General features: G+C 72.2%; 65 protein-coding genes and 3 pseudogenes (2 of these 68 running past the window's edge). 39 read left to right on the top strand and 29 right to left on the bottom strand.

Annotation, left to right across the window (positions count from 1 at the left end; translation table 11 throughout):
- The 5 genes from nhaA to HS048_RS20725 all read left to right on the top strand — a co-directional run.
- On the top strand, positions 1-960 hold the 3' portion of the coding sequence (gene nhaA, locus HS048_RS20745; protein ID WP_196468321.1) for a Na+/H+ antiporter NhaA. Its footprint begins 363 nt before the window's first position; the window shows 960 of its 1,323 coding nt (coding positions 364-1,323); the start codon falls outside the window, past its left edge; it ends in the stop codon at positions 958-960.
- A 287-nt stretch (positions 961-1,247) separates the two neighbouring features.
- Complete coding sequence (locus HS048_RS20740) at positions 1,248-1,652, top strand: hypothetical protein (protein ID WP_196468320.1); 405 nt, start codon at positions 1,248-1,250, stop codon at positions 1,650-1,652.
- Positions 1,649-2,101: a MerR family transcriptional regulator gene (locus tag HS048_RS20735; protein WP_307832571.1), complete on the top strand. Its 453-nt coding sequence runs from the start codon at positions 1,649-1,651 to the stop codon at positions 2,099-2,101. Before HS048_RS20740 ends, HS048_RS20735 begins: the two co-directional genes overlap by 4 nt.
- Positions 2,098-2,424 (top strand): hypothetical protein, encoded by a 327-nt coding sequence (locus HS048_RS20730; RefSeq protein ID WP_196468319.1) that lies wholly within the window; start codon positions 2,098-2,100, stop codon positions 2,422-2,424. Before HS048_RS20735 ends, HS048_RS20730 begins: the two co-directional genes overlap by 4 nt.
- 165 nt (positions 2,425-2,589) lie before the next feature.
- Positions 2,590-3,786 (top strand): hypothetical protein, encoded by a 1,197-nt coding sequence (locus HS048_RS20725; RefSeq protein ID WP_196468318.1) that lies wholly within the window; start codon positions 2,590-2,592, stop codon positions 3,784-3,786.
- Positions 3,787-3,998: 212 nt separating this feature from the next.
- Here the strand turns inward: HS048_RS20725 and HS048_RS20720 are convergent, their stop codons facing one another.
- Positions 3,999-4,373, bottom strand: coding sequence for a hypothetical protein (locus HS048_RS20720; protein ID WP_196468317.1), 375 nt, complete (start codon positions 4,371-4,373; stop codon positions 3,999-4,001).
- On the opposite strand from HS048_RS20720, the gene HS048_RS20715 reads away from it, so the two are divergent.
- Positions 4,351-5,127, top strand: coding sequence for a S9 family peptidase (locus tag HS048_RS20715; protein ID WP_230881813.1), 777 nt, complete (start codon positions 4,351-4,353; stop codon positions 5,125-5,127). The genes HS048_RS20720 and HS048_RS20715 overlap by 23 nt on opposite strands.
- Positions 5,128-5,260: 133 nt before the next feature.
- On the opposite strand, the gene HS048_RS20710 is transcribed toward HS048_RS20715, so the two are convergent.
- Positions 5,261-6,226: a YafY family protein gene (locus HS048_RS20710; RefSeq protein WP_196468316.1), complete on the bottom strand. Its 966-nt coding sequence runs from the start codon at positions 6,224-6,226 to the stop codon at positions 5,261-5,263.
- 118 nt (positions 6,227-6,344) lie between these two features.
- Here HS048_RS20710 and HS048_RS20705 point away from each other — a divergent pair, with 118 nt between their 5' ends.
- From HS048_RS20705 to HS048_RS20680, 6 genes are all read left to right on the top strand, one after another.
- Complete coding sequence (locus tag HS048_RS20705; RefSeq protein WP_068903859.1) at positions 6,345-7,163, top strand: SDR family oxidoreductase; 819 nt, start codon at positions 6,345-6,347, stop codon at positions 7,161-7,163.
- A 251-nt stretch (positions 7,164-7,414) separates the two neighbouring features.
- Positions 7,415-8,500, top strand: a complete 1,086-nt coding sequence (locus tag HS048_RS20700; protein ID WP_196468315.1) for an endonuclease/exonuclease/phosphatase family protein — start codon at positions 7,415-7,417, stop codon at positions 8,498-8,500.
- A gap of 197 nt (positions 8,501-8,697) precedes the next feature.
- Positions 8,698-9,744: a hypothetical protein gene (locus HS048_RS20695; protein WP_196468314.1), complete on the top strand. Its 1,047-nt coding sequence runs from the start codon at positions 8,698-8,700 to the stop codon at positions 9,742-9,744.
- Positions 9,745-9,804: 60 nt separating this feature from the next.
- Positions 9,805-10,074: a hypothetical protein gene (locus HS048_RS20690; protein ID WP_196468313.1), complete on the top strand. Its 270-nt coding sequence runs from the start codon at positions 9,805-9,807 to the stop codon at positions 10,072-10,074.
- Between the two features lie 263 nt (positions 10,075-10,337).
- Positions 10,338-10,724, top strand: a complete 387-nt coding sequence (locus HS048_RS20685) for an aldo/keto reductase (protein ID WP_196468312.1) — start codon at positions 10,338-10,340, stop codon at positions 10,722-10,724.
- Complete coding sequence (locus tag HS048_RS20680) at positions 10,724-11,323, top strand: TetR family transcriptional regulator (protein WP_196468311.1); 600 nt, start codon at positions 10,724-10,726, stop codon at positions 11,321-11,323. The genes HS048_RS20685 and HS048_RS20680 overlap by 1 nt, the downstream gene beginning before the upstream one ends.
- A gap of 5 nt (positions 11,324-11,328) precedes the next feature.
- Here the strand turns inward: HS048_RS20680 and HS048_RS20675 are convergent, their stop codons facing one another.
- Positions 11,329-12,039, bottom strand: a complete 711-nt coding sequence (locus HS048_RS20675; RefSeq protein WP_230881812.1) for a tyrosine-type recombinase/integrase — start codon at positions 12,037-12,039, stop codon at positions 11,329-11,331.
- A 217-nt stretch (positions 12,040-12,256) separates the two neighbouring features.
- Here HS048_RS20675 and HS048_RS20670 point away from each other — a divergent pair, with 217 nt between their 5' ends.
- The 6 genes from HS048_RS20670 (at position 12,257) to HS048_RS20645 (ending at position 15,796) form a co-directional block, all read left to right on the top strand.
- Positions 12,257-12,607, top strand: coding sequence for a helix-turn-helix transcriptional regulator (locus HS048_RS20670; RefSeq protein WP_196468310.1), 351 nt, complete (start codon positions 12,257-12,259; stop codon positions 12,605-12,607).
- Entirely contained in the window at positions 12,604-13,161 is a 558-nt protein-coding gene (locus HS048_RS20665) for a GNAT family N-acetyltransferase (protein ID WP_230881811.1), read from the top strand. The genes HS048_RS20670 and HS048_RS20665 overlap by 4 nt, the downstream gene beginning before the upstream one ends.
- Before the next feature lie 117 nt (positions 13,162-13,278).
- On the top strand, positions 13,279-13,629 hold the full coding sequence (locus tag HS048_RS20660; RefSeq protein WP_196468309.1) for a metalloregulator ArsR/SmtB family transcription factor: 351 nt from the start codon (positions 13,279-13,281) through the stop codon (positions 13,627-13,629).
- Between the two features lie 10 nt (positions 13,630-13,639).
- Positions 13,640-14,755, top strand: a complete 1,116-nt coding sequence (arsB, locus tag HS048_RS20655; protein WP_304609695.1) for an ACR3 family arsenite efflux transporter — start codon at positions 13,640-13,642, stop codon at positions 14,753-14,755.
- Positions 14,748-15,161 (top strand): arsenate reductase ArsC, encoded by a 414-nt coding sequence (locus HS048_RS20650; RefSeq protein WP_068903845.1) that lies wholly within the window; start codon positions 14,748-14,750, stop codon positions 15,159-15,161. Before arsB ends, HS048_RS20650 begins: the two co-directional genes overlap by 8 nt.
- A gap of 200 nt (positions 15,162-15,361) precedes the next feature.
- Positions 15,362-15,796, top strand: a complete 435-nt coding sequence (locus tag HS048_RS20645; RefSeq protein WP_196468308.1) for a hypothetical protein — start codon at positions 15,362-15,364, stop codon at positions 15,794-15,796.
- 108 nt (positions 15,797-15,904) lie between these two features.
- Here the strand turns inward: HS048_RS20645 and HS048_RS20640 are convergent.
- From HS048_RS20640 to HS048_RS20615, 6 genes and pseudogenes are all read right to left on the bottom strand, one after another.
- Positions 15,905-16,986: pseudogene (locus HS048_RS20640) on the bottom strand (ArsO family NAD(P)H-dependent flavin-containing monooxygenase).
- Positions 16,983-17,357, bottom strand: coding sequence for a helix-turn-helix transcriptional regulator (locus tag HS048_RS20635; protein ID WP_196468307.1), 375 nt, complete (start codon positions 17,355-17,357; stop codon positions 16,983-16,985). Before HS048_RS20635 ends, HS048_RS20640 begins: the two are co-directional and overlap by 4 nt.
- An 11-nt stretch (positions 17,358-17,368) precedes the next feature.
- On the bottom strand, positions 17,369-18,628 hold the full coding sequence (locus HS048_RS20630; protein ID WP_307832569.1) for an MFS transporter: 1,260 nt from the start codon (positions 18,626-18,628) through the stop codon (positions 17,369-17,371).
- Positions 18,625-18,894, bottom strand: coding sequence for a hypothetical protein (locus tag HS048_RS20625; RefSeq protein ID WP_068903841.1), 270 nt, complete (start codon positions 18,892-18,894; stop codon positions 18,625-18,627). Before HS048_RS20625 ends, HS048_RS20630 begins: the two co-directional genes overlap by 4 nt.
- 55 nt (positions 18,895-18,949) lie before the next feature.
- A complete protein-coding gene (locus tag HS048_RS20620; RefSeq protein ID WP_196468306.1) occupies positions 18,950-20,419 on the bottom strand; it encodes an FAD-dependent oxidoreductase in 1,470 nt (489 codons plus the stop codon).
- Positions 20,420-20,468: 49 nt separating this feature from the next.
- Positions 20,469-20,612: a hypothetical protein gene (locus HS048_RS20615; RefSeq protein ID WP_196468305.1), complete on the bottom strand. Its 144-nt coding sequence runs from the start codon at positions 20,610-20,612 to the stop codon at positions 20,469-20,471.
- A 171-nt stretch (positions 20,613-20,783) separates the two neighbouring features.
- On the opposite strand from HS048_RS20615, the gene HS048_RS20610 reads away from it, so the two are divergent.
- Both HS048_RS20610 and HS048_RS20605 read left to right on the top strand, forming a co-directional pair.
- The gene (locus HS048_RS20610; protein ID WP_196468304.1) at positions 20,784-20,969 is read left to right on the top strand and encodes a hypothetical protein; all 186 of its coding nucleotides are present in this window, start codon (positions 20,784-20,786) and stop codon (positions 20,967-20,969) included.
- A gap of 67 nt (positions 20,970-21,036) precedes the next feature.
- Positions 21,037-21,618, top strand: coding sequence for a sigma-70 family RNA polymerase sigma factor (locus HS048_RS20605; protein ID WP_196468303.1), 582 nt, complete (start codon positions 21,037-21,039; stop codon positions 21,616-21,618).
- A gap of 34 nt (positions 21,619-21,652) precedes the next feature.
- On the opposite strand, the gene HS048_RS20600 is transcribed toward HS048_RS20605, so the two are convergent.
- On the bottom strand, positions 21,653-21,988 hold the full coding sequence (locus HS048_RS20600) for a helix-turn-helix transcriptional regulator (protein WP_196468302.1): 336 nt from the start codon (positions 21,986-21,988) through the stop codon (positions 21,653-21,655).
- 57 nt (positions 21,989-22,045) lie between these two features.
- On the opposite strand from HS048_RS20600, the gene HS048_RS20595 reads away from it, so the two are divergent.
- Together HS048_RS20595 and HS048_RS20590 are read left to right on the top strand one after the other, a co-directional pair.
- Positions 22,046-23,128 carry an NAD(P)/FAD-dependent oxidoreductase gene (locus HS048_RS20595; RefSeq protein WP_196468301.1) on the top strand — a complete coding sequence of 361 codons (1,083 nt, stop codon included), beginning with the start codon at positions 22,046-22,048 and terminating at the stop codon, positions 23,126-23,128.
- A complete protein-coding gene (locus HS048_RS20590; RefSeq protein ID WP_196468300.1) occupies positions 23,125-23,346 on the top strand; it encodes a hypothetical protein in 222 nt (73 codons plus the stop codon). Before HS048_RS20595 ends, HS048_RS20590 begins: the two co-directional genes overlap by 4 nt.
- A 123-nt stretch (positions 23,347-23,469) precedes the next feature.
- On the opposite strand, the gene HS048_RS37370 is transcribed toward HS048_RS20590, so the two are convergent.
- From HS048_RS37370 to HS048_RS37360, 3 genes are read right to left on the bottom strand one after another with little or no spacing between them, the layout of a single operon-like run.
- On the bottom strand, positions 23,470-24,168 hold the full coding sequence (locus HS048_RS37370) for a transposase (protein ID WP_230881810.1): 699 nt from the start codon (positions 24,166-24,168) through the stop codon (positions 23,470-23,472).
- On the bottom strand, positions 24,150-24,368 hold the full coding sequence (locus HS048_RS37365; protein ID WP_230881809.1) for a transposase: 219 nt from the start codon (positions 24,366-24,368) through the stop codon (positions 24,150-24,152). Before HS048_RS37365 ends, HS048_RS37370 begins: the two co-directional genes overlap by 19 nt.
- A gap of 38 nt (positions 24,369-24,406) precedes the next feature.
- Positions 24,407-24,706, bottom strand: a complete 300-nt coding sequence (locus HS048_RS37360; RefSeq protein WP_230881808.1) for a hypothetical protein — start codon at positions 24,704-24,706, stop codon at positions 24,407-24,409.
- 9 nt (positions 24,707-24,715) lie between these two features.
- Here HS048_RS37360 and HS048_RS20580 point away from each other — a divergent pair, with 9 nt between their 5' ends.
- The 3 genes from HS048_RS20580 to ligA all read left to right on the top strand — a co-directional run bounded on the left by HS048_RS20580 (position 24,716) and on the right by ligA (position 28,199).
- Positions 24,716-25,021, top strand: a complete 306-nt coding sequence (locus HS048_RS20580) for a zinc-binding dehydrogenase (protein WP_196469424.1) — start codon at positions 24,716-24,718, stop codon at positions 25,019-25,021.
- 16 nt (positions 25,022-25,037) lie between these two features.
- Positions 25,038-25,337, top strand: coding sequence for a hypothetical protein (locus HS048_RS20575; protein ID WP_196468299.1), 300 nt, complete (start codon positions 25,038-25,040; stop codon positions 25,335-25,337).
- 759 nt (positions 25,338-26,096) lie between these two features.
- A complete protein-coding gene (gene ligA, locus HS048_RS20570; protein WP_196468298.1) occupies positions 26,097-28,199 on the top strand; it encodes an NAD-dependent DNA ligase LigA in 2,103 nt (700 codons plus the stop codon).
- A gap of 182 nt (positions 28,200-28,381) precedes the next feature.
- Here the strand turns inward: ligA and HS048_RS37355 are convergent, their stop codons facing one another.
- The 3 genes and pseudogenes from HS048_RS37355 to HS048_RS20560 form a co-directional block, all read right to left on the bottom strand.
- Positions 28,382-28,747 (bottom strand): hypothetical protein, encoded by a 366-nt coding sequence (locus HS048_RS37355; RefSeq protein WP_068900963.1) that lies wholly within the window; start codon positions 28,745-28,747, stop codon positions 28,382-28,384.
- Between the two features lie 19 nt (positions 28,748-28,766).
- A pseudogene (locus HS048_RS39145) lies at positions 28,767-29,051 on the bottom strand (serine hydrolase); the annotation flags it as partial.
- A 304-nt stretch (positions 29,052-29,355) separates the two neighbouring features.
- The gene (locus HS048_RS20560; protein WP_196468296.1) at positions 29,356-30,525 is read right to left on the bottom strand and encodes a hypothetical protein; all 1,170 of its coding nucleotides are present in this window, start codon (positions 30,523-30,525) and stop codon (positions 29,356-29,358) included.
- Between the two features lie 168 nt (positions 30,526-30,693).
- Here HS048_RS20560 and HS048_RS20555 point away from each other — a divergent pair, with 168 nt between their 5' ends.
- Together HS048_RS20555 and HS048_RS20550 are read left to right on the top strand one after the other, a co-directional pair.
- Positions 30,694-31,371, top strand: a complete 678-nt coding sequence (locus HS048_RS20555; protein ID WP_196468295.1) for a response regulator transcription factor — start codon at positions 30,694-30,696, stop codon at positions 31,369-31,371.
- Between the two features lie 5 nt (positions 31,372-31,376).
- A complete protein-coding gene (locus HS048_RS20550) occupies positions 31,377-32,597 on the top strand; it encodes a cell wall metabolism sensor histidine kinase WalK (RefSeq protein WP_196468294.1) in 1,221 nt (406 codons plus the stop codon).
- On the opposite strand, the gene HS048_RS20545 is transcribed toward HS048_RS20550, so the two are convergent.
- Complete coding sequence (locus HS048_RS20545; RefSeq protein WP_068900954.1) at positions 32,564-33,073, bottom strand: MarR family winged helix-turn-helix transcriptional regulator; 510 nt, start codon at positions 33,071-33,073, stop codon at positions 32,564-32,566. The genes HS048_RS20550 and HS048_RS20545 overlap by 34 nt on opposite strands.
- A 131-nt stretch (positions 33,074-33,204) precedes the next feature.
- Between HS048_RS20545 and HS048_RS20540 the strand changes: the two genes are divergently transcribed.
- Positions 33,205-33,819, top strand: coding sequence for a hypothetical protein (locus HS048_RS20540; RefSeq protein ID WP_196468293.1), 615 nt, complete (start codon positions 33,205-33,207; stop codon positions 33,817-33,819).
- A gap of 15 nt (positions 33,820-33,834) precedes the next feature.
- The gene (locus HS048_RS20535; RefSeq protein ID WP_196468292.1) at positions 33,835-35,232 is read left to right on the top strand and encodes a PepSY domain-containing protein; all 1,398 of its coding nucleotides are present in this window, start codon (positions 33,835-33,837) and stop codon (positions 35,230-35,232) included.
- A gap of 56 nt (positions 35,233-35,288) precedes the next feature.
- Here HS048_RS20535 and HS048_RS20530 read toward each other — a convergent pair whose 3' ends face one another.
- Entirely contained in the window at positions 35,289-35,756 is a 468-nt protein-coding gene (locus HS048_RS20530; RefSeq protein ID WP_068900948.1) for an RICIN domain-containing protein, read from the bottom strand.
- Between the two features lie 384 nt (positions 35,757-36,140).
- On the opposite strand from HS048_RS20530, the gene HS048_RS20525 reads away from it, so the two are divergent.
- On the top strand, positions 36,141-36,302 hold the full coding sequence (locus HS048_RS20525) for a hypothetical protein (protein WP_196468291.1): 162 nt from the start codon (positions 36,141-36,143) through the stop codon (positions 36,300-36,302).
- Between the two features lie 424 nt (positions 36,303-36,726).
- Positions 36,727-38,538: an ATP-binding protein gene (locus HS048_RS20520; protein WP_196468290.1), complete on the top strand. Its 1,812-nt coding sequence runs from the start codon at positions 36,727-36,729 to the stop codon at positions 38,536-38,538.
- 256 nt (positions 38,539-38,794) lie between these two features.
- Here HS048_RS20520 and HS048_RS20515 read toward each other — a convergent pair whose 3' ends face one another.
- A complete protein-coding gene (locus HS048_RS20515; RefSeq protein ID WP_196468289.1) occupies positions 38,795-39,685 on the bottom strand; it encodes a glycoside hydrolase family 19 protein in 891 nt (296 codons plus the stop codon).
- Here HS048_RS20515 and HS048_RS39140 point away from each other — a divergent pair.
- Positions 39,648-39,986, top strand: a pseudogene (locus HS048_RS39140) (DUF6245 family protein); the annotation flags it as partial. The gene HS048_RS20515 and the pseudogene HS048_RS39140 sit on opposite strands and share 38 nt — an antisense overlap.
- 20 nt (positions 39,987-40,006) lie before the next feature.
- On the opposite strand, the gene HS048_RS20510 reads toward HS048_RS39140, so the two are convergent.
- The 5 genes from HS048_RS20510 to HS048_RS20490 all read right to left on the bottom strand — a co-directional run bounded on the left by HS048_RS20510 (position 40,007) and on the right by HS048_RS20490 (position 43,943).
- Complete coding sequence (locus HS048_RS20510) at positions 40,007-40,966, bottom strand: aminoglycoside phosphotransferase family protein (RefSeq protein WP_196468288.1); 960 nt, start codon at positions 40,964-40,966, stop codon at positions 40,007-40,009.
- Positions 40,967-41,277: 311 nt separating this feature from the next.
- On the bottom strand, positions 41,278-42,243 hold the full coding sequence (locus HS048_RS20505) for a pirin family protein (RefSeq protein WP_196468287.1): 966 nt from the start codon (positions 42,241-42,243) through the stop codon (positions 41,278-41,280).
- On the bottom strand, positions 42,236-42,406 hold the full coding sequence (locus HS048_RS38915) for a GNAT family N-acetyltransferase (protein WP_269435893.1): 171 nt from the start codon (positions 42,404-42,406) through the stop codon (positions 42,236-42,238). Before HS048_RS38915 ends, HS048_RS20505 begins: the two co-directional genes overlap by 8 nt.
- Positions 42,407-42,533: 127 nt before the next feature.
- Positions 42,534-43,301: a pirin-like bicupin family protein gene (locus HS048_RS20495; RefSeq protein WP_196468285.1), complete on the bottom strand. Its 768-nt coding sequence runs from the start codon at positions 43,299-43,301 to the stop codon at positions 42,534-42,536.
- A gap of 84 nt (positions 43,302-43,385) precedes the next feature.
- Entirely contained in the window at positions 43,386-43,943 is a 558-nt protein-coding gene (locus HS048_RS20490; protein WP_068900935.1) for a YceI family protein, read from the bottom strand.
- Between the two features lie 142 nt (positions 43,944-44,085).
- Between HS048_RS20490 and HS048_RS20485 the strand changes: the two genes are divergently transcribed.
- Positions 44,086-44,535, top strand: a complete 450-nt coding sequence (locus HS048_RS20485) for a MarR family winged helix-turn-helix transcriptional regulator (protein WP_068900934.1) — start codon at positions 44,086-44,088, stop codon at positions 44,533-44,535.
- 26 nt (positions 44,536-44,561) lie between these two features.
- Here HS048_RS20485 and HS048_RS20480 read toward each other — a convergent pair whose 3' ends face one another.
- Positions 44,562-44,762, bottom strand: coding sequence for a hypothetical protein (locus HS048_RS20480; protein WP_068900932.1), 201 nt, complete (start codon positions 44,760-44,762; stop codon positions 44,562-44,564).
- 57 nt (positions 44,763-44,819) lie between these two features.
- Positions 44,820-44,996 (bottom strand): hypothetical protein, encoded by a 177-nt coding sequence (locus tag HS048_RS20475; RefSeq protein ID WP_196468284.1) that lies wholly within the window; start codon positions 44,994-44,996, stop codon positions 44,820-44,822.
- A gap of 31 nt (positions 44,997-45,027) precedes the next feature.
- Here HS048_RS20475 and HS048_RS20470 point away from each other — a divergent pair, with 31 nt between their 5' ends.
- The 4 genes from HS048_RS20470 (at position 45,028) to HS048_RS20455 (ending at position 47,050) form a co-directional block, all read left to right on the top strand.
- A complete protein-coding gene (locus HS048_RS20470) occupies positions 45,028-45,579 on the top strand; it encodes a hypothetical protein (protein ID WP_196468283.1) in 552 nt (183 codons plus the stop codon).
- A 282-nt stretch (positions 45,580-45,861) separates the two neighbouring features.
- Positions 45,862-46,386 carry a signal peptidase II gene (locus tag HS048_RS20465; protein WP_196468282.1) on the top strand — a complete coding sequence of 175 codons (525 nt, stop codon included), beginning with the start codon at positions 45,862-45,864 and terminating at the stop codon, positions 46,384-46,386.
- Positions 46,387-46,436: 50 nt separating this feature from the next.
- A complete protein-coding gene (locus HS048_RS20460; RefSeq protein ID WP_196468281.1) occupies positions 46,437-46,784 on the top strand; it encodes a hypothetical protein in 348 nt (115 codons plus the stop codon).
- The gene (locus HS048_RS20455; protein ID WP_196468280.1) at positions 46,769-47,050 is read left to right on the top strand and encodes a hypothetical protein; all 282 of its coding nucleotides are present in this window, start codon (positions 46,769-46,771) and stop codon (positions 47,048-47,050) included. Before HS048_RS20460 ends, HS048_RS20455 begins: the two co-directional genes overlap by 16 nt.
- 168 nt (positions 47,051-47,218) lie before the next feature.
- On the opposite strand, the gene HS048_RS20450 is transcribed toward HS048_RS20455, so the two are convergent.
- Complete coding sequence (locus HS048_RS20450) at positions 47,219-47,905, bottom strand: response regulator transcription factor (protein ID WP_068900924.1); 687 nt, start codon at positions 47,903-47,905, stop codon at positions 47,219-47,221.
- Positions 47,875-49,206, bottom strand: a complete 1,332-nt coding sequence (locus tag HS048_RS20445; protein ID WP_307832568.1) for a sensor domain-containing protein — start codon at positions 49,204-49,206, stop codon at positions 47,875-47,877. The genes HS048_RS20450 and HS048_RS20445 overlap by 31 nt, the downstream gene beginning before the upstream one ends.
- 261 nt (positions 49,207-49,467) lie before the next feature.
- Here HS048_RS20445 and HS048_RS20440 point away from each other — a divergent pair, with 261 nt between their 5' ends.
- Positions 49,468-50,232 carry an ABC transporter ATP-binding protein gene (locus tag HS048_RS20440; RefSeq protein ID WP_196468279.1) on the top strand — a complete coding sequence of 255 codons (765 nt, stop codon included), beginning with the start codon at positions 49,468-49,470 and terminating at the stop codon, positions 50,230-50,232.
- Between the two features lie 3 nt (positions 50,233-50,235).
- Positions 50,236-52,167, top strand: coding sequence for an FtsX-like permease family protein (locus tag HS048_RS20435; protein WP_196468278.1), 1,932 nt, complete (start codon positions 50,236-50,238; stop codon positions 52,165-52,167).
- Between the two features lie 300 nt (positions 52,168-52,467).
- Here HS048_RS20435 and HS048_RS20430 read toward each other — a convergent pair whose 3' ends face one another.
- Positions 52,468-53,063, bottom strand: the 3' portion of a protein-coding gene (locus HS048_RS20430) for a class I SAM-dependent methyltransferase (protein ID WP_196468277.1). It continues 160 nt past the right edge of the window; only the last 596 of its 756 coding nucleotides appear in the window; its start codon lies beyond the right edge, outside the window — the gene reads right to left on this strand; it ends in the stop codon at positions 52,468-52,470.

Genomic DNA, 53,063 nt, shown 5'->3' with positions numbered 1-53,063 from the left:
GTGATCGTGCCGGCGCTGCTGTACCTGCTCATCACCCGCGGCGTGGAGGGCGCGGGCAAGGGATGGGCGATCCCCACCGCCACCGACATCGCCTTCGCCCTGGCGGTGCTCGCGGTCATCGGCCGGTTCCTGCCGACCGCGCTGCGCACCTTCCTGCTCACCCTGGCGGTGGTCGACGACCTGGTGGCCATCGTCATCATCGCGCTGTTCTACACCGACCACCTGGCTCCGGTCCCGCTGGCCGCGGCGCTGGTCCTGCTGGCGGTCTTCACCGTACTGGTGCAGCGCCGGGTGCGCTCGGCGTGGCTGCTGCTGCCGCTGGCCGCGGCCGTCTGGGCGCTGGTGCACGCCTCGGGCGTGCACGCCACCGTCGCCGGGGTGCTGCTGGGCTTCGCCGTACCCGTCCTGCGCAGCCACGATGCGGGCGGCCCGGAGGCGGGGCCCGGCCTGGCCGAGCACTTCGAGCACCGCTTCCGCCCGATCTCCGCCGGGGTGGCCGTGCCGGTGTTCGCGTTCTTCTCGGCCGGGGTGGCCCTGGGCGGGCTGGACGGCCTGACGGGTGCTTTCGGTGACCCGGTCGTCCTGGGGGTGGTGGCGGGCCTGGTGGCGGGCAAGCCGATCGGCATCATGGCCGCGACCTGGCTGACGGCCCGCTTCACCCGGGCCGACCTGGACGAGGACCTCGCCTGGGTGGACATGGCGGGGTTGTCGGTGCTGGCGGGCATCGGTTTCACCGTCTCCCTGCTGATCGGTGAGCTGGCCTTCGGCGTCGAGGGCGCGGAGCACGTCAAGGTGGCGGTGCTGACCGGTTCGCTGACCGCGGCGCTGATCGCGACGGTGATCCTGCGGCTGCGCAACCGCGCCTACCGGCGCATCCACGAGATCGAGACCGCCGACCTCGACCAGGACGGCATCCCGGACGTCTACGAGACCGATGAGGCCGGCACGGCCGGCGCCTGAGCGGGCAGCGCCCTGCGCGCCCGGCTCCCGTCCGTCCCTCTCCTGCTCGCCGCCTGCGAATCCGCACCGAGGTGTCAGCGCCGTATCGAGACCGCCGACCTCGACCACGACGGCATCCGCCCGGGCATTCCGCTGTGACCGCAGGCCCGGCGCCCACCGCCGGCCGCGGCGATCACGTCACCGGCCCTCGTCACCGGCCACCGCACCGCCGGTGACCCCCGCCCGCGCGAAGAAAAGCCGCCGCAGGACTTGCATCCGGTACCCGGGTACAGGCTTACCGTCGGAGCATGACCCAGGACATCACCTTTGACCGGCAGTGGGTGCCCCCGGCGTGCAGCCTGCCCACCACCGAGCGGCCGCTTCGGGTGGCCGAGTTCGACGCCCTGTTCGCCGAGGCGGTCCAGGCGGTGCAGCGCCCCGAGCCGGCCCGGCTGCACCTGCAGCTCGCCTCCAGCCCGCAGACCGCCGCCCGGGCCGCCGAGCTGGCCGCGCGGGAGAACGGCTGCTGCTCGTTCTTCGCCTTCACCCTCACCATCGCCGACGGCGGCCTGACGCTGGCGGTGGCCGTTCCGCCGGAGCAGACCGGCGTGCTGGACGCGCTGCAGACCCGCGCCGCCGGGCCCGTCTCCGGCGCGCGCGACGTGCCCGATCAGCCCTCGGCCGGCCCGCCCGCGCCCGGGCCGGGGCGGTGAGCCGACCGGTGGAGACCTTCTTCGACGGGCTGCACCTGCGCACCGGCCAGGTCGCCGAGCGGGCCGGGGTCAACATCCAGACCCTGCGCTACTACGAGCGCCGCGGCCTGATCGCCGAACCCGGGCGCAGCCCCGGCGGGCACCGCATCTACCCGCCCGAGACCGTCGCCCTGCTCGGCGTGATCAAAGCCGCACAGAGGCTCGGCTTCACCCTGGGCGAGGTCGCCGACCTGATCGACACCGGCCGGCGCGGCCACCCCAGCCCGGACCTGCAGGAGCGCGCCAGGGCCAAACTCGCCGAAGTCGACGCCCGCATCAACGATCTGAGGACCATCCGCACGGCCCTGGAGCAGGTGGTGGCCGCCCGTTGCGACAGCCTCACCGACTGCACCTGCGCCGACTGCCCCCTGCCGTTCGCCGGCCTGGCCCACGATGAGGAGTCCCGATGACCCTGCACGACCACCCTGCCCCTGCTTCCGGCGCCGGGCCGGCCGTCCACGCGCAGACCCCGCTCGGCGCCGGGCCGCCGGCGCGCAGCAAGGCCGCGGCCGCCCTGGCGGTGCTGGCGTGCGCGGCCTGCTGCACGCTGCCGCTGCTGACCGCCGGCGGGCTGCTGACCGGTGCCGGGGCCGCGCTGGTGGAAAAAGCCCTGCTGGCCGTCTCCGGCCTGCTGATCGCCGCGGCCGCGCTCATGTGGTGGCTGCACGGGCGCCGCACCGCCCGTCAGGCCGCTGCCTCCGGGGCCGGCTGCGGCAGCGGGTGCGGCTGCTGACCCGGCCCCTTTCCGGCGTACGCGATACGCCTCTCCCTCGGATCCCCCCGCACCCAACTTGCGGGAATCTTCATTCCCGGTAGTTGGTGAACAGCTCTCGTCACGCAACAGACGAGATTTATTTATTTTTGTTTTCTAGAAAACAGAAAATGCTAGGCTCGGTACATGTCACAGGAGACGACCGCGCCCCGGCCGTGCAAGCACTGCGGGACGCCTGTGCAGCAGCGCCCCGGCCGAGGACGCCCCCGCCTCTACTGCCTCCACGGCGACTGCCAGGCCGCCGCCAAGCGGGAGCGCGAGCTGCGCCGCGCCACCCCGGGCCTGGAGGGCGCACTGGCCAGAGCGGAGGAGTTCTACGAGCGCATGGAGAAAGGGATGACCGCCGCGATCGCCCCCCTGGCCCAGGTCCTGGCCGAGGAACTGAGCCCCGCAGGGGTGGAGGCCCGGGTGAGCGCGATCCAAGCCGAGGCGCACACCAGGGTCGCCATCGCACGCACCGAGCGGGAACAGGCTTTCGAGCAGGTACGGCTGGCCCGGGAGGCGGCCGAGCACGCCCGCCGCGAGCGCGACACCATGGCCGAGCGCACGGCCGAGGCACTGGCCGAACGCGACACCGCGCTGCGGGACGCCGAGACGGCCCGCGAGCAGGCACTGGCCGCGCTCCGGGAGGCCGCGGCCACCGAACGCCTGGCCAGGAACGCCGAAGCCCAGGCGCGCCGTCGCGCCGAGCAGGCGGAGGCGGCCCGCGACGCGGCGGTACGGGAGATGGCCGAGCGGGTGGAAGCCTCCGGAGCCGAACGCGACCAGGCCCTGGCACAGGCCGCACAGGACCGCCGGCGCACGGCCGAGGCGCTGGCCGAGCGCGACGAGGCGCGGACCGAAGCAGAACAGGCACACCAGGCCAGAATCGAGGCAGAGCGATCCGCCGCCGCCGCGGCGGTGCACGCCGAGGCCTCGGCGGCCGAACGGGACCGGGCGCTGGCCCGCGCCGAAGAGCAGTCCCGGGCACGGGCACGGGCCGAGACCCGAAGAGCCGAGGCGCTGGCGCTGCAGGTCCAGGCGCAGGAACGCGCCGCCGCCGCCGAGACCGCCGCGGCACAACGGGCGGCCGAGGCCGAACGGCGGGCCGCCGACCAGGTCGCCGAAGCCGAGGCACAGGCCGGACGACTACGACAGCAGGCCGAGTCGATGCGGGCCGAACGCGACGACGCCCGCACCGCACTGCTACTGGAGCAGGCCAGGGCCGCCGACCTGAGGGAACAACTGCAGGCGGCACGCTCCGAGGCGGCCGGCCTGCGGGAAAGGGCCGTCGCAGCGGAGCTGCGCGGCGGTGGCCCGGCCGGACCGCCGCCCATCCCCTGACGGCCCGCCCGCCGGCCAGGCTCCTCATGAGGTGGTCGATGTGCCGGTGTCCGTGGTGTGGCGCTCGGGCAGCCAGTCCCGGACGGGATCGTGTTCCAGCCACCGGTTGCGCTCGGCCTCCGTCACGAACGCGCTGGTCAAGGTGTCCAGCAGTGGGTGGCCGCCGTTGCCGCGCCAGAGCAGTGACCAGGCGTACAGCGGTGTGGGGTCGATCAGCGGGACCGAGCGGATCGCCGGGTGCGGCGGGAGGGGCAGGTCCGCGGGCAGCAGGCTGGAGCGGCGCGCGTCGGCTGCCAGATCGTCCAGGAAGTGCTCCAGTCCCAGGTTCGGGCCTTCGGCGTGCTGGTGGATGCCGAAGGCCAGGGCGAAGCGGTGCAGGAAGTCCAGCCGGTGGAGTGCGCCGGGGTCCGCAGTACGCCGTCGCGCAACTGCGCCGGACGGATCGCGGGGGCGTTCGCCAGCGGATGGTCGGCGTGGAGGATGGCGTCCACGGGTTCCAGGCGTACCAGGCGATGGGTCAGCCCGGTGGGCAGCGGCGCGTGGACGCGGCCGAAGGCGGCGTCGATGTCGCCGTGCAGCTTCGCCACCCTGGGACCGAACCGCCGGAGCGCGCTCGCGGCGGCCGAGGCCGACACCGCCATGGGACGGGCGCTGGAACTGCTGGAGCCGCAGGCTCGCCGGATCGAAGGGCCGGGCTTCACCGGCTGGTTGCGCGGCCCCGCCGACGCCGCCGCGACGGTCGTGGTGGTGCCCGGGCTGGACTCCGGCAAGGAGGAGTTCCACGACCTCGGCACCGCCCTGCTGCGCCGGGGACTGGCCGTGTTCGCCATGGACGGGCCGGGACAGGGCGCGCTCGCCGCCACCAGCGTCGTCCGCGCCGACTACCACCGCGTGATCGGCCAGGTCATCGACACACTCGGCGTGCGGAAGACGGGACTCGCCGGGCTCAGCCTGGGCGGCTACTACGTCGTGGAAAACGCCGCCCGGGAGAGCCGCGTCGCGGCCGCCGTCACCGTCAGCGGCCCTTTCCGGTTGCACTGGGACGTCCTGCCGCCTCCCGTGCGGGATCTCATCAATCGGCGGGCCGGTGGCGAAGAAGCGGCCCGCCGTTTCGCCGGTCAGGTGGACCTGTCCGCCCTCGCCCCGCGGATCACCTGCCCGCTGCTGGTCATCGACGGCGGCCAGGACGTCATCCCCGGTGTGACCAACGGCGAGCCGCTGGCCCGCCTGGCACCGCACGGGCGTTACCTGTCTCTGCCGCACGGCGACCACCTGCTCGGCAACGCCCGCCCCGACTGGCTGGCCACGGCCGCCGACTGGATCTCTGGAGCACTCGCATGACCCGATTCACCGACAAGACCGCCCTGATAACCGCCGGCCCTCGTAGACATGGGGCGGTATCCCCCGCGGAACGACCGAAGAACAACTGAGTGGCGGCTCGCCGGAGCCATAGGAGTCCGGGCCGTTACGCGGGTCACGGCGGCTCTTGGGTGCCGGCGGTGAGGCGTCGTCCCCAGGCGCGCATGTGGGCGACGGCTTCCGGTGGGCCGTGCACCATGACGGGAGCGTTGAGCGCCCCGATGCAGAAGGCGGCCCAGTCCAGGGAGTCGGCGGCGATCTCCACCCGGCACGAGGTGTCGTCGACGGGTTCCACCGTCCCGTAGTGCGCGATCTCCTCCCGCACCCGTTCGGCGGGAGCCCCGACCGTGGCCCGGACGGGATACCTGGCGGGCCTCGCCCTGATCCGGGCGCGCACGTACTCGACCGGATCTTCGGCGGGCAGGGGGCGGGGGGCGAACGTCGCGCCGGTGCGGCTCGCACCACCGATGCGGTCCGCACGGAAGGTGCGCCAGTCGGCCCGGTCGAGATCCCAGGCGATGAGATACAGACCGTTCCCGACGCGGACGATGTGGTGCGGCTGGACCGTCCTGGCCGCGGCCTGACCGGTACGGGTGCGGTAAGCGAACTCGACCGTCTCAGTGTCGCGGCAGGCCAGAGCGAGGGTCGTCAACGAGGCGACATCGGTGATGCCCACGCGTGCCTCAGGGGGCCGCGCCGGGAGGGCGACGGCGCGGAGGCTGTCGATGCGGCGCCGGATCCGCACGGGAAGCACCTGGACGATCTTGGCCATGGCGCTCAGCGCGGCGTCGGCCGACCCCGGGAAGGGGCCGGCGGTGATCTCCTGCAGCCCCAGGACGATGGCGGCGGCCTCGTCCTCGCTGAGCACCAGGGGCGGGAGCGAGGCCCCGGGACTGAGCTGATAGCCGCCGCCGGTGCCCCGTGCGGCGGTGATCGGATACCCGAGCTCCTGGAGGCTGCCGATGTCACGGCGGAGCGTGCGCCGGCTGACGCCGAGGCGGCGCGCGAGCTCGTGGCCGGGCCAGTGACGCCGATTCTGCAGCAGGCCGAGGAGCTCGAGGACGCGGGTACCGGTCGACATGAGCCCACACTAAGCCGCACTTGTGGACATATAGCGGCCACAAGCCCGGTGATGATGAGAACCGCCACCGAAGCGGGAACGGAGCGTACGCCGCACCCCTATGAAAGGACCCACGAACATGCGCATCCTCGTCACCGGAGCGACCGGCCAGGTCGGGCGGCACCTCGTCGCGCAACTCCACGAAGCCGGACACGACGTCCGCGCACTCTCCCGCACCCCCGCCGAAGCCGGCCTACCGACCGGTGTCGAGGTGGTGGCCGGCGACCTCACCGACCCCACCACGCTCAAAGCAGCCTTCGATGGGATCGACGCGATCCACCTGATCACCTTCGGCGGCGACCACGACCTGACCAACGGTCCCGAGATCATCGACCTCGCCGCACGCCACGGCATCACCCGGGCCACGGTCCTCGGCGGCTGGTCGCCCACCAGCATCGAAAGCGCACTGGAATCCAGTGCGATCCGCTGGACCCTGCTGCAGCCGGCGGAGTTCATGTGCAACGCCCTCGAATGGGCCGATGAGATCCGCTCCCACGGCACCGTCTCCATGCTCGCCACCTTCCCCAGCGCGGTGGTGCACGAAGCCGACATCGCCGCCGTGGCCGCCACCGCGCTCACCCACGAAGGACACGAGGGCCGGAGCTACCCGATCACCGGGCCCGAAGCCCTCACCCCGGCGCAACGCGCCCGGACCATCGCCGAGGCCACCGGGCAGGACATCGCCTTCGTGCACCTGAGCAAGGACGCGGAACGCGCCCGGCTGCGCGGCTACGGATACGACGAGGAGTACGTGGAATTCGGAATCCAACTGGCCACGAACCCGCCCGAGGCCAGCGGTGTGGTGCTGCCCACCGTCGAAGACATCACCGGCACGCCCGCGCGCACCTTCGCCCAGTGGGCACGGGAGCACGCCGAACGGTTCCGCACCGCGCCCTGACCCGCACGGGCCGAACCCGAAGCGCCGCACAGCGGAGACCCGGGAATCGAGCAACACGCGAACCAGAAGTCACGCCGGCAGAACAGGCGCAAGCGGCTCGGCATGACACTCCGTCGTCGACGAACGGTGACATGCGGCGGACGACGCGCGCACATCCGGCACCCATCATGGTCGGTCAGGAACGAGCCGCGCACCGTCCCGCCCCGGCACCGACGGATGCGGCGGCGCGCGGCGGCGAGCGAGGACAAGGGATGACGGAGACGGAGACGGAGACGGACACGGCGGAGACCGGGCAGGACGACGGCCCCCGGGACATCGGGTCCGGTGCCCGGCGCGCGGGCATCCGCCGGGCCATCCGCATCGGCTCCTGGCCGGAGCCCGGCAAACGCGGCCCGGCGCTCACCGCGTCGGCACTGCTCCTGGGCCTGGCCATGCTGCTGCACGCGAAGATCCCGAACCGGATCGGGAACCTCGGCAGCCTGGTGGAGACCTTCCTGCCGTGGTCCGGCCTGGGAGTCCCGATACTGCTGGCCGGTGCGCTGCGCCGCCGCAGCGCACCGGCCGTGGCCGCACTGCTGCTGCCGGTCCTGGCGTGGCTGAACCTCTTCGGCGGGCTGCTCGGCGACAAGTCCCACCCGGGCGGCGACCTCACCGTGGCCAGCCACAACGTCGGCGCCGGCAACCCCGATCCGGCCGGCACCGCCCGCGCCCTGCGCACCTCCGGAGCGGACCTGCTGGCACTGGAGGAGCTGACCCGGCACGCCACGGGAACCTACGAGAAGGAACTGGCGACCACCTACCCCTACCGCGCAGTGCAGGGCACGGTCGGGCTGTGGAGCAAACTGCCGCTGTCCGATGTCCGGCCGATCGACATCATGAACCACGGGACGCTGGCGGACACCGTACCTGCCGACGAGAAGGCCGCATCCAACCGGGCACTGCGCGCCACAGTGGCCACGGGCCACGGACCGCTGACGGTGTACGTGGCCCACCTGGGGTCCGTACGGGTGAATCCCAGAGCGGGCTTCTGGACGGCCTCGCGGAACATAGGCGTGCAGGCGCTCGGCAAGGCCCTCGCCGCCGAGCAGAACAAACGGGTGGTGCTGCTCGGCGACCTGAACGGCACCATGGACGACCGTGCCCTCGCCGGCCTCACCTCGCAGCTGCGCTCGGCTCACGACACGGCCGGAGACGGCTTCGGCTTCAGCTGGCCCGCACCTTTCCCGGTGGTGCGGTTCGACCACATCCTGGTCCGCGGCGTGGAGCCGGACCGCTCGTGGGTACTGCCGGCCACCGGCAGCGACCACCTGCCGGTCGCGGCCGCAATCAGCTGGTGAGCAGATCCCCTTCCGCACCCGAGCCCGGGGCCCCGTGGTCCCCGGCCGCGTCGAGCCCGGCCGGTTCGCTTGGCACCGAAACAGTCGACCGTCTCGCTCACTCCTCCAGGGGTGTCACCGGGGTCGAGGAAAGGACGGCACGCGCCCAAAGTGACAAGGGGCGCGTCCGCGCCCACCACGACGCGGGAAGGATCATCATGAGACCCAGAGTTCCAGGAAGGGCGGCGCTCTTCGCAGTGCTGCTGTCCGGCGTCCTGCACACCCCCGCCGCAGCGGCCGCTCCGGCGGCCGCCACCGCGTGCACATGGCAGGCGAGCACACTGCCCCTGCCCTCCGGCACCACATCCGGCCGGGTCTCGGCCACGGACCACCAGGGCGGATACTCCGGTACGGCATGGGGCGCCGACGGCAGACGCCGGGTGCTGTCGTGGAAGGACGGGACGACCACCGACTACGGAACCGGAGGCCCCAACGACCAGGTGGTGGCCCAGAACTCCGCCGGGACCATCATCGGCTACAGTCCCATCGCCTACGCTCCGCCCGCCGGCCACGCCTGGAGCACCCGCAACGGCAAGAAGGCACCCCTGCCCAAGCCGGCGACCGTGTACGTCTCCTCCGCCTACGCCATCAAGGACAACGGCGACATCACCGGCTGGATGTGGGGCACCTTCGACGGCGTCTGGCAGACCCGCCACGTACGCTGGCCCGCCGACCGGCCCACCGAGTTCGAGATGATGCCCGACCTCCCCAAGGACGCCGTCGTCGCGGACGTCGACGACGACGGCACGATGCTGCTCAACTTCAACGGCAACCAGGGGACCTACGCGGTAGGACTGTGGCGCGACGGTACGACGACCCACCTGGCCGAGATCCCGGGAGCGACACGCACCACCGTGCGCGCCATCTCCAACGGAAGGGTGATCGGTGAGACCGCCCGTCCGGACGCCACAGGCAAGACCGCGACCGACGGCGTGCTGTGGGACCAGGACGGAAGCGTCCACATCCTGCCCGGCACCGCCTCCGTCTCCGGCATCAACCGGGACGGCCTGATCGGCGCCGCCCTCGACCCGGACAAGAACAACGACTACCTCACCGGCATCTGGCGGCTCCAGACGTTCGACTCCGTCCTCGGAAACGCCGACAGCAGCGTGACCGTCGTCGGGAACGACGGCACGATCGGCGGCTACCGGTTCAACCCGGCCACCGCCAGGTCCCAGCCGACGATCTGGCGCTGCGGCCGGTGAACCGGTGAATCCGAGCGGACGCGCGAAGCCCTGAGCGTGCCCGCCGGGGAGACCGGCGAGGTGACGGCGACCGACGGAGCCGGCGGCTTCTACACCCGCCCGATCGCCGTCGACGAAGACGGTTCGACGCTGGTCGAAACGACGCAGTACGACGTCGCGATCTGGCGGGACGGCGTCGTCACACCGCTGGAGACACCACCGGAAGTGCAGTACCCGCAGGGCGTCGACCTGTCCAACGAGCGGGCCGTCGGCGGCCGCCGCGGCCGCCGCGGACCGCTGCACCCCGTCCCGGCCGGTACGGGACCTGAGCAGCAATCGAACGGCCAGTGACGCCAAGCCCGGCCCGCCGGGCCCCTTGGTTGAGGGCTGCTGTGGCATAGGACCGTCTCCACGCTTTCAGGGGATTGACATCTGCACGAATGCGCGAAGCGGTCTGCATGCCGGAGATTGCAGTATCAAGTTACAAAACTTGATACTTGTTACCCCTTCGCCTGGTGTCTACCGTATGAAGCAGAGAACACTCGGCACCGACGTCCGTGTGAGCGGTCGGGCTCGGCTGCGCAGGCATGTCCGGCGCGTACGGACACAGCGGAATGCTGGCCGGGACGTGGCGGCCGTCCGCCGACGACGCGCGGTACCGCGGGCACCTGCCCCGATTCGCCGCCGGCAACGTCAACGCCAACCTCGCACTCGTCGAGCGGCTGCGGGAGATCGCCACCGCCCGAGGTGCCACGGTCGCACAGCTCGCGATCGCGTGGGTGCTCGCGCAGGGGCGCACGCACCGGGACATCGTCGCGCCGGTCGAGGCCAGCCGACCGTGCCGGATCACCGAGACGGTAGAGGCCGCCCGCCTGCAGTTGACCGACGACGACCTGGACGCGATCGAGCGGGCCGTCCCGCGAGGGGCGGTCGCCGGGGAACGCTACGCCCCCGACCTGCTCGCCCTCCTGGACAGCGAGCGGACAGGAGGCAAGCACTGATGCCTGCCCGAATCCCGCTGGACGCGGACACCATCCTGGCGGCCACCGAGGAGATACCGCGCCGCCACGGACCGGACAAGGCAACCGTCGTCGACGTCGCCCGGGCACTCGAGGTCAGCCACGCCGCCGTCTACAAGCACTTCCCCTCCAAGCAGGCGCTACGCGAGGCCGTGACCCGCCGCTGGCTCGACCACAACCGCGACACTCTCGCCGTCATCGCGACCGACCGCGAGATCCCGCCAGCGCGACGACTACGTGCCTGGCTGCACGCCGTCCTGGCCGTGAAGCAAGCCAAGATCCGCCAGGACCCGGAGCTGTTCGCCGCCTACGGAATCCTCGCGGCCGCGCACAGCACCGTCGCCACCGACCACGTCGCCGACCTCCTGGACCAGCTGGCAGCCATCATCGCCGACGGCGCCGCCGACGGCAGCTTCCGCACCGGCGACGCGGAGGCCACCGCCCGCGTGGTCTTCCACGCCACCGCCAAGTTCAATCACCTCGCCCATGCCGCCGAATGGCAGAACCCCGGCATCGGCGCCGAGCTCGACGAGGTGTGCAGCCTGCTGCTCGAGGGCCTCCAGTTCCCCACGCCGCCATAGCCGGATCAGGTCGAGCACACCCTGCGGCCGATGTCGGCGGCCGCGGGCCGGCGGGCCGGGACGGGGCGGCACTCGGACAGGAACAGCGGGCCATGGGTCCGCGACGTGCCGTCCGGGAGCCGGAGCAGGCGGGGCGGCAGGTGAGCGGTGCCGGACTCCCAATACACCCACTCGATGGCGCCGCCCTTGGAGCGGACCGGGGCGCGCCGGTGCTCCAGGTCGAGGTCCTCGACGTTCAGGGCGAGGATCTCCGCGGCGCGAGCCGCCGTTTCGTAGAGCATCCGCCACAGCGTCTTCTCCCGCAGCGGGACGTCGCGGCGGGACAGCAGCCGGTGGACCGCGCTCTTGGCCACAGCGCGGGTCTCGTCCGCCCTCTCGCGGCGCCGTTCGGCCTCGGCCGGCACCGACGGGGCGGCCCAGTGCTTCTTGGTCTGGCACCAGGTCAGCAAGGAGGCGACGGCGGTGCGGTTGCGGTTCCAGGTCGCCGGCGCGCGCTCGCCCCACAGCTCGGCCAGCGCGGTGCCGATCTCGGCGTCGGTGACGTCGGCCAGCGGCCGGCCCGGGCCGAGCAGGGCGATGGTGCGCTCGATGGCCGAGGCGTAGGCGCGGTGGGTGTTGGGGTTGGCCGTGCGCGCCGTGGCCAGGAAGGCGTCGGCGGCCGCGGCGAGGGTGACGTGCCCGCCGCGCAGCGCGGCGATCTTCGGCGCGGCGCTCATGCCGGCCGCCGGGCGGCGGTCGCGGCGCGGGTCTGGGAGATGTACCGGATAACGTGCGCCAGTCGCGCACCGCGGCGGCGAGGGCTTGTCCTGGTCGCCGCGCCGCCGTGATCGCTCATTTACGTGATAATAAGCCATTATCACGTACATCGAGGCTCCTGGAGTGGGAGGCAAGGGGCTTCCACTGTCCTCGTTCATCGAATATCGTCGATTGACGATGAATGAGGACACGGAGCCCGTGCCGCGTGCGCGCGCCGAGGAGTACGCGAGCTGGTTCAAGGCCTTGGCCGACGCCACCCGCATCCAGCTCGTCTCGCTGCTGGCCCGGCGGAGCGCGCCGATGAGCGTCGGCGAGATCGTGACCGCGTCCGGGGTGGGCCAGTCCACCGTCTCCCACCACCTGAAGATCCTGGCCGAGGTCCGCTTCGTGCTGGTCGAGCGGCGCGGCACCACGAGCCTGTACCGGATCAACGAGGCCTGCGTGCGCTGCTTTCCCACCGCGGCCGACGTGGTGATGGGCGCTCCCGCCCCGGCCGTCCCCGCCGACGAGAAGGACCCCGCGCCATGACCCGTGACCTCGCCGACGACCCGCACCCCGAGGCCGCCCGGTCGACCGGGGCCGCCGGTCTGGTCGTGCGGCCGATGGAGGCCGGTGACGCCGAGCAGGTGCTGGCGGTCTACCAGGCCGGGCTGGACGGCGGGCAGGCCAGCTTCGAGACGACCGCACCGAGCTGGCAGGACTTCACCGCGGGCAAACTCCCTCACCTGTGCTTCGTCGCCGTCGACGCCGGAAGCGGTGCGGTGGCCGGCTGGGCGGCGGTCTCACCGGTGTCGTCGCGGTGCGTCTACGCCGGGGTGGTCGAGCACAGCGTCTACGTCCACCCCGGCCACCGGGGCCACGGCGTCGGCCGCCTGCTGCTGGGCGCGCTCGTCGCGGCCTGCGAGGAGGCCGGGATCTGGACGATCCAGTCCGGCGTCTTCCCGGAGAACGCCGCCAGCCTGAGACTGCATGAGGCGTTCGGTTTCCGCGTGGTGGGCGTGCGCGAGCGCCTCGGCTGCCACCGCGGCGTCTGGCGGGACGTGGTGCTGCTGGAGCGGCGCAGCACCACCGTCGGCACCTGAGTCCGCCGGGAGACGGCCGGGAGGTGTTCATCCGCTGTTTGCCGAACCCGGAATCGATATCTGTCAATATAGATGACGGACGAATCCACTGGGCCGACGCGCTGAGCAGGGAGAACGATGGAACCGCTGGAGTTGCTCGAGTGCTGCGCGCCGCTGGCCCGCGAGCCGATCGACCCCGGCCGGGCCGTCGGGGTGGCGCGGGCCTTCAAGGCCCTGGGCGACCCGGTCCGGCTGCGTATCCTGTCGATCGTGGCCAGCCACGCCAGCGGCGAGGCCTGCGTGTGCGACCTGACCGCCGCCTTCGATCTGTCCCAGCCGACCATCAGCCACCACCTGAAGGTCCTCAAGGACGTCGGCCTGCTCACCTCCGAACGCAGGGCCTCCTGGGTGTACTACCGCGTGGTCCCCGAACGGCTGGCCGAGCTGTCGGGCCTGCTCGCCGCACCTGCCGCCATGACCGAGCGCTGAAGGAAGGCCCATGGCATCACCGTCATCGCCGCCTGCCCGCGTCCCGGACGCCGCGCGCGGTCCCGGGGTGATCGGCGGCCTGTCGACGCTGGACCGCCTCCTGCCGGTGTGGATCGGCTTCGCCATGGCCGTCGGCCTGCTGCTGGGGCGCCTGGTGCCGGGGCTGGACACCGCGCTGGAGGCGGTGCAGGTCGGCGGGATCTCGCTGCCGATCGCGCTCGGCCTGCTGCTGATGATGTACCCGGTGCTGGCCAAGGTCCGCTACGACCGGCTCGGCACCGTCACCGGAGACCGGCGCCTGTTGATCGGCTCGCTGGTGCTGAACTGGGTGCTCGGCCCGGCGCTGATGTTCGCCCTGGCCTGGGTCTTCCTGCCGGACCTGCCCGCCTACCGGACGGGTCTGATCATCGTCGGGCTGGCCCGGTGCATCGCCATGGTGCTCATCTGGAACGACCTGGCCTGCGGCCACCGGGAGGCCGCCGCCGTGCTGGTCGCGATCAACTCGGTCTTCCAGGTCGTCGCCTTCGCCGCGCTCGGCTGGTTCTACCTGGAGATCCTGCCCGGCTGGCTCGGCCTGGGCGAAGGGACCGCGCTGGAGGTCTCCGCCTGGAATATCGCCCAAAGCGTGCTGGTCTTCCTCGGCGTCCCGCTGGCCGCCGGATACCTGTCGCGGAAACTGGGCGAGCGATCCAAGGGCCGGGACTGGTACGAGACCCGGTTCCTGCCGAAGATCGGCCCCATCGCCCTGTACGGGCTGCTGTTCACCATCGTCATCCTGTTCGCCCTGCAGGGCGACACCATCAGTGAGCGCCCCGGCGACGTCGCCCGCATCGCATGGCCGCTGCTGGCCTACTTCCTTCTCATGTGGGGCGGCTCCTTCCTCGCCGGGCGGGCGATCGGCCTGCCGTACGACCGCACCGCGACCTTGGCGTTCACCGCGGCGGGCAACAACTTCGAGCTGGCCATCGCGGTGGCGGTCGGCGTGTTCGGGGTGACCTCCGGCCAGGCGCTGGCCGGGGTGGTCGGCCCGCTCATCGAGGTGCCCGTCCTGGTCGCCCTGGTCTACGTCAGCCTGGCCGGCCGCCGCCTGTTCACCACCACCCCGAAGGGAAGCGTTCATGTCTGACACGCCCGCCAAACCCAGCGTCCTGTTCGTGTGCGTGCACAACGCCGGACGCTCCCAGATGGCCGCCGGCTGGCTCGCCCACCTGGCGCAGGGGCGCATCGAGGTCCGCTCCGCGGGCTCGGCGCCCGCCGGGACCATCAACCCCGTCGCGGTCGAGGCGATGGCCGAGGCCGGCGTCGACATCACCGCCGAAAAGCCCAAGGTGCTGACCCCCGAGGCGGTGCAGGACTCCGACGTCGTGATCACCATGGGCTGCGGGGACGCCTGCCCGTTCTTCCCCGGCAAGCGGTACGAGGACTGGAAGCTCGAGGACCCAGCCGGGCAGGGCATCGAGGCGGTGCGCCCGATCCGGGACGAGATCAAGGCCCGCGTCAGCCAGCTGATCGCCGAGCTGCTGCCCGCCTGAGCACCGACGATGTATCAACACCTCGGTACCTGATCACCAGTCGCATACGCTCCACGGACAAGTCCATCCTCACCTGACGGGAGCGACGGCCATGCCTTTCGCCGCTATCCGTTTCGGCCAAGACAGCGCCTTCGAGCGTTACGTCCTGGATGAGATCGCCCCCGCGCTACCCGGCGAAGAGCACACCATCGCCTACGGTCATGACCCGGGACGAGCTGGGATACTTCTTCCGGTTCGTTCAGGGTTTTGCGGCGGCCTTGATCAGCGCGAGCCTTACCGTGCGCGAGCGTGCCAACCTGCTGTTCCTGCTCGACCAGTTGCAGCCCCACCACGGGCTGGGAGCGCTGCCCGGCCGAGAGCTCACCCGCTCGGTCCTGGTGCTGGCCAGGCCTCAGGTGACCGGCGAGGGCGTGAGTTTCGACGCCCGATCCGTCATGCAGCTGGTACGCGAGAAATGGCCGACCGCCGGGATTGATCTGCTGTTGCGCCTTCCGGACGGCACCATCTTGGGCGGTGAGCTGGAACACGCGCCCGACGACAGGCCGGTCGTCATCCGCGCGCAGCGTCCGCCCAAGTGGCTGGAGGTCCGTCCGGCCGCCGAGTGGAGCCAATGGGATCACCTCGGGGCTCGCTAGCTCACCGGCCGCCGGATGAGCGTGGCGCTTTCAGTCGGGATCGGTGATGATGCGGCCCGCTACGCCTCGGCACCAGCGCGACCCGATGCGCTGCGCACCGGCCTGTCGTCACAGCTGCCGCACGATCTCCGCCACCATCGCCTTGGCACTGCGCCCGGCACCGATCAGCGTCGCCGAGGCCGGACCGGTCCAGTCGCCGTAGCCGAGCAGGTGCAGGCGCCGCTCGCCGAGCGCGCGGGTGCCGTCGGTCGGGATCGTCCCGCCGGGGCCGCGCAGCTTCAGCGAGGCCAGATGGGTCAGGGCCGGCCGGAACCCGGTGCACCAGATGATGGCGTCGCAGGCCAGCGCCGTACCGTCGGCCTACGCCACCCCCGTCTGAGTGAGGCGGGAAAACATCGGCTCGGCCTTCAGGGCGCCGCGCCTGCGGGCCTCGCGCACCGGCGGGCGGCGACGATGTCGCCCAGGTCGCCGATGCCGGGGGCGTCGGGAAAGCGGGCGCGGCGAGTGGCCAGGTCGAACAGGGACCGGCCGTCGACCTCGTCGGGCAGCAGCCGGGGCGGGCGCAGCGTGACCCACGTCGCATCGGCGACGGTGGAGACCTCCGCGAGGATCTGCGCGGCGGAGTTGCCGCCGCCCACGACGACCACGCGCATGCCCCGGAACGGGTCCGGGCCGGGGTAGGTCGCGGTGTGCGCCTGCTGGCCGCGGAAGACATCGCGGCCGGGGTAGTACGGCACGTACGGCCGCCACCAGGTACCGGTCGCGCTGACGGCGATCCGCGTCTGCCAGGTGCCGGCGTCGGTCTCCACGGCCAGGCGCTCACCGGCGTCGCGCACCGCCCGCACGCGCGCCGGGCGGATGATCGGCAGCGCGTAGCGGTGCTCGTAGTCGCTCAGGTAGGCGACCACGTCGGCGGCGCTCGGGTAGCCGCCGCCGTCGGGGATCGGCATCATCCGGCCCGGCAGCGAGCTGTAGGGCGCGGGCGAGAACAGGCGCAGGGACGGCCAGGCGTGCCGCCACGCGCCGCCCGGCGCGGCTTGGGCGTCCAGGATGACGAAGTCGGCCCCGGCCCGGCGCAGATGATAGCCCGCTGCGAGCCCGGCCTGGCCGCCACCGATGACGACGACGTCGACAACGACATCGGCAACGGCGTCGACCGGCCGCGGAGCACCGGTCAGCGGTGCGGTCATACGGTGGTGAGCTCGACCTCGGCCGGCCCAGGGGCGGGTGCGGCCAGCGGCGTGAACAGGGCGCCGAGCCGGTTCACCGTCTCGGGGACGATCCAGTAGTAGACCCAGGTGCCGCGCCGCTCGCAGTCGATCAGCCCGGCGGTCCGCAGGACTTTGAGGTGGTGGGAGATGGTGGGGGCGGTCAGGTCGAAGGCATCGGTCAGGTCGCACACGCACGCCTCGCCGCCGGCGTGGGAGCCGATCATCGACAGCAGGCGGAGCCGGACCGGGTCGGCGACCGCCTTGAGCAGCACCGCCAGCTCGGCGGCCTCGGCCTCGGCGAGCGGCTCGCGGGCGATCGGGGCGCAGCAGGCGGTGGCGGGGGCGGTCATGAGCAGGCTCCTTACTTCGACGCTGGTCTAAATGGTATGCGGTGGTAGGCGGTCAGTGCGACCGCGGCGACCGCGCAGGCGGCGGCCACCACCGCCATCACCCGGTCGTAGCCGGCCGATTGGGCGAGGGCGAGCGCGCCGAGCGGTGCCGACGCCTTGGCCGCGACGGAGAACAGCGCGATGCGCCCCGACAGGGTGGCGTAGGCGGCGGTGCCGTACCGGTCCACGAGCAGGTGCGGCAGGGTGATGGAGGCGATGCCGAAGCCGAGCCCGAACCCCAGCACGCAGCCGACGGCGCCCGGCACCGTCCGCCCCGCCAGCGGCAGGAGCGCCGCGGCCACCCCCTGCAGAGCGAAGATCGCCGCGGCGATGAGGGCTGCGGGCAGGCGGGTCTGCAGGCCGGTGGTGAGCAGGCGCCCGGTCACCGACAGCACGCCCAAAAAACCCGCCAGCGTGGCGGCCAGCACAGGGGGATGGCCGAGGTGGACCAGGTAGGTGATGAGCAGGACCGCCATCACGGCCGCGGCGCCGCCGCTGGCGGTGAAGGCGACCACCAGCAGCCAGAACGGGCGGCGGCGGACGGCCTCGCGGGCGATCGCGGCCCGCTGTGCGGCCGCCGCGGGCGCCTGGGCGGCACGGGTACGGCGGCGCAGCACGAGCGCGTGCAGCGGGATCGCCGCCGCGCCGTAGACCAGGGCCAGGACCACCAGGGCCTGCCGCCAGCCGTACCGCTCCACCAGGAGACCGGACAGCGGCAGGAAGATGGTGGAGGCGAATCCGGCCACGACGGTCAGCGCCAGCAGCGCGCCGGCCCGGCCGCGCTCGTCGCCGTCGAACCGGGCCACGATCACGGCGAAGGCGCTCTGGTAGAGCACCATCGCGCTCGCGACGCCGATGGCGGCGAACACCGCATACAGCTGCGGCAGGTTCTCCACCCGTGACCAGGCCAGCACCGCGAGCGCGCCGAGGACCGATCCGACGGTCATCAGGCCGCGGCCGCCGCGGGCGTCCAGCCGGCGGCCCACCATCGGTGCGCACAGCGCCGAGACCAGCACCGAGCAGGTCAGGGCGGCGGCGACCTGGGCGGTGGAGGCGCGCAGGTCGGCCGCCATGGGCAGCAGGAAGACCGAAAAGGCGTAGTAGAGCACGCCGTAGCCGATGGTCTGGGTGACGGCCAGGGCGGCGACGATCCGCGCGCCCTGGCGTCGGGAACGCATCCGACCGCCGCCCCCGGCATCAGGGGCGGCGGCCTCGGCGGCGGTGGACTTCACGCGCGCTCACCGGTACAGGAGATCACGCGGCGGCCGGCGGCCGTCGCGGCCCAGGCGCCCTCTGCTTGGGCGATGAAGCCCTGGGCGGCCGGCCGCCAGGCCAGGGTGCCGGCCATGCGGGCGATCGCCGCGGCATGACCGGGATCACCGCTGACCCGGCGGGCATCGGCCAGGCGGTGACCCAACCGGTCGGCATCCAGCGGACCGTGCTCGCAGATCAGGCGCAGGGCCTCCTTCTGCGGTGCGGTGGGATAGCCATCGGACATGGCCGGATCTCGCCTTTCTTCGGATGATCATGATGCGGGGAGCGGTGGATGCGGGTCAGCCGCAGCAACCGCCGCCATCGGCGGTGGCGCCCACCGAGGCCAGGGGCAGCGGGGTGGCCAGCAGGCCGCCGCTGATGCCGGTGGCCAGCCCGACCCGCGTCTCCTGGGCTTCGGCCAGATTGGAGGAGCACACGCCGGTCTCGGGCAGTTCCAGCTGCACCTGCCGGGCGGCCGCCCAGTCCCCGGCCAGGGCCGCGACCACCGAGCGGACCTGCTCATATCCGGTGGCCATCAGGAACGTCGGGGCGCGGCCGTAGGACTTGACGCCGACGGCGTAGTAGCCGGGCTCGGGGTGGGCGAGCTCGGCGGCGCCGTGCGCGGGCACGGTGCCGCAGGAGTGGTGGTTGGGGTCGATCAGCGGGGCCAGCGCGCGGGTGGAGCCGAGAATCGCGTCCAGGTCCAGGCGCAGCTCGCTGGCGATGGCGTGGTCGGGGCGGTATCCGGTGGCGGCCACGATCCGGTCGGCGACGACCTTCTGCTCGGTGCCTGACGGGTCGCGGCTGACCACCGTCACCGCCTCGCCGTCGGCGGTGACGGCGTGGGTGAAGAACCCGGTCAGCAGTGTGATGCGGCCGGTCTCCACCAGGGCGCGCAGGCGGGTGCCGAGCGCGCCGCGGGCCGGCAGGGCGTCGGCCGCACCGCCGCCGTAGGTGCGGGCCGCCGATCCGGCGCGGATGGCCCAGGTGATGCGGGTGTCCGGTGCGTCGTCGGCGAGGGCGGCCAACGCGAGCAGTGTGGTGGCGGCCGAGTGGCCGGCGCCCACCACCAGGGTGTGCTTGCCCGCGTAGGTCGCGCGGTCGGAGCCGAGCACGTCCGGGAGGGCGTGGTCGATGAACCCGGCCGCGGCGTGCTCGTCGTGGGCGGGCAGGCCAGAGGCGCCGAGCACGTTGGGGGTGCGCCAGGTGCCGGAGGCGTCCACGACGGCGCGGGCGGTGATCTCGCTGCCGTCCGCCAGGCGGATCAGGAACGGCGCGGCGTCGCGGCCGAGGCTGCGGACCCGGTCGAAGCCGGCCCGGCTGATGCCGGTCACCTGCGCGCCCAGCCGCAGGTGCGGGGCGATCGCCGGGTGCGCGGCCAGCGGGGCCAGGTAGTCCTCGATGAGCTCGGCGCCAGTGGGCAGCCAGTCCTCATCAGGGGCGGTCCAGCCTTCGGCGTCCAGCAGGCGGCGGGCGGCGGGGTCGATGTCGTACTTCCACGGGCTGAAGGTCCGCACGTGCCCCCACTGGGCGATCGAGGCGCCCGCCCGGGATCCGGCCTCCAGGATGAGGAAATCCAGGCCGCGCTCGGCCAGGTGGGCGGCGGCGGCCAGGCCGACCGGGCCGGCGCCGATCACCACGACCGGCAGGTGGTCCAGCTGCGGTGAGAGCACGACCTGCTCACTGCCGGTGGCCGGGGCGGTCTGGACGGGTACGGCCTGCGCGCTCTGCTCGGCGGGGGCGGCCGGGCCGCAGCATCCACTGCTCATGGTGATTCCTCCTGGGTTCGGGTGGTCGCTCTCGGACGGTCGGTGGGATTCAGCGGGCGAGCCAGACGGCGGCGCGGGCGCGCTCCAGCACCACCTCGGCCCGGCAGGCGCGGTCGCAGACGGTACCGGTGGCCTCGTCGAAGGAGACAGTCGCGGACGTCGCGGGAACCGGGCGGCGCAGCAGGAAGCGCATCTCACACCTCGTGTTTCGAAGCTTGTCTAAGCAGTGTTCAGGCTGCCATTCTGATTAGAGAGATGTCAAATTAGGTGGCGGCCAAAGCAGGCAGGTCCCCGGTGCATCCATTTCCGGAGTGCACCGTCTACCTCAGTGACGTTGTTCACCTGAAGGAGAGGACGGTCCGCCATGACCAGCACCGACATCACCCCGGCCAGCCCCGCGACCGAGACGCCCGCCGCGGCCTGCTGCTCGACCGCCGCGCTGCAGACCTGTTGCGCGCCCGAGGACAAGGGTGCCTGCTGCGTCGCCCCGGCCGAGGACTCGGCCGACGCTCCGGCCGCCGAGGCGCCCAGCAGCTGTGGCTGCCGGTAACCCCGCACACCCGCCCGGGGCCGGGCCCACCGGTCCGGCCCCGGGCAGGGCCAGGAAGGACACGACCGTGACGACACCCACCCGACCGGCCGCCGACGCCGCGGCGGCTAGCGTGCAGCTGCGCACCCGGCTGGTCGCCTTCGTCGCCGCCCGCATCGACCGGCCCGCCGACGCCGAGGACATCGTCCAGGAGGTGCTGGTGCGTATCAGCCGCAGCGCCGCCGGCCCGCGCGAGGCCGGGCGGCTGGAGGCCTGGGTCTACCAGATCACCCGCAACGCGATCATCGACCACCACCGGGCGGCTGCTGCGGCCGGCCGGGCACATGCCCGGGCCGCCTTCGACCGCAGCCTCACCGCCGAGACGGCGGACCCCGGCGCCCTGAGCGCGCTGGCCGGATGCCTGGCGCCGATGCTGGAGCGGCTGGCCGAGCGCGACCGCCAGGCCATCGCCCTCGTCGACTACGAAGGGCTGACCCAGGCCGAGGCCGCCCGGCGGCTCGGCCTGTCGATGCCCGGGATGAAGTCCCGCGTCCAGCGGGCCCGGGCCCGGCTGCGCACCCTGCTGACGGCCTGCTGCCGGGTGGAGACGGACGCCCGCGGCGGCGTGCGCGAGGTGCGGCCCGCGGGGGCGTGCCCGTGCGGCGGCTGACCGGCCAGGATCCGGGTGGTCTGCGGCTGGCTGCTCACCCGCAGGCGCCCGGCGGACAGTCGGCCGGAGGGCAGCACGCCCGCAAGGCATCCTGCAGGTCGGCCAATGCCTGGCCGATCCGGGCCGGGTCGGCGCGGTAGTAGACGGTCTTCCACTCGCGGCGCGAGGCCAGCACGCCGCCGTCGCGCAGGGTCGCCAGGTGGGTGGAGGTGGCCGACTGGGCCAGCTCCATGCGCTCGGCGACCTGGCCCACGGTCAGCTCGATCCCGCCGGCGAACAGCAGGAGGATCTGCTGGCGGGTGTCGCTGGCCAGGGCCTTGAGCAGGCCGCGGGCCGCGTCCGTCAACTCGATCTCGCTTCCCATCTCCATGGGACGATCCTACCTCATCATATTGTCACTTATAGATTTAACGATACGATGCGCGGCATGGACACCATCGTCATCGGCGGCGGCCAATCCGGCCTGGCCGCCGCCCGAGCCCTGCGCGAGGCCGGCCTCACCCCCGTCGTCCTGGAGGCGGGCGAGCACCCCACCGGTTCCTGGCCCTCCTATTACGACAGCCTCACCCTGTTCTCCCCGGCCCGCTACAGCGCCCTGCCCGGCGCGCCCTTCGACGGCGATCCGGACCGCTACCCGCACCGCGACGAGGTCGTCGCCTACCTGCAGCGCTACGCCGCCCGCCTGGACGCCGACATCCGCACCGGCGCCAGCGTCACCGCCGTACGCGCCGACAGCGGCGGCGGCTTCATCGTGGAGCTCGCCGACGGCACCGCCCTGCCCGCGCCGTCGGTGATCGCCGCCAGCGGCTCCTTCGGCAACCCGCACCTGCCGCTCCTGCCCGGCCAGGAGACCTTCACCGGGCAGATCCTGCACGCCGCCGCCTACCAGACCCCGGCCCCGCATGCGGGCAAGCGCGTCGTGGTGGTCGGCGCCGGCAACTCCGCCGTCCAGATCGCCCACGATCTGGCGGATGTCGCCGCGGTCACCCTGGCCACCCGGGCCCCGATCCGCTTCGTCGACCAGCGCCCCCTCGGCCGCGACCTGCACTTCTGGTTCGCGATCACCGGCTTCGACCGCCTGCCCGCCCGCCGGGCCGAGGCTCCGCCGACCGTGCCGGTACTGGACGACGGCCGCTACCGCCGCGCCCTGGCCGACGGGCGCATCGACCGGAAAGAGATGTTCACCGGCTTCGACACCAACCAGGTCATCTGGGCCGACGGCGCCCGCGAGCACGTCGACGCGGTCGTCTTCGCCACCGGCTACCGGCTCCACCTGCCCTACCTGCACGCCCTCGGCGGCGTCCTGGACTCCTCCGGGCGCCCCCGCCAGCGCGGCGGGATCTCGCTCACCCACCCCGGGCTCGGCTTCCTCGGCCTGGAATGGCAGCGCACCCCCGCCTCCAACACCCTGCGCGGCGTCGGCCGGGATGCCGCCCACCTGGCCCGGCACCTGGCCCGCCATCTGAAGGCCCGCCGCAGCACGCGCACCCGCGCCCGGGCATGGCGATGACGAGCGATTCGGCGGCCGGTCCTGCGGCGCGGCGGGCGGTGGCGATGACGACCACCGTGCGCAACCTGTCGCTGGCCCTGCTGGTGGCCGGGCTCAGCCGCGACGCCGCACGCGTGAGCGTCACCGTGCTGGCCTACGGCCTGGTCATGTATGCCGCCTGCGGCCTGGCCCTTGTGGCCTTCCGGGCTGTCGACCGTCGCCTCGTCTCCATCACGTGACCCCCCGGTAGGAAGAAGGTCCAACACCCCTCGAAGTCACTGACAGTCATTCCGCGCGGGCACCTTTACGGCGGCCGACGGCGAGCGGCCGGGTGACGATGATGTCCAGGAGGAGCAGCGTGATCACGTGGCCAGGCCGACCGCAGCGAAATCGATCTCTTTGAGTTCGGGGTCGAACGCCGTCGGCTCGCATGCGATCTCGTCGGTGGCGTAGGCGCCGAAGCGGCGGATGTGGGCACGCAGGTATGGCGAGATCGCGCCGAGCTCGGCGGCGGTGATGGGCCAGCCCTCGGCGACCAGAGCGCGCACCACGTCCATCAGGTCCAAGGCGTTGTGGAAGATCACCAGGTTCGCCAGCAGGGTGTTCATCTTGATCAGCTTCTCCTGCTCGTCGGGGTCGTTGTCGGCGATCACCCCGTTGTTGCCGAAGGCCAGCCACTGAGAGAACGCGTTGTAGGACTCGACCTTGTTGGTCGCCGCCGTCACCCGCGAGCGCAGCGCCGGATCGGCGAGATAGCGCAGCAGCGCCACCGTGCGCACGCTGCGGCCGACCTCCCGAAACGCCTTGTAGATGCGGTTCTTGCGAGAGTTGGAGCGCAGCCGCCGCATGAGTGTGGCCGAGCTCAGCCGGTTTTCGCTGATGGAGATGGCCACCTGCATCAGATCCCGCCAGTGCCGCTCGATCAGCTCCCAGTCGACCACGTTGCGGCCCCGGTCGCCGAACAGCGCGTCGATGTGCGGGTAGGTCAGCCGGGAGTCGGCGCGGAAGAAGACCAGGTCCTTGAAGTTGCGGATGCGCGGCATCAGATCGAAGCCGAACAAGGCCCTGCCGAGACCCCGGACAGGTGCCTGGCCGCCTCGTACGGGCCCAGGTTGCTCCCGCCGGTGAAGATGGCCAATGCGTACCGGAACAACGGATCGGAGATCTTCGGGTCCGATCCCGAGGCTGGCCCGAAATGGTGGTGCCAGCCCGGCCAGTGCGCGGTGCGCGCCACGATGCCCAGCAGCGAGCGCTCGGGCATGCGCCGCTCGATCGCCGCCTGAAGGTTCTCCGCGGCCTTCAGCGTCTCCTTGCCGCGCCGCCGCTTGACCGTCGGGGTCCCTCCTCGGCGATGACCAGATCGGTGTTGTCCGCGTACCCGGCGTCCAGCCGCGCGGCCGCGGCCAGGTGCGCCCCGCGCAGCTGAGCGACGAACCCGGCCGCCGTGTCCGGCAGGCCCACCTGCGCGCAGAAACCCTCCAGCAGCGGCTCGCATTCGGACCAGGGCAGCAGGTTGGCGCTCCAGTCGGCGTACTCGCCCGCGCCGGCCACCGCGATGTCACCGGTGCGCAGGTCCTTGGCCAGGTAGGTGAAGACCATCGCCTCGAAATGCCGGCGCGGCACCATGCCCGGGCGGCGCCGGTCAGTGACCGCGCGCCGCCAAAGGACGGCGGCACCGTCGTCACCGTCCGCGGTTACCAGGGCGACGGGACCGGTCGGGTCCGCGTCGTCCCGATCTTCGTCCGCGACTACGTCGAGGCCGCAGCCGAGCTCGACCGGCTCGCCGAACTCGCCGGCGATGGACGGCTCACCGTTCGCGTGGCCGGTCGGCTGCCCGCCTCCCGCGCCGCCGACGCGCACCGCTCACTCGAACAACCCGGCATTCGCGGGCGGTTCGTCCTACGGTTCGACTGAGCGATGACCCCGGGGTGTGGGCCTCATCGAGGCGCAGCACACCGCCGTCGACGCCCACATCGAGGTCATGACCGCATGGATGCGCGGTTACCACACCGGGGAAACCGGGACTGCGCGGCTACCGCGCCGCGCTGGAAATCCTGCCGAACTCCGGTTCCCGTCACTTCGAGAACGTCCTCGGGCCCTGAAGCGCACCGCCGGTAGCGAGGCTTTCCTCTCTGTTGTGGTTTTTTCCTTTGCGGTTATTGATCTTGAAATCGAAGATGGCCTTTACAATGTAGATTTTTCACCTGACATCGCCGTGCTCCTCCCGTAGCAGCACGGCGATGTCACAACGCGGACCGGACTTGTCCGGCCAAGTCGGCGGCCTCGCCCATGAGTCCGTCGCAGGCCACCGCGATGATCACGTGATGGCCCTCGGCCGTCGGCCCGGACGGCGTCCCGCCGGACCGAAACCCTCCTGGCGGCCCTCAACCTTCGAGTTCTGGCGGGAGACCCCGATGTCGCCATACTGGGCTTTGTGTGCTTTCGCGCGATCAGTTCCAGCCGACACTTCGTGTGCTTGCCCTGTCATGCCTCCTTCAAGAAACGAGCCGATGCGCCAGGTGGCAGCCTCTGTCCTCACTGCCGGGGGACCTTGATCGATGCCGGTCATGACCTGGCCGTGCCCAGGCGGGCCGACTCCGCCGGTTGGAGGGCGCTCACGGCGGTGCTCACCGCAGGGGTGACCTTCCACTCATCGTGCTGCGAAGGTCCCGGATGGCGGCCACGTACACCGCGCGAGGTCAGAGAGCGACTGGTTGCCGCGGCACGAACGGGCGCCTCTCCCGCACGGGCGTTCACCACCGCCAACCTGGATGACCTGGTGATGCGGCGCATGAAGCGTCAGATCTGAGCTACGGCCGCATCGGGGTCGGCGCCGGGCAGGCCTGGGAACGGATCAGGCTGCGTCACGGCGGTCACGCTACGCCGCCCGGCGGAGCATCGTCTGCGGATCACGGAGATTCATGATCACGCCTGTCGAACTGTGAACTGTATATCGGGAAATGTCGCCCTTAACCGACAAGATGAACTCATGAACGACGCCCCTGCCGCTCCTGCCCTCACCGCTCTCGCCGACCAGGCCGCCTACGCCGCGGCCGTGCAGCTGGCCGTCGACGCCGCGGCCGCCTACTACGGGCCCGGCACCTCCCCGCTGGACGATGACGCCTACGACCGGTTGGTGCGCGGCATCGAAGCCTACGAGGCCGATCATCCCGAGCAGGTGCTGCCCGACTCCCCCACCGGAAAGGTCGCCGGCGGCGCGGTGAGCGGCGACGTTCCGCACACGGCGCCCATGCTCAGCCTGGACAACGTCTTCGACTCCGACGGCCTGAAGCGGTGGGCGGCCGGGCTGGAGCGCCGCCTGGGACGGCCCGTCACGGTGTGGAGCGTGGAGCCCAAGCTCGACGGCCTGGCCGTCTCCGCCCGCTACCGGCGCGGCCGCCTGACCCGGCTCGTCACCCGCGGCGACGGCAGCGCCGGCGAGGACGTCAGCCACGCCATCGGCACGATCGTCGGCCTGCCCGAGCGGCTCGCCGAGCCGGTCACCGTGGAGCTCCGCGGCGAGGTCATGATGACGGCCGAGCAGTTCGAGGCCGCCTGCGCCAAACGCGCCGCCCACGACGGCACCACGTTCGCCAACCCGCGCAGCGCCGCCGCCGGGACCCTGCGCGCCCAGGACCGGCCGTATGTGTGCGAGCTGACGTTCTTCGGCTACGGCGCGCTGCCGCTGCCGCCCGGCGACGCCTCCGACCTGGCGGAGCGGCTGCGCACCCTGCCGCACAGCCAGATCATGGAGCAGGCCGCCGCCTGGGGCGTGGCCACCACCGCGGCCACGCCGGTCGCCGGCATCGTCGCCACCACGGTGCAGGAGGTCCAGGCCCGTATCGAGCAGATCGCCGAGGCACGCGCCACGCTGCCGTTCGGCATCGACGGCATCGTCGTCAAGGCCGACCTGGCCGACGACCAGAACCAGGCCGGGTTCGGCTCCCGGGCGCCGCGCTGGGCGATCGCCTACAAGCTCCCCGCCGTCGAGAAGATCACCAAGCTGATCGCCGTGGAGTGGAACGTCGGCCGCACCGGCATCATCGCCCCGCGCGCCGAGCTGAAGCCCGTCGAGATCGACGGCAGCGTCGTCACCTACGCCACCTTGCACAACGCCGCCGACATCACCCGGCGGGGCCTGAGGCTGGGCGACTCCGTGACCGTGTACAAGGCGGGGGACATCATCCCCCGCGTACAGGCACCGCTCGTGCACCTGCGCACCGGCGCCGAGCAGCCGATCGTTTTCCCGCAGGTCTGCCCGAACTGCGGGGATGCGATCGACACCAGCCAGGAACGGTGGCGGTGCGTGCGCGGCCGGGCCTGCCGCGCGCTGGCCTCCATCACCTACGCCGCCGGCCGCGACCAGCTCGACATCGAGACCCTGGCCGCCTCCCGCATCCAGCAGCTGCTCGATGCGGGGTTCATCACCGACTTCGCCGACCTGTTCACCGTCACCCGCGAGCAGCTCGTCACCCTCGAGCGCATGGGCGCCACCAGCGCCGACAAGCTGCTGGCCGCGATCGAGACGGCCAAGACCCGCCCGCTCAGCCGGGTGTTCTGCGCCCTGGGCGTGCGCGGGACCGGCCGGTCCATGAGCCGCCGGATCGCCCGTCACTTCGGCAGCATGGAGGCCATCCTGGCCGCCGACGCCGACGCCGTCCAGGCCGTCGACGGCATGGGCGTCGAGAAGGCCAAGCTCATGCTCGAGGAGCTGGCCGAGCTGCGGCCGCTGATCGGCAAGCTGATCGCGGCGGGCGTCAACATGACCGAGCCCGGTGCCGTCGCGGCGCCCGCGGACCCGGTCGCCGACGGGGAGGGCAGCGGAGAGGCTCCGGCCGCCGAGCTGCCGCTGGCCGGCATGGCGGTGGTGGCCACCGGCGCGATGACCGGCCCGCTGGAGGCGCTGTCGCGCAACCAGGTCAACGAGCTGATCGAGCGCGCCGGCGGCAAGGCCTCCTCCAGCGTGTCGGCGAAGACGTCGCTGCTGGTCGCCGGGGAGAAGGCCGGATCCAAGCGGGCCAAGGCCGAAGGCCTGGGTGTGCGGATCGTCACCTGCGAGGAGTTCGCCGACCTGGTCGCCGGCTTCCTGTGACCCTCCCGGTCACCACGCTGGTCGTGTTGGCCGTCGCCGCGGTATGGCGTCGGGTCCCCGCCGCCAGCCGGGCAGAGACAGGCCGAGACGGCCAGACCCGTTCCAGATCAGCCTCATGGGCCGGTCCTCGCCGGCGTGCCCGGCCCGGGCGCGGCAGAAGCCGTCGTGGCTGGTAACGGCAGTCACCGAGCCTGTTCGGCGACGAGTGCGGCGGCCAGGTCACGGGCGACGGCCAGCCCGCTTCCCGAGCCGGGGCGCAACCCTTCGGGGTCACCCGTGACCACGATGGTCAGCGTCTCCTCGGGTACGACCAGCACATACTGCCCGGCCCAGCCCGCAGCCATGTAGGCGGGGCGACCGGCGACCCGGCAGACCCAGAACAACCATCCGTACGGCAGCCCCTCCGGCGGGCCACCTGCCGATCGGCCGGTCGTGGCCCGCAGCGGATACCGGCCGGGCACCGCGAGCAGCGCGTCGATCCAGCTTCCCGGCTGCTCCATCACCCGATCGATGTCCTCCAGCCCGCCGCAGTGCGCCCCGCCGGTCATGGACAGCGTGCCGTACCGTGGCGCCGCGCCGCGCGAGCGGCACCCGTTCTCCGAGTAGCCCGCCCAAGGTGGCGTCCAGCGACACCCGGCCGTCCCGGACGGCCAGCAGGGTCACGGTCGCCAGCACCGACTTCGTCACAGAGAACACGTCCGCCGGCTCGTCCAGCCCGCGGCCGCCGAACGCGTGGGCGGCGACCGTATCACCGCCTCGTACGACCACAAGGTGCCCGACATGAGCGAACCGGGGTTCGCGCAGCCGTCTCAGAGCCGTACCGATGTGATCTGCCGGCCGAACCTGTGTCATCCGTCGGGCTCCTGAGGAGTGAGGCAGGCGGGACGGTCGTAGGCCGCGCCGATGCGGTGGGCGATCTTTCTTCGTGCCCTCCCCCACGCAGGACGGTCGCCGACCGTCTTTCGCACCCTGCTGCCGCGTGGGGATCAGATCGTAATCCTGAGCACCGGGGTTCAAAACCCCCATTGAGCGTCGTCCGGTGCGGGCGATCCGAGATGCGCCGGCAGTACACGGCCGAGCAAGAGACCCCCGACGACCCATCCGATGCGCAGCGGGAGCTCGCCGAGCCCGTCCTGAGCACCGGACGCGCCGGCCCTTACGGCGCCGTGATCCGCGCCGGGCCGGGTCCGGACCCCTGCGGCCCGTCCCCGCTGAAGTCCTCGCGTGCCCGCTCGATGAACTCCCGGAGGGTCATCGGCCGTTTCCCCGGCACCGGTGACATGCTCAGCGCGTCGACGGGGCCGAGGTAGAGATAGCCGTCCGCCCAGGCCTTGTCGAACTTCGGGAAGGCGACCATGAGGTCGTGGCAGTTCCCGTCGCGGAGGATGGCCGCCAGTTCCCGGTCCTCCCCCAGGGACCGCATGCCGGGGGCCGGCCAGGAGGCGAGGTGGGCCTCCAGTCTCCGGTTGCAGTCCGGTTCGGCGAGCCCGTTGTGGACCCGGACGGCGTACGTCCGGCCAGGATGGCGGGCGTCCAGCAGCTGGCGGACGTTCCGGCCGGGGGCCGGCGGGGGCGGTGGTGCGTCGCCGTTCCCGCCGGACCGCTGCGGGAACGGCGACGCACCACCGTCGGTCCGGGTGATGGGGCCTCCGGGCTCCCCCGGTTCGGGGAAGGAGAACCCGCCGGGCATCAGATGGAAGTCGCCCATGATGGCGAGGACGGTCTCACCTCGGTCGGCCACCGCCGTGACGACGCCGGCGAAGTGCCGATCCCGCTCCGGAGGGGTGCGGAGCGGGGAGGCCGGATCGTTGGGCGGGTCGCCGAGCCAGACCCTGAGCCGCCGCCGCGGCGGCAGGCCGGCGTTCGCCCGGCGCACGGCCGTGTAGAAGCGGCCGTACATCTCGGGCATGGGCTGGTCGCCGAAACCGACGGTGGTCGTCCACACCTTGGCGAGTTCGCCGGCGTCCACCTCGCCGCCGGACACGTAGCGGTCCACGAGCCCCTGGTAGTGGGCGTTGCCGAACTCCACCACGATGTTGCGGCAGCGGTCGGGGAACGCGGGGCTGGCGACGAGGGTCCGGTAGAAGTCGCCGAGCTGGGCGAGCCCGTGGAAGTCGCCGATCGTGACGATCCGATGGCTCGCGAACCGGGCGAGGATCGCCGTGACGGCCTGGGGAGCGGCCGTCCCCCCGGCCGTCCCCCCGGCGGTCCGGGCCGCCGGGGGGATCCGGCGTCCGTCCGATCCGCAGGCGGCGGCGCCCGCGCCCGTCACGAGCAGGGCGGGCAGATATCTGGTCAGCAGGGAACGGCGTGTGCATGGCCGCATGAGTGGTCCTCCGGGAGCAGGGTTTCTGTACGGCCGGGCGGGCCGCGAGTGGCGCACCGGCACTGCCATGACTACAGGGCGGCGTGTTCGGGCAGCGTTGGCCGCCGGGCCCGGAGAGGCCGGAGAACCTTACGTTCACTGAATCATGGCGACGCTAGATTCCGGCTCGTGCGGGTTCTGGTGGTGGAGGACGAAGAGATCATGGCCGAGGCGGTCGGGGCAGGGCTGCGCCGGCACGGGTTCGCGGTCGACGTCGCCCTGGACGGCGTCGGCGGCCTGGAGCGGGCCCTGGGGCAGCGGTACGACGTGATCGTGCTGGACCGGGACCTTCCCGGCATGCACGGGGACGAGGTCTGCCGCCGCGTCGTGGCCGGCCGTACCGGCGCCCGGGTCCTCATGCTCACCGCGGCGGGCGGCCTGAGCGACCGTGTCGCCGGCCTGAACCTCGGTGCCGACGACTATCTGCCGAAACCCTTCGCGTTCGCCGAGGTCGTCGCCCGGATCGACGCTCTCGTCCGGCGCGGCGCGGCGATCCGGCCCCCCGTGCTCGAGATCGGCGACCTGACCGTGGACACGCCCCGGCGCCGGGTCGTACGGGGTGGGCGGGCGGTGAATCTCACGGCCAAGGAGTTCGGCGTCCTGGCCGTGCTGGCGGCGGAGCCCGAGGTGGTCGTGAGCGCCGAGGAACTGCTCGAACGGGTGTGGGACGAGAACGCCGACCCCTTCACGAACGCGGTGCGCGTCACGATGGTCGGCCTGCGCCGCAAGCTGGGCGACCCACCGGTCATCGAGACGGTCCGCGCGGCCGGTTACCGTCTCCTGCCCGGCCCGGCGGCCGGGTCGTGAGCGCGGTGAGCCTGGCGAGCCTGGTGACCGCGGTACGCCTGCGGCCCTCGATCCGGCTGCGCCTCCCCGTGCTCTACACCGGCCTGGTCCTGCTGGCGGGGGCCGCGGTGCTCGCGGTGAACTACTCGCTGGTCGCCTCCCGGCTGCCCGTACGCCTGGACACCGCGTCCGGGCCGCCCGCCTCCTCCTCCGGAGAGATCGTCGTCAGGGACGGCCGCCCCGTCAGCGCGTCCGACACCGCCCAGGCCCGGCGAGCCGTCGCGGACAGCGCCGTGGCCAGGCGCGACCGGACGCTCGGGGAACTGCTGCGGCAGTCGATCGCCACGCTCGCCGTCACGGCCATCGTGACGCTCGTGGCGGGGCGGCTGGTGGTCGGCCGCGTCCTGCGGACCGTCCAGCGGATCACCACCACCGCCCGCCGCCTGTCGGAGGACGACCTGAGCCGGCGGATCGGCCTCGACGGGCCCGACGACGAGCTGCGCGAGCTCGCCGACACCTTCGACGCCATGCTCGCCAGGCTCCAGCGCGCCTTCGACGAGGAGCGGCGCCTCATCGCCGACATCGCCCACGAGCTGCGGACCCCCCTCGCCAACCAGCGAACCGTACTGGAGGTCGGGCTGGGCGACCCGGGGGCCACGCTCGCCGACATGCGACGGACGAGCGAACGCGCGCTGGCCCAGACCATCCGTACGCAGCAACTCGTCGAACGCCTCCTGCTGCTGGCCTACGCCGAGCACGCATCGCCGGGAGAGGAACCGGTGGACCTGGCCCGGCTCGCCCGGCAGGTGCTCGACGCGACGGCCTCTCCGCCGGGCCTGGACATCCGGGCCGATCTGGAACCGGTCACCGTTGCCGGCGACCCGATCCTGATCGAGGCGCTGCTCGTCAACCTGGTGACCAACGCCGTCAGGCACAACCGCGCGGACGGCACGGTGGACGTCGTCCTGCGGCCCACGCCGGACGGCGCCGAGCTGGTCGTCGTCAACTCGGGAGACCGGATCGAGCCGGAGCAGGTGGCGGAGCTCTTCCAGCCCTTCCGGCGCCGCCGGCCTGACCGCACCCGCTCCGGCGACGGGGTCGGCCTGGGACTGCCCATCGTCGCCGCCATCGCCTCGGCCCACGGCGGCCGGGTCCGCGCCGGGCCGGGCCCGCAGGGCGGCCTCCGCGTCACCATGGAGCTTCCGGCGGCGCGTCAGGCGGGGCGGGTGGACGCGCTCCGCTCCTGACCACGGTGGTGGGAGGTGGTCGCCGTTCCGGCGTGCGCCGTGGTCTCCCGCATCGCGCGCGCCAGGGCGGAGATCCCGACAGCCAGGGCGGTGCGCTCCGAATCGTCGAGCCGGGCCAGGATCCGCGCGTGGCGTTCGTGCAGGTGCTCTTCGATGTGATCGGCGACGGCTCGGCCTTCCGCGGTGAGCGCGAGCCGGTAGTAGCGCCGGTTGGCCGGGTCTCGCTCCCTGGTCAGCCAGCCCTGCCGCTCCAGGCCGGCCAGCAGACGGCTGGCGCTGCTCTTCTCCAGCTGCAGGCGGGCCGCGATGTGCTGCTGATGCACCGTGCCCACCCGGTTGAGTTCGACGAGCGCCCATCCTTCGCTGAGCGACAGCGCCAGGCCGGGGAGCACGGAGTCGGCTCGTTGGAGCCCCATCTCGATCAGCAGGTCGGTGAGGAGGGACTCGAGACCTTCAGGGCCCAGCTTTCCTTCCACGCTGCACACCTCCACAGTTGCAAGTTACAACTCTACCTCTGTATTATGAGTTGCATCCTACAACCCTCTGGAGCGACTCCATGGTCATCGCCGAACTCGGACAGGATGAGATCCCGCGTACGCGCCTCAGGATGATCGGCAGAACGACCGCGGCGTCCGGCGGTGCGCTCTTCCTGTTGGGCGTCGTGCTCCATCCGGCCCGCGACGGCGCGGGCATCCGCTCCGCCGGAGACGTCTACGGTCTCACCCACGACGTCCAGGCCCTCGGACTGCTGCTGCTCGCGGTGAGCCTGGCATCCGGATACGCCGTCGACTTCCAACGGCTCGGCAGGAAGGCGATTCCGGTCGTGCTCACAGCCATGATCGGTCATCTTCTCTGGTTCGCCCTCATCGTCATCGACGGCTCGCGCAACCCCGTGGTGGCCCGCTACGCCCCCGACATCGTGCACACCCCCGCCGACCTGAACACCGGCGTGGCCGCTGTCGTACTGCCGGCGCTGCTGCTGTTCCCTCTGGGATGCGCGTTGCTGGGGCGCCTCCTGGTGAGGCAGGGCGCGAGGTGGCCCGGCCTGCTGATCGGGACGGGGGCCATCGTCTACACGATCGGAGGGCTGACGCTCTTCGTCACCGGTCCGCACTCCCCCGTCGTGCAGATCCTCGAAGTCAGCGGGGCCGTGCCTTACGCGCTGGGGTTCGTCATGATCAGCCTCAGACGCACCTCCATCGCCGCGTTCGCCCGCCCCTGAGTGGAGAAACACCCGATGACCTCTACCGCCGACCGCAGCAGCGCTGCCGGGCAAGCCCCCGGGACGCCCCCCGGACGCCCGGCGGTCTGGGCCGCGTTGCGCCCCCTGGTGCTGCGGCTGCACTTCTACGCGGGCATCCTCGTCGCCCCCTTCCTGCTCGTCGCCGCCGGCACCGGCCTGCTGTACGCCGCTTCCTTCCAGATCGAGCAGGTCGTCTACCGGCACGAGCTCACCGCGCCCGCCGGCCCGGCCACCCTCCCCCTAAGCCGGCAGATCGAGGCCGCCCGGGCGGCGCAGCCCCAGGGCACGATCACGGCGGTACGCCCCGCCGCCGAGCCCGGCCACACCACTCGGGTCCTGATGGACCGGCCCGGGCTGCCCGAGAGCACGCGACTGGCCGTCTTCGTCGATCCCCACACCGGCCGGGTACGCGGCCAGCTGGAGAGCTACGGCGACGTGGGAGCGCTGCCCGTACGGGCCTGGATCTCCAACCTCCACCGCGACCTGCACCTCGGCGAGCCCGGAGGGATCTACAGCGAGCTGGCCGCCGGGTGGCTGTGGGTGGTCGCGCTCGGCGGTCTGGCGCTGTGGGTCACCCGGCGCCGCCGTGAGAAGCGTCGGCTCCTGCTCCCCGGCCGTGCCGTCCGCGGAGGGCGCCGCACGCTGTCCTGGCACGGCTCGGTCGGCCTGTGGGCGGTGCCGGGCCTGCTGTTCCTGTCCGTCACCGGCCTGAGTGTGACGCTCGGCTGGACGGCCGCTCCGTCGATCAGCCCTCAGGGCGGCGGCCACGCCGCGCACACGGGCGCGGGAGGGCACCGTGCCGCCACGGCCGACGTCGGCGTGGACCGCATCGCCCGGGCCGCTGCGGACAAGGGCCTGTCCGGTCCGCTGGAGATCGTCTGGCCCGGCGACCCAGGCGCCCCCTACCTCGTCAGGGAGATCGACAAGACCGCGCCCACCCGGCTGGACCAGGTCGCCGTCGACGCCGCCACCGGCCAGGTGACCGGCGAGCTGCGCTTCGCCGACTACCCTCTCGCCGCGAAACTCCTCCGGTGGGGCGTCGACGGGCACATGGGGCTGCTGTTCGGCCCGGCCAACCAGATCCTGCTGGCCGCGCTGGCCATCGCTCTGATCATCCTCATCGTGCTCGGCTACCGCATGTGGTGGCTACGGCGGCCCACCCGCGGCTTCGGCGAGCCGTACCCTCGGGGCGGCTGGCGGCAGGTGCACTGGACCGTGCTGACGCCGCTGGGCCTGCTCACCGCCGCCGCCGGGATCTTCGTGCCACTGATGGGAGTCTCGCTGGTGCTCTTCCTGGTGATCGACGCCCTGCTCGGACTCCGTTCCCGAAGGGCGGCCCGGCGCCAGGACCGGGCTCTGCAGCCCGATGCACAGGCAGGGAGGACGTGGTGACGCCCTGCCGCAGGCTCGCGGCCGGGCAGGGCGCCGGGGTGAGTCGGGGTGAGAGGTCAGGCGCCGTGGGGGAAGACCTTCCACACCTGGGCGAGGTTCGCGCCGCCCCACATGCGGGTCAGGCCGAGGAGCTGGTCGTTGGCCTGCAGATGGGAGGCGATGGACAGGGCGTAGGAGGGGTGGACGACCGAGGCGATGACGTAGCCGTCGGTGCTGACGTCGACGGGCTCGAAGCGCCAGTTCTGGTGCAGGCTGTCGTTGCCCTCCTTCAGGGTCACCACGTCGGCGGGGTTGGCGCCGGCGGACAGGGCCCGGCCGTGGGCCGCGGAGCGAATGACGACGGTGCCGTCGGAGTTGCGGGCGAGGGTCCAGCGGTGGCTGGTGGCGTCGGCGAAGGGGTCCTGGGCCCAGGTCTGGACGTGGTTGCCGACGTTGTCGTGGAAGTCGTTGCACATGAAGTAGGTGCCGGTGACGTGGTGGACCATCATCACCGATCCGGTGGGCGGGGCGCCGGCGAGCGGCATGGCGCGGCTCCTTTCGCGGGGAAGGGGGAAGGGATGTCGCGGGCGGCGTCCGTGCCTGCCCGGGAGGGCCGAGGACGGTGAACGGAAAGCCGGGCCCGTGTCGTTCACGGCCGGGGAAGATGTCCGCCTTCCGCCTCTGTCACTAAAAGTAAATACTCAAACACTTCTAGTCAACAGTTGGTCAAGGCAATGGTCGACCTCCCTCTCGGGCGTTGTGGCCGCCCTGCGCCCGCAGGTACGGGACGGCGGTGAGCATGCGCAAGCAGACATCACCTTGGGTGACACATTCACTGAATGTTGTTACTTAGAGTGGTCGATTCGGGTAGTCGTAGGTCATGGCTCTTCACCGCGGGCGTCTCGCCCTCTGCCGCCGAAAGGTACGAGGTGACCGGCAGCCCGCTGCCGGCTCCCGCCGGCCCCGGCCGCCCGGGATCGGACGACCTGCACGAGCACCTGCACCAGGCGGTCGCGGCCGCCGCGGCCGCAGGTCTGCCGGCCGGGCGCGGCCCCGGCCTCGCGGCCGCCGTCTCACGTGAAGACCCGTGAATGCCTGTGCCTTTCCGGTCCTGGCGGCGGCCGGTGGCCTGCCGTGATGCGGTGTCGGCGCCCCGTATCCGCGACCCGCGACCCGGCGCAGCGCCGTCCCGATGCCGGGTAGCGGCATGACGCCGCGCCGCACGGCGGCGTTCGCCGTGCTGTACGCCGCCGCGGTGTTCATCGGCCGGATGGACCTGATCGGCGGGACGGAGCTGGGGCTGATATGGCCGGCCGCCGGGGTGGGGACGGTGTGGCTGCTGGCCCAGCGGCACGTACGGTCCCGGTGGCTGGACGTATCGGTGCTGGCGGCGATCACGCTCACAGGCAACCTGGTGACCGGGGCGGACCTGCCGCTGAGCGCCGCCCTCACGGCGGCCAATGTCGCGCAGCTGCTGGTCTTCTTGGCCGTGTTCACCCGTTCCTGCCCGCAGGTATGGAACGCCCCGGGCTGGGGGCTTTCGAGCGGGTCCAGCACCTGTGGGGGCTGCTGGCGGCCGCGCTCGCCGGTGCCGGGGTCGGCGCGCTCATCGGCCCGGCCGCGCTGGAGGCCTCCGACGGCCCGGTCTCGGTGGTGTCGGCCGCGGTGTGGCTGACCCGCAACCTCGTCAGCATCCTGGTGATCACAGCGCTCGGCCTGCGCCTGGGGCGCTTGTCCGAGCGCCGGCCCGGTGTCCTGACCCGTCCGGCCGTGGCCCGGCAGGCGGTCCGCGAGAGGCTGGCCCGCACTCCCGACCGGCGCATCGCGGAGTTCTGCGCCCTGGTGACGGCCTCGGCCGCGGCCTACATCGCGACGTTCTGGATCCTGCGCGACCTGCCGCTGACGTTCCTGCTGATGAGCATGACGGTGTGGACCGCCGTACGGTTCGGCGCCACCTTCACGGCCCTGCACGCCCTGATCACCGGCACCGCCGCCGTCGCCTTCACCGCCTACGGCGGCGGCCCGTTCGCCGCGATCGGCTCCCCCACCACCCGGGTGCTGATGGCGCAGGTCTTCGTCGGCATGGTCGCCGTGATCGGCCTGGCCCTGGCGCTCGGCCGCGACGAACGCGAGACGCTCTTCAGGCAGCGGGCCGCCGCCGAACAGGAGCTCGGCGCGCAAGCCGGGATGCTGGCGGCCATCGTCGAGGCGATGCACGACGGGCTGGTGGTCGTCGACGCCGACGGGCGCGTCGTGATGAGCAACCCGGCCGCCCGGCGCCTGCTGGGAGCCGGGGCCACCCCCTTGACCTCCGTGCCGGTCTCCTTCGAGGCGTACCGGCTGCTGCATCCCGACGGCACGCCCCTCAGCGAGCGGCGGCAGCCGCACATGCTGGCCCTGTCCGGCCACGAGGTCCGCGACATGGACGTCCTGGCCTGCCCGCTGGACGGACGCCAGGAGCACCTGCTCAGCGTCAGCGCCACCCGGCTGCCCGCCCACGACCGGGCGGTGGTCGTGGTCTTCCACGACGTCACCGCCGAGCGGCGCCAGCGCGACGAGCTGACGGCCTTCGCCGGCATCGTCGCCCACGACCTGCGCAACCCCCTGTCCACCGTCAGTGCCTGGGCGCAGCTGCTGACCGATGCCCTCGACGCCGGACCCGCCGGTGAGGCGACCGGTGAGCTGGCCGACGGCATCGCCCGCATCCGGCGCGCCGCCGCCCAGATGCAGGAACTGATCGACGACCTGCTGGCGCACGCCACCGCGCGGGACGCCCCCCTGGCCCTCGAGCCGGTCGCGCTCGAATCCGCCGTGCGGCAGGTCGCCGCAGCCCGCGGCGACCTGCCGCACGGGCCGGGCCCGGTCTTCGACATCGGCCCGCTGGATGCGGTCCGGGCCGATGCGGCGCTGCTGCGCCAGCTGCTGGACAACCTGATCGGCAACGCGATCAAATACACCGCCCCGGATCAGCGGCCGCGCATCACCGTCACCTCCGCGCTCGAGCGGCCCGGCTGGGTCCGCGTCGAGATCGCCGACCGCGGCATCGGCATTCCCCCGGGCCGGCACCAGATGATCTTCGAGAACTTCCGCCGCGCCCACACGGGCGGTCCGTACACCGGCAGCGGGCTCGGCCTGGCCATCTGCAAGCGCATCGTCGAACGGCACGGCGGCACGATCCGGGCCGAGGACAACCCCGGCGGGGGCTCCCGGTTCATCTTCACGCTGCCCGCCACCGGCGCCCCGGCTCCCGGCCGGACCGGTGAGAGCGCCCGGGCCACCACGCAGGACAGCAGACCCCGCACTTCCCGCCGCTCCGGCGATACGTGACGAAGCGACGGCGGCACCCCGCGGGACCGTAGCCGTGGTACACGAGGACTTCGGCATCCGCATCGGGGCAATTGCCGAATTCTGCAGACCATGGGTGGTTCACAAGGCTGGAAATTCCGGGAATCAATCGTACGAAGGCATGCGAAAGCGATTCACCGAGACGAGGAAACGAAAACCGGGAAAGGGCGCGGAAACGGTCCGCACCCTTCCCCTCACACCGTTTCGCCGCCAGACGGAACGGTGTGCCGCCGCACGGTCAGCACCGCAGGCCGGAACCCGGGTCGACGCCCAGGATCCCGGTGAACTCCAGGTAGAGCCTCACCCGGTTCTCCACCTGCCGGGAGTTGGCGCCGTCGCACTCCAGCCGGCCGTTGATGCTGCGGATCGTCTCGCCGAAACCGTGCCCGCCGACCATCGCCGCGTGCGGCGTCATCGTGCCGGGACCGTTCTGGGTCATCCAGTACCAGATGGCGGTCATCCACGCCACCGAGGCCTCCTTCTGCACCAGATCCGGGTTGTTGAGCAGGTCGATCTCCAGCGCGTCGCCGGCCGCCTTGTAGTTGAAGTTCCAGCTCAGCTGGATCGGCCCGCGGCCGTAGTAGGACGACAGGCCCGCAGGGCAGCCGTACGGCTTGGCGGGTTCGCAGTAGTGGGAGTAGTTCGCGGTGTTGACCTCCACGATGTGGCGCAGGCCGCCGGTCTCGTGGCTGATGTTGGCCAGGAAGGCCGCGGCCTCCTGCTTCTTGACGGTGTCGGAGCCCGTGGCCGCGAACTCCGGGTAGGCGCTCAGGGCCGTGACCAGGCCGCTGTAGGTGTAGAAGGGATTGCGCTCCTTGAACATCTCCTCGAACTGGGCCTCGGTGACGACGAAGTTCCCCTCGTTCGCCTCGCAGGCCCCCTTGTCCGTCCAGTTGCCGGACGACCCGCCCGGGACGTTGTTCTGGTTCCACCACTTCGCCCGCCAGTTGCGGCCGCCGTAGGAGGCGACCAGCCCGCCGGCGTACGCCTTGGCGGGGTTCCACTCGCTGGCGCAGATCGGGGTGACGGCCGGGGAGGCCGCCACGGCGGCGGACGCCGGCAGGCCCGCCACCAGCCCGCCCGCCACCGCCATGGCGGACAGGGACACCACAATGCGATTTCTTGCCATCTGCTCACTCCTTCGCGCGGTGGAAACCGCACGTGAAAACGGAAAAGGGACCGATCCTGGACGGACAGCGGCGTCGCGACAGGGAAAACCCACTGCAGGCCGCTGCAGGACCGATGCCAATCAACAGGAAACGATTTATAACGTCAACGGGAAAGCCGGAATGTTCCGCATAGTGCACACCACGGCGGGCGTCGACGGCGACCCGGAGAAGCCGACCGCCTTCCTGGGCCGGCAGGCCTTGCGGGCGGCCGGCCCCTTGCGGCTGGCCGCCCAGGACCCGTCGACGGGCCCGATCCCGCTCACGGCCGCTTCACCGCCTGATCACCCGGTGAACTGCAGGAGCCGCCCTCCCCTCCATTCCCGCCGGCGCAGCAGCGTCAGGGCGATGGTGACCTGGGCGGGGTCGAGTGCGGTCTTGCCGTCTTCGATGTCCCACAGGGCGTTCTGCAGCACGCGGCCGAGGGTCCATCCGGCCGCTCGCCCCCGGTCGAGGCCGAGGACCTCGGTCAGCAGGTCGAAGCGGCGCAGCACCGCGCGCGCCACGTCACCGGTGGCCTCCATCTCCTCCCACCGGTTGTCCAGTGCCGGCAGCAGCTCGAATCCCGGGTCCCCCGCCAGCGGTTCGGGGTCGATGGCCAGCCAGGGTTCCCGCTCCCCCGCCAGGACGTTGTCGTAGTGCAGGTCCCAGTGCAACAGGCGATCGCCGGCCTCGCCGACGAGTTCGGCCACCGCGGACGCGCAGGTGCGCACCAGCCGCTGCTCACCAGGATCAAGCAGCGCGGGCACGGCCCGCGGGACCTGGTCGAGCATGGCCGCGGCGACGTCGGACAGCCGCCGCAACCCCTCCGGGGCGGGTAGCGACGTCAGGCGGGCCATCAGTTCGGCCAGGATCTGCACGGCCGCACCGTCGTCGGCCACCGCCGACAGGGGCCGGGTCGCATCCAGGCGCTCCAGCAGCCGCGTGCCGCTTTTCTCGTCGTAGTCGAGCAGGCGGACGATGCCGTCGCCTTTCCACGCCCGCAGCCCGGTGGCGGTGCCGGCGGTCTCCTCCCGGAGCTGTTGGAGCTTGAGGACCGCAGGTGCCCCGTCGCTCCGAAGCACGGGCAGGACCAGCGAGGCCATGCCGTACGCGACCGGGCCGTCGAGCAGCAGTCCCCAATGGTCCAGGAACTCGCCGCCGAGGCGGGGCAGATCATTGATCCACGCGCGCGCCTCGGCGCCGTTCGCGCCGTAAGACGCGGCGAACAGGTCAGGAACGTCGATGCGGGTCGACATGCTCATGGAAGACGTCTCCTTCGTGGGTCCAGGGTGAAGCCGCGACGAACGAAGGAGAGCGCGGAGGTGCCCGATCACCGGGCAGGCGTCAAAGCATGCCCTCACCCTACCCGGAGGCGATCACATGCGGGAGGCCGATCACTCCGCAGTTCGAGCCGGACATGCGCGGTGAGGTTCCGGGGCGTGGTGCAGACCAGGCTGCCGGTACCGGCGCGTGCCGCAGCCTCTCGCGCTGCCGGAAGTCGGCGCCTCTGCCGGGTTGTGCCTGTCTCCGGCCGCCTACCGCTCCTGACCCGCCGGATGCCGCCCGCGCCGCGCTAGAGGACGCGGCCGTGCCGGTCGCGGGCCTTGAGCCGGACGCTCGGCAGCTCGGGCGCGGGCAGCGGATCGGCCGCGCAGCCGCCCACCGCGCCGAACCGGAGGCCGGCGGCCCAGTCCTCGCGGGCGGTCACGATCTCCTCGTGGGAGCGGCCGACGAAGTTCCACCACATCACCAGCGGCTCGTCGAACGGCTCACCGCCCAGCAGGAACAGCCGCGCCGGGCCGTCGGCGTCGACGACCGCCTCACCGCGGCCCTGCCCGAGGTACAGCAGCGCCCCCGGTTCCAGGTCCACCCCGGCCACCCGGGCGGTGCCGGACATGACCAGGACCGCGTGCTCGAAGCCGGGATCCAGCGGCAGCCTCCGGTGCCCGCCGGAGGCCAGCAGCACCTCCGCGCCGAGCAGCGGGCTGTGCACACGCGCCGGGGAGCGCTCGGCGCCGAGTTCGCCGACCACGACGGTGACGGTCCCGTCCCCGCCGCCCTCCAGCACCGGCAGGACGGGGTGGTGCTCGAAGCGCGGCTCGCCGTGCCGGGCGTGCTCGGGCAGTGCCACCCACAGCTGCAGCCCGTGCATGCCCGGCGGGTGGTCGGGCGGCGACTGCTCGGAGTGCGCGATGCCGTGTCCGGAGGTCATCAGGTTCAGCTGTCCCGGGGTGATGGCCTGGTCGCTGCCCAGGCTGTCGCGGTGCACGATCTCGCCCTCGACCAGCCAGGTGACGGTCTGCAGGCCGGTGTGCGGGTGCGGCGGCACCTGCATGCCGGGCCGGCCGGTGACGTCCTCGGGGCCGAAGTGGTCGGCGAAGCACCAGGCGCCGACCATCCGGCGCGGCCGCTGCGGCAGCAGGCGGCGCACCGTGGTGTAGCGGCCCAGCGGCACGTCGTGGCCGGGCAGCAGGACGCTTTCGGGCTCGGCCACCTCCGCGACGGCGCAGCCGTACACGGTTCGGTCGGGTTCACTCATGGGGGTGACTGTACGCCGCCACCCGGCGGGCACCGGGGAGTGCCAGGGCCGCGCCCAGGCCGCGGCCTTCGAAACGGGGGTCGATCTCGGTGTGCAGCAGCGACAGCCCTGCCCTGGCGCGCGTGTAGGTCACGAACCCGGCCGGCTCCTCATCCAGGAGGATCTCGAACCGGTCGGCCCGGGGGTCGTCGACGATGCGGGGTGCTTCTGCTGCTCCATGGTGTGCTCCCTGTGGTCGGGGATGGTGCGCGGCCGCCTTCAGGCGGCCCGTCCCTCCGGGGCGGTGAGGGTCAGGCGGCGAGGGTGGCGTGCATCTCCCACACCAGGATCTCGGCCGGCTCGGCGGCGGTGATCTTCTGGCCGCCGGTGGCGGTGAAGCGCACCGCGTCGCCGGTGCCCAGCTCGCCCGCCCCCTCCAGCGTGACGGAGCCGCGCGGCACGAACAGGTGCAGGAACGGCGCCTCGGGCAGCTCGACGTGCTGTCCGGGCTGCAGCCGGGCGGCGTACAGCGCGGCGTAGCGGTTGTTGATCCGGATGGCCGCGGCGCCGTCGTGCTTGGCCATGCCGGAGGCGACCGGGACCAGGCCGCCGCCGAGCAGCTCGGCGTCGATCTCCAGCTGCTCGTAGCCGGGGGCGAGGCCGGCCTCGTCGGGCGCCACCCACATCTGCACGAAGTGCACCGGCTCGTCGTGCACGTCACCGGCCAGGCGCCAGGAGTCGTTCTTCTCCGAGTGCAGGATGCCGGTGCCGGCGCTCATCCGCTGGGCCAGGCCCGGGTAGATGACGCCGTTGTGGCCCTCGGAGTCCTGGTGGACCAGGGAGCCCTGCAGCACCCAGGTGACGATCTCCATGTCCCGGTGCGGGTGGGTGTCGAAGCCGGTGCCCGCATGAACGACGTCGTCGTTGTTGACCAGCAGCAGCCCGTGGTGGGTGTTGGCCGCATCGTGGTGGTGGCCGAAGGAGAACGAGTGCTTGGAGTCCAGCCAGCCGATCTCGGTGGCGAAGCGCTCGCCGGCGCGGCGGACGTCGATGCGGGGCGCGAGGGACAGGGTGGTCATGTCGGGTTCCTTTCGAAATGGTGTTCCGAGACGGTGACGGGACGGCGGCCGGGTACCGGCGGCGCCGGCGAAGGCCGGGTCTCGTCAGGCGTTCTTGATGGCGGAGACCTCGAACTCCAGCACGATCTTGTCGCTGACCAGGAAACCGCCGGTCTCCAGTGCGGCGTTCCAGGTCACGCCGTAGTCCTTGCGGTTGATCGCCACCGAGCCCTCGAAGCCGAGCCGGGTGTTGCCGAACGGGTCGGCGGAGGCGCCCTCGAAGGTGAACGGGATGGTGATCGTGTTGGTGACGCCCTTGATGGTCAGGTCGCCGGTGAGGTCGAAGCTCGCCTCGCCGGTCATCCGGAAGGCGGTGGAGGCGAACGTGATCTGCGGGTGGGCCTCCACGGCCAGGAAGTCGTCGCTGCGCAGGTGCTCGTCGCGCTGGTCGTTGCGGGTGTTGATGCCGGCGGCCCGGATGGTCACGGTCACGGCGGTGGCGGCCGGGTCGGCGGCGTCGAAGACGACGGTGCCGTCGAAGTCGTCGAAGGCGCCGCGGACCTTGGTGACCATGGCGTGGCGGGCCGTGAAGCCGATCTGGGTGTGGACCGGGTCGATGGTGTAGGTGCCGGTCAGGTTGGTGTGGCCGGTGGTGATGGTCATGTCGGTTCTCCCCTGTGAGCGCGACACCATTGAGTGCGACGCCATACTTAATGACGTGTCATCTACAACCTTCAACCTACATGATGCGTCATCCATTCCACAAACTGCATGACACATCATTCATCCGGGGTAGGATGAACTCATGGACACCCCTTCCTGGCTCGATGACGACCAGCAGCGCGCCTGGCGGGCCTACCTGCGCATGCAGGCGCGGTTGAGCGCCGAGCTGAACCGGCGGCTGCAGGCGGCCTCCGGCCTGTCCCTGGCCGACTACGACGTGCTGGTCCACCTCACCGACGCCCTCGATGGGCGGTTGCGCCCGTATGAACTGCAGCGCGCCCTCGAATGGGAGCAGAGCCGCCTGTCGCACCACCTGAGCCGGATGCAGCGCCGCGGCCTGGTCGAACGCCAGGAATGCGCCGACGACGGCCGGGGAGCCTTCGTCGTGCTCACCGCAACCGGACGCCAGGCGATCACCGACGCCGCCCCCGGCCACGTCCAGGCCGTCCGGGACCTGTTCTTCGACGCCCTCGGCCCCGACCAGGTCGACGTCCTGCGCCACCTGGCCGACCGGGTCCTGGCCCGGCTGTGAGCGTTCGTCCGTTCCCGCCTGAGCGCCTACGGCACCTGTACCTTCGCCCCGGCCGAGGACCGTCGCCACGACATCATCCGCAAGCCCGGGAACGGCCTGGAAGCAGCCCGCGCCCGGCCCGCCTGCGGGGTCGGGACCTTGGCCGGCACCGCCAGGGCGTCGCGCGCGGTCAGGTCGTCGAAGGCCTGCAGCGCGGCCGGGCAGAACTCCCGCGGGTGGCTGCGCAAGACGTTGACCTGGCGCCGGCGGGCCCAGATCGACTGCTGGTGCGCTCGCGCCAGGGCTCAGATCGCTTCGGCGTGGTCGGAGTCGACGGCGAGGGCGGTTCCGGTGGCGTGGTCGTGCCGAATCACGGCGGGCGGGACCGCACGGGATGGAAGATCCGTCAGGGGAACCGGCGTGGGGGCGAACGCGTTGGGCGGGCAGGAGGTGATCATCGTGCTCGTCGCTCGATCAGTCACCGGGGGGACCGGAAGATTCAGCGGGCTCTCCGTGATCGCTCTGTTCGCCGGTGGGTTCGCTCTCGTCCTCTTCCTGTCCGAAGGGCTCTGGCAATGGATCGTCTCCCGCGTCCTGTCCCGGCTCCTGTCCCGGCTCCTGTCCCCGATCCTGCCCTGGATCCGGCGTGGGATGCGGTGGCTGGCCGAGACCTGTTTCGGGCCGCCGATCCGGCGGTCGGACGGATCGGTGATGGCCGAGGGATGGTTCGAGCAGCTTCCGTCCGTCTCCGTCTCCGCCCTCTCCGACGTCGGAGTGTCGCGTCGGGGATTCCTGACCGTGTCGGAGGAGCAGGTCGTGTTCTCGATCGACAGGGAGGGCGGGATGAACCGCCATACGGTGCCGCTGAGAGGAGCGGAGGTCACGCTCCCCGGACGCGGGAACGAGGATTCACCGGTGGACGTCCTGGTGGTCACCCGCGATGACAGACGCTACCGGTTGAGCTTCCACCGCAGGCACCGGGAGGTGGCGGCCCTGGTGAGACCGGCCGGTTCGGCGGACTCCGGCACCCGTGCGAACGGAGGCGGCGGTGGTGCCCCGCCGTAACCGGAGCGCTCGTCGCGGCATCGGCCTGCTGCAGCGCCGCCTCCACCGCGGCCCGCACCTCGGCTGGCGGGATCCGGTTGCGCCCACCTCGCGCCGCCACAGCGCGTGCAGCGCCCGCATCGGCCATGTGGACTCTTCTCCGGTACACGGGAGTAAGGGACGGGTCATCATCGCCGTATCCACCAGCAGGTCGGTATCGCTAGATTTGCTGCGCTCGATCCCACGATCGCAAGGTAGGTAGGCATGTCGGACGAACGAAGTGCGCGCACAGCGCGACGAGGAATGCGGCCGTACGGGTGGATGCTCGTGCTGGCCGTCGTGGTTCTTCTCGTCGACCAGGCCTCCAAGTTCTGGGCGATCTCGGCGCTGGCCGACGGCGAACGCCTCTCGGTGATCCCGGGGGTGATTCAGTTGCGGTTGTTGTTCAACCCGGGTGCCGCCTTCTCGATCGGCGAGGGGGCGACGTGGGTGTTCACCCTGGCCGCGGCCGCGGCCGTGGCCGGCATCGCGCATGTCGGGCGGCGGCTGCGCTCGGCGGCCTGGACCGTGGCGTTGGGTGCGCTGCTGGGCGGTGCCGCCTCTCACCTGCTGGACCGCCTGTTTCGCCCGCCCGGCTTCGCCCGGGGCCATGTCGTCGACTTCATCGACTACGGGGGCCTGTTCGTCGGCAACCTCGCTGACATCGCCCTCACCGGAAGCTGCGCCTTCGTGGTGCTGCTCAGCGCGCGGGGCGTCTCCCTCGACGGCACGCCGGACCAGGGCATGGACGCCCCCACCCCCTCCGGGGGCACTGCGACCAGCGTCTGAGACGCCGGCATGGTCGAGAGCACCGGGATTGAGGAACCCGGGAACAGCGGTTGACGCTGAGAACGATCATGCTGCCGGGGGCTCTGCCGGTGGAGGCGTTCGCGGCGAGCAACACGGTCATTCTGGCGGTGGCCAATGAGCTGACCGCGGGCACGATCGAGACGGTGCTGGCCAAGTCGGACCTGAAGCTGGGCGTGGAGGCCTTGGCGGGAGCGCCGGCCCGGCAGGCGAACCCGTTCGCGGACGCGTCACCGGTGCGGGTCCGCCACCCGCTGGCGGCCGACGACACCGATGAGACGCCGTGGCTGACAGACAGGGGCTGCGCGTCGGCTTCAAGGGTCCCATCCCGACTCGCGCGATCGAGCCGGCCAGGACCCTCCCCATGGAGGTCACCCTGATCGGCGGCAAGGGATTCTCGGCCTCGGAGCTCCGGCGGGCCCAGGACACAGCCGTCTCCCGGCTCCGATCCCGTCCTGAGGTGGCCACGATGATGGCGCACTCAGATGAGGAGACCGGCCAGGTCAAGGTCACGGTTCAGCCGAAGGTGATGCCGGACGATGCCGAGGAGTTCAAGCGCGGGCTTCAGCTCCCTCAGCCGGACAATCCGCACATCACCGTCGAGGTCACGCTCTCCGCCGATTCGGTCGCCGTTCGGCCGCAGTGAGAACCACCGGAGCCCCCGGCGCGCACACGGCCCGAACCCAGGCTTGATCCTTCACTCCGCTACCTGGCGGCTGGGGACATGTTCGGGAGCGGAGGGCCGTCACGGCGCGGCGGCCGGTCGATGTCTTCGGGCCCACTGGGCCATCCGGCAGGATCCATCACAGCGGGATCAACGAGGTTCCGGGTTTGCGGGTCGGCCACGGAGATAGGCCAGGACGGCGAGGACTCTGCGGTGGGTGTCCTCGGTCTGGGGAAGGTCGAGCTTGGCGAGGATACTGCGGACGTGCTTGCCCACGGTCGCGTCCGTGACGACCAGCCGCCGGGCGATGGCGGCGTTGGAGTGGCCTTCGGCGATGAGCGTGAGCACTTCGTGCTCGCGCGGGGAAAGCCCTGCGAGCGGATCTCGTCGCCGGGTGATGAGCTGGCGGATGACCTGCGGGTCCACCACCGTGCCGCCGCCCAGCACCTGGCGCAGCGCGGCGACGAAGTCGGCGACGTCGACCACCCGGTCCTTGAGCAGGTAGCCGACCCGGCGGCCGGCGCCGGAGTCCAGCAGGTCGGCGGCGTAGCTCAGCTCGACGTACTGGCTGAGCGCCACCACCGCCAGGTCCGGATCGGCGTGGCGCAGCTCCACAGCCGCCCGCAGGCCCTCGTCGGAGAAGTCCGGCGGCATCCGGATATCAGTGATCACCAGGTCGGGGCGGTGCTCGGCGACGGCCGCGCGCAGGGCCGCGGCGTCGCCCACGGCGGCCACGACGTCGAAGGCGAACCGGGACAGCAGGCCCGCCAAGCCCTCCCGCAGGAGGACGCCGTCCTCGGCGAGGACTACCCGGACAGCGGTCGGTTCAGATCGCACGGAAGCTCCACACGTACACGGGTCGGGCCACCGGCCGGGCTCGACACCAGTAGTCTGCCGTCGATCACCGCCACCCGGTCGGCCAGCCCGGTCAGTCCGGTGCCGCGGTCGGGATCGGCGCCGCCGGCACCGCCATCGACGATCTCCAGGGTGAGGACGCCGTCGTCCCAGCGCGCAGCCACTCCGGCCCGATCGGCGCCGCTGTGCTTGGCGGCGTTGGTGAGCGCCTCGGCGGCGGCGAAGTAGGCCGTGCTCTCGACGTGGCGGGGCGGCCGTCCGGGCAGGTCGGCCGCGACGGTGACCGCCAGGGGGGATCGGTCGGCCAGTTCGCCCAGCGCCGCCGCCAGTCCCCGATCGGTGAGCACGCGGGGATGGATGCCGTGCACCAGTTCCCGCAGCTCGGTCATGAGCTGCTTGGCCTCATGGTGGGCGTCGGCCACACTGTCGGCGGCCGCAGATCCGGGCGGCAGGTCCACCCGGGCCAGCCCGAGCTTCATGGTGAGCGAGAGCAGCCGTTGCTGGGCGCCGTCGTGCAGGTCGCGTTCGATGCGGCGGCGTTCGGCCTCGAACGCGTCGACCAGCCGCGCCCGCGAACGCGCGACCTCGACGAGTTCGGCTTGGAGCCGTTCGCCGGATCCGCGCTGGAGCAGCGCCCGGGCGAGCGCGGCCTGCGCACCGGCGGTCAGCGCCAGCAGGTACGGAACGGCGGGCAGCAGCACGAGCGCGGCGAGCGCGTACGGCAGCGCGTCCGCCGGGGTGGCGACCTTCATCAGGCCCAGCGCCATCGGGCCGTCGCCGCCCAGCAGGATCAGCGGGGCGGCGATGGCGCAGAGCTGCAAGACCAGCGCAGACGACAGCACCGCGTAAAGGATGGGGGTGGTGGCGGCCAGCAGCAGGAAGTAGCCGAGTTCGCGCCAGGTGACCGATTCGGTATAGCGGGTGCGAAGCCATGGCACGATACCCCGGCCCGGCGGCCGCCGATGGCCCGAACCCGTCGAGCGGAGATCCACCAGGCGCAGCCGGCGCCGCTCCAGCCTGGCCAGCGGGATGGTCGCCATCGGTCCGAGCCCGGCGACCAGCAGGCCACCGAGGACGGCGAGGAACGCCCGCTCGCCGGGGGTGGCGTCCGGGGCGACGGCCCGAAGCAGCGGCAGGCCGAGCAGAACCAGCGGCAGGCCCGCCGTGAGCACGACCGGCACGGTCGACAGCAGGTAGCCGGCGGCGCGCCAAGGCCAGGCGGTCAGCAGGAACCCGCGGCGTCCCATCGCGGCCAGCGGAGTGGGCGGCGGATCGTTCGGCACAGGCGTACGCTAGTCGACCCCGCGGCCCGCTCCGGCACCGAGGTAGTGCTGGGCATACCTCCATGTTGGTGGATCACCGTGATGCGGGCGCCGGTGCCGCGGTGGTGGGATCCCAGACATGAGACGAAGGCTTCCCGTACGCGTCACCGCTCTCCCGGCGGTCCTTGCCGATGCGGCATCGGTCGGCGGCTTGGTGGACGCGGCGTCCGGTCCCCCGCGGACTCCGGCGCGGGCGAGCGGCATCGGCCTGGAGGTCGTGCGATGAGGGCTCCTGCCGCCGCGGGGCCGCACGCCGGCATCCCGGCCGCACCCGTGCAGCTGTACCAGGTGAGCAGGCACTACGGGGCCGGTGAGACGCAGGTGCACGCGCTGGCCGACGTCAGTGTGACCTTCCCGGCCGGTTCCTGGACCGCCGTGATGGGCCCGTCAGGGTCGGGAAAATCCACCCTGCTGCACTGCGCCGCGGGCCTGGATCGGGTGACCGCCGGTCGCGTCCTGCTGGCCGGGCAGGACATCACCCACGCCACCGACGCGGAACTGACCAGGCTGCGGCGCCGCGCCGTGGGGTTCGTCTTCCAGAGCCTCAACCTGATCGGTTCGCTGACCGCCGAGCAGAACGTCGCGCTCCCGTTGCGGCTGACCGGGGCCCGGCCGTCGCGCCGTGATGTGCAGACCGCGTTGGCCGATGTGGGACTGGCCGACCGAGGGCGGCATCGACCGCGGGAGCTGTCGGGCGGGCAGCAGCAGCGGGTGGCGATCGCCCGCGCGATGGTGACGCGGCCCTCGGTGCTGTTCGCCGACGAACCCACCGGAGCCCTGGACACCGGGTCGGCCCGCACGGTCCTGCGGCTGCTGCGCCGCATGGTCGACGCCGCCGGGCAGACCGTCGTCATGGTCACCCACGACCCGGTCGCGGCGGCGAGCGCCGACGCGGTGGTGTTCCTGTCCGACGGCCGGATCGCCGACCGTCTGCTGCGTCCCTCCGCCGCCCAGGTGGCCGAACGGCTCACCCGGCTGGAGGGCTGACCCATGCTGCGCATCTCCGCCAGCACCGTTCGCGACCGCTGGCCGCTGTTCACCGGAGCACTGCTGACGGTCGCACTCGGCGTGGCCCTGGTCCAGTCGTCGGTGCTCGTGCTGGTCTCCACGGGCGAGCCCGCGATCCCGCCGGGCACCTCCGGCCGGGTCGCCGAGCAGATCAGGGAGGGGTACGTCGGGGCCGCGACGCTGCTGGGCATGGCCACACCGCTGGCGATGTTCCTGGCGGTGTTCATCGTGGGCTCGACGTTCGCCTTCTCCGTCGAGCAGCGGCGCACGGAGCTGGCCCTGCTGCGGATGCTCGGCGGGAGCCGCCCTCAGCTGATCAGGCTGCTGCTGGGCGAGGCGTTCCTGCTGGGGCTGGCCGGCAGCGCCTTCGGGGTCCTGCTGGGCGTGCCGGCCACCTGGGTCCAGGCCAGGCTGCTGATCGGGATCGGGCTGCTTCCCGGCGACTTCTCCGCCCGCTGGTCCAGCGGGATGCTGCTGCTGTCGCCGGCCGTGGGAATCGGCGTCGCGGTCTTCGGGGTGCTGTCGGCCTCCTATCGGGCGGCGCGGGTGCGCCCGTTGGACGCCCTGCGCAACGCCCCCCGTGCCACCCGCGTGATGACCCTCGGCCGCTGGCTGTGGGGAGTGTCCTCACTCGCGCTGACCGTCATGCTCGTTGTGGCAGGGCATGGCGCGGATCTGCTGGGTGCCCTGCTGGTCGCGATGGCGATCCCGGTCTTCGGATCGATCGCCCTGAGCGCGTTGAGCCCACTGGCCGTCCCACTGGTCGGCCGGCTGCTGGGGACGGTGCTGCGGACCAGCGCGCTCGGCGAACTGGCGCAGGCCAACCTGCGTGACGCGGTACGGCGCAGCGCCTCGACGGCCGCACCCGTCATCGTGCTGGTCGGCCTGCTGGTCGGCCTGACCGGTGCGCTGAACTCGCTGGCCCGCGCCACCGGCGCCGACCTCGAACACAACACCGTCGCCGACCTGGTGGTCGCGTCGACCGGAGCAGCCGCAGCCCGCATCCCCCGGATCCCCGGCGTCGCCCTGGCCTCCCCGCAAAGCCAGGTGGAGATGTCGGTGACGGCCCGGCACCGCGTGGAGCACCGCTCCTACCGGCGGACCCACCATTCGGGGATCATCGCGGTCGACGGCGCCGCCTACCGGCGCACCCACCGCCTCGCCCTGCGCTCGGGCTCCCTGGACGCCCTGCGCGGCCGCACCGTCGCCATCGGCCCCGGGCTGGTCGGCGAAGGCGTCCGCGACGGCACGGTCACGGCACGGATCGGCCCCCACGGGTTCACCCTGCGCACCGTCGCGCGCCTGCCGGAAGTCCTGGAGAACGGCAGCGACAACTTCCTGGTCCCGCGCGACCTCATCCCCACCGCGATGCTCGCCGACGCGCCGACCGAGACCCTGGTCCAGGTCGCCCCCGGCACATCACCGCACGCGGTCGCCGACCGGATCCGCGCCGCCGGAATCGGCGAGGTGCGCACCCTCCGCCAATGGGCCGACGCCCGGGTGCAGACCCAGCAGCGCGGCACCACGGGGATCATGGCCGTCCTGATGGGCATGTCCGGCCTGTACGCCGCGATCGCGGTGATCAACGCCGTCGTGATCGCCGCCGCAGAACGCCGCACCGAGTTCGCCGTCGCCCGCGCCACCGGGTTGAGCCGCAGCCAGGTCGTCCGAATGGCCGTCATCGAGTCCGCCGCGGTCACCCTGATCGGCCTGCTGCTGGGAACCCTGGTCGCCGCAGCTGCGCTGGCGGGCTTCTACGCGGGTCCCGCAGGCGTGCACGTCCTCTCCGTACCCTGGACCCTCCTCGGCCTGCTGATCATGGCCTCACTGGCCGTCACCGCCGCCACCAGCGCCCTGACCGCTCTGACAGCGACCAGACCGTCTCCCACAGCCCTGGTCGCCGCCCGCGAGTGACCATCCGGTGGAGACCCGGCAAAGAACCCGACCGCGATCTGACACAGAAGGGGCCCCGTCCGTCGACTCACCGAGCCGGCCGCGCGTTTCCCGCACACCGACCTCTGCGCCTGCAGGGGTCTGTTCGGTGAGCGTGGACGACAGGGTGGACGCAGTGGGCCTTGTTCCCGGGAAGGCGGTCCACCGACCGCTCAGCCGCTGCGCGGGGGTCAGCATCGCACCGGGCGACGGCGGGAACGCATTCGGATCCGCAGCGGGAAACAACGCCACCGGGTTCGTCCTCGGACCTGAGCCGCGTGATCAGGCGACCACCAGGCGGTAGCCGAGGTCGAACTCGTCGCGGGCGAGCAGGCCGACGTGACGATCGTGCCAGCGGCCCTCAGCGAGGTCGGCGCCGAGCCGCCCCAGGCCGCGCTCGACGTCCGGCGGGTCGAGCAGTGCCAGCGGGGACATCGCCGCCCGGACCTCCGTATCGAGGTACGCCTCCGGCCGCCGCCAGTAGGCGCCCGTGAAGCCGTCGGTGCAGTCCGCCGGGACGGGAACCGGGATCACCTCCACCCGCGCGCCCACCCGCTCCAACTCGTCCCGGACCGCATCCAGGGTCACCAGATCGCGCTCGCGCTCGGCGATCTGCGGGAAGTACTCCTCGACCAGCCAGAACCGCGAACTCACCGCCGGGTCCCAGGTGAGCACGGCCTGCCGCCGGGAGACCCGGCGCAGCTCCGAGAGCCCGGCCCGCAGGACGGTCCAGTGGTGCACGGTCAGGATCGCCGTGGCCGCGTCGAACGCCCCGTCCCCCACGGGCAGGGCCTCGGCGATACCCTGCACGACCGGAGCCGACCCCGGCGGACGCTGCGCGATCATCGTGGCCGACGGTTCCACCGCGACCACCCGCC

This window comes from Planomonospora sp. ID91781 (genome assembly GCF_015711595.1).
Classification (GTDB): Bacteria; Actinomycetota; Actinomycetes; order Streptosporangiales; family Streptosporangiaceae; genus Planomonospora; species Planomonospora parontospora.
Note: the sequence above shows the minus strand (reverse complement) of the source record. Positions and strands in the feature narration are given on the sequence as shown.

Coding starts and splice junctions, on each gene's coding strand:
- HS048_RS20695 (WP_196468314.1), top strand. CDS start 8,698: ATGAGACCCAGAGTTCCAGGAAGGGCGGCGCTCTTCGCAGTGCTGCTG.
- HS048_RS20535 (WP_196468292.1), top strand. CDS start 33,835: ATGACCTCTACCGCCGACCGCAGCAGCGCTGCCGGGCAAGCCCCCGGG.
- HS048_RS20560 (WP_196468296.1), bottom strand. CDS start 30,525: ATGCGGCCATGCACACGCCGTTCCCTGCTGACCAGATATCTGCCCGCC.
- HS048_RS20715 (WP_230881813.1), top strand. CDS start 4,351: ATGTCGCCGTGCAGCTTCGCCACCCTGGGACCGAACCGCCGGAGCGCG.
- HS048_RS20595 (WP_196468301.1), top strand. CDS start 22,046: ATGGACACCATCGTCATCGGCGGCGGCCAATCCGGCCTGGCCGCCGCC.
- HS048_RS37365 (WP_230881809.1), bottom strand. CDS start 24,368: ATGCCCGAGCGCTCGCTGCTGGGCATCGTGGCGCGCACCGCGCACTGG.
- HS048_RS20540 (WP_196468293.1), top strand. CDS start 33,205: ATGATCGGCAGAACGACCGCGGCGTCCGGCGGTGCGCTCTTCCTGTTG.
- HS048_RS37360 (WP_230881808.1), bottom strand. CDS start 24,706: ATGGTCTTCACCTACCTGGCCAAGGACCTGCGCACCGGTGACATCGCG.
- HS048_RS20505 (WP_196468287.1), bottom strand. CDS start 42,243: ATGAGTGAACCCGACCGAACCGTGTACGGCTGCGCCGTCGCGGAGGTG.
- HS048_RS20660 (WP_196468309.1), top strand. CDS start 13,279: ATGGAACCGCTGGAGTTGCTCGAGTGCTGCGCGCCGCTGGCCCGCGAG.
- HS048_RS20440 (WP_196468279.1), top strand. CDS start 49,468: ATGAGGGCTCCTGCCGCCGCGGGGCCGCACGCCGGCATCCCGGCCGCA.
- HS048_RS20725 (WP_196468318.1), top strand. CDS start 2,590: ATGTCACAGGAGACGACCGCGCCCCGGCCGTGCAAGCACTGCGGGACG.
- HS048_RS20520 (WP_196468290.1), top strand. CDS start 36,727: ATGGAACGCCCCGGGCTGGGGGCTTTCGAGCGGGTCCAGCACCTGTGG.
- HS048_RS37355 (WP_068900963.1), bottom strand. CDS start 28,747: ATGACCGGCGGGGCGCACTGCGGCGGGCTGGAGGACATCGATCGGGTG.
- HS048_RS20740 (WP_196468320.1), top strand. CDS start 1,248: ATGACCCAGGACATCACCTTTGACCGGCAGTGGGTGCCCCCGGCGTGC.
- HS048_RS20485 (WP_068900934.1), top strand. CDS start 44,086: ATGGACACCCCTTCCTGGCTCGATGACGACCAGCAGCGCGCCTGGCGG.
- HS048_RS20465 (WP_196468282.1), top strand. CDS start 45,862: ATGCGGCCGTACGGGTGGATGCTCGTGCTGGCCGTCGTGGTTCTTCTC.
- HS048_RS20620 (WP_196468306.1), bottom strand. CDS start 20,419: ATGAGCAGTGGATGCTGCGGCCCGGCCGCCCCCGCCGAGCAGAGCGCG.
- HS048_RS20590 (WP_196468300.1), top strand. CDS start 23,125: ATGACGAGCGATTCGGCGGCCGGTCCTGCGGCGCGGCGGGCGGTGGCG.
- HS048_RS20730 (WP_196468319.1), top strand. CDS start 2,098: ATGACCCTGCACGACCACCCTGCCCCTGCTTCCGGCGCCGGGCCGGCC.
- HS048_RS20615 (WP_196468305.1), bottom strand. CDS start 20,612: ATGCGCTTCCTGCTGCGCCGCCCGGTTCCCGCGACGTCCGCGACTGTC.
- HS048_RS20710 (WP_196468316.1), bottom strand. CDS start 6,226: ATGTCGACCGGTACCCGCGTCCTCGAGCTCCTCGGCCTGCTGCAGAAT.
- HS048_RS20625 (WP_068903841.1), bottom strand. CDS start 18,894: ATGTCCGATGGCTATCCCACCGCACCGCAGAAGGAGGCCCTGCGCCTG.
- HS048_RS20490 (WP_068900935.1), bottom strand. CDS start 43,943: ATGACCATCACCACCGGCCACACCAACCTGACCGGCACCTACACCATC.
- HS048_RS20455 (WP_196468280.1), top strand. CDS start 46,769: ATGGAGGTCACCCTGATCGGCGGCAAGGGATTCTCGGCCTCGGAGCTC.
- HS048_RS20515 (WP_196468289.1), bottom strand. CDS start 39,685: ATGGCAAGAAATCGCATTGTGGTGTCCCTGTCCGCCATGGCGGTGGCG.
- HS048_RS20580 (WP_196469424.1), top strand. CDS start 24,716: ATGCCGGCGCGGCACCATGCCCGGGCGGCGCCGGTCAGTGACCGCGCG.
- HS048_RS20670 (WP_196468310.1), top strand. CDS start 12,257: ATGAATGAGGACACGGAGCCCGTGCCGCGTGCGCGCGCCGAGGAGTAC.
- HS048_RS20435 (WP_196468278.1), top strand. CDS start 50,236: ATGCTGCGCATCTCCGCCAGCACCGTTCGCGACCGCTGGCCGCTGTTC.
- arsB (WP_304609695.1), top strand. CDS start 13,640: ATGGCATCACCGTCATCGCCGCCTGCCCGCGTCCCGGACGCCGCGCGC.
- HS048_RS20675 (WP_230881812.1), bottom strand. CDS start 12,039: ATGAGCGCCGCGCCGAAGATCGCCGCGCTGCGCGGCGGGCACGTCACC.
- HS048_RS20635 (WP_196468307.1), bottom strand. CDS start 17,357: ATGACCGCCCCCGCCACCGCCTGCTGCGCCCCGATCGCCCGCGAGCCG.
- HS048_RS20700 (WP_196468315.1), top strand. CDS start 7,415: ATGACGGAGACGGAGACGGAGACGGACACGGCGGAGACCGGGCAGGAC.
- HS048_RS20495 (WP_196468285.1), bottom strand. CDS start 43,301: ATGACCACCCTGTCCCTCGCGCCCCGCATCGACGTCCGCCGCGCCGGC.
- HS048_RS20610 (WP_196468304.1), top strand. CDS start 20,784: ATGACCAGCACCGACATCACCCCGGCCAGCCCCGCGACCGAGACGCCC.
- ligA (WP_196468298.1), top strand. CDS start 26,097: ATGAACGACGCCCCTGCCGCTCCTGCCCTCACCGCTCTCGCCGACCAG.
- HS048_RS20705 (WP_068903859.1), top strand. CDS start 6,345: ATGCGCATCCTCGTCACCGGAGCGACCGGCCAGGTCGGGCGGCACCTC.
- HS048_RS20510 (WP_196468288.1), bottom strand. CDS start 40,966: ATGAGCATGTCGACCCGCATCGACGTTCCTGACCTGTTCGCCGCGTCT.
- HS048_RS20665 (WP_230881811.1), top strand. CDS start 12,604: ATGACCCGTGACCTCGCCGACGACCCGCACCCCGAGGCCGCCCGGTCG.
- HS048_RS20530 (WP_068900948.1), bottom strand. CDS start 35,756: ATGCCGCTCGCCGGCGCCCCGCCCACCGGATCGGTGATGATGGTCCAC.
- HS048_RS20650 (WP_068903845.1), top strand. CDS start 14,748: ATGTCTGACACGCCCGCCAAACCCAGCGTCCTGTTCGTGTGCGTGCAC.
- HS048_RS20645 (WP_196468308.1), top strand. CDS start 15,362: ATGACCCGGGACGAGCTGGGATACTTCTTCCGGTTCGTTCAGGGTTTT.
- HS048_RS20685 (WP_196468312.1), top strand. CDS start 10,338: ATGCTGGCCGGGACGTGGCGGCCGTCCGCCGACGACGCGCGGTACCGC.
- HS048_RS20680 (WP_196468311.1), top strand. CDS start 10,724: ATGCCTGCCCGAATCCCGCTGGACGCGGACACCATCCTGGCGGCCACC.
- HS048_RS20600 (WP_196468302.1), bottom strand. CDS start 21,988: ATGGAGATGGGAAGCGAGATCGAGTTGACGGACGCGGCCCGCGGCCTG.